Source organism: Pseudoalteromonas sp. PAR1, from assembly GCF_947311895.1.
Taxonomy (GTDB): domain Bacteria; phylum Pseudomonadota; class Gammaproteobacteria; order Enterobacterales; family Alteromonadaceae; genus Pseudoalteromonas; species Pseudoalteromonas lipolytica_C.
The window spans coordinates 1-57,558 of the sequence record NZ_CAMZMY010000027.1; the positions used below are offsets into that span (position 1 = coordinate 1).

49 protein-coding genes and 5 tRNA genes are annotated in these 57,558 nt (G+C 41.0%); 21 read left to right on the forward strand and 33 right to left on the reverse strand.

Annotated features, from left to right (window positions below):
* Positions 1–51 precede the first annotated feature (51 nt).
* The 4 genes from QL229_RS17715 to QL229_RS17730 all read right to left on the reverse strand — a co-directional run bounded on the left by QL229_RS17715 (position 52) and on the right by QL229_RS17730 (position 575).
* Positions 52–127: transfer RNA gene (locus QL229_RS17715), tRNA-Thr, on the reverse strand.
* Between the two features lie 57 nt (positions 128–184).
* Positions 185–260 (reverse strand) — tRNA-Phe (locus tag QL229_RS17720).
* 106 nt (positions 261–366) lie between these two features.
* A tRNA-Thr gene (locus QL229_RS17725) sits at positions 367–442 on the reverse strand.
* A 57-nt stretch (positions 443–499) separates the two neighbouring features.
* Positions 500–575, reverse strand: a tRNA-Phe gene (locus QL229_RS17730).
* A gap of 314 nt (positions 576–889) precedes the next feature.
* Between QL229_RS17730 and QL229_RS17735 the strand changes: the two genes are divergently transcribed.
* Positions 890–3,652 (forward strand): ATP-binding protein, encoded by a 2,763-nt coding sequence (locus tag QL229_RS17735; protein WP_138558644.1) that lies wholly within the window; start codon positions 890–892, stop codon positions 3,650–3,652.
* Positions 3,653–3,702: 50 nt separating this feature from the next.
* Here QL229_RS17735 and QL229_RS17740 read toward each other — a convergent pair whose 3' ends face one another.
* Both QL229_RS17740 and mutY read right to left on the reverse strand, forming a co-directional pair.
* Complete coding sequence (locus QL229_RS17740; protein ID WP_036970432.1) at positions 3,703–3,975, reverse strand: oxidative damage protection protein; 273 nt, start codon at positions 3,973–3,975, stop codon at positions 3,703–3,705.
* A 15-nt stretch (positions 3,976–3,990) separates the two neighbouring features.
* A complete protein-coding gene (mutY, locus tag QL229_RS17745) occupies positions 3,991–5,070 on the reverse strand; it encodes an A/G-specific adenine glycosylase (protein ID WP_138558645.1) in 1,080 nt (359 codons plus the stop codon).
* A 216-nt stretch (positions 5,071–5,286) separates the two neighbouring features.
* Between mutY and trmB the strand changes: the two genes are divergently transcribed.
* The 5 genes from trmB (at position 5,287) to arcA (ending at position 10,143) form a co-directional block, all read left to right on the forward strand.
* On the forward strand, positions 5,287–6,012 hold the full coding sequence (trmB, locus tag QL229_RS17750; protein WP_135925827.1) for a tRNA (guanosine(46)-N7)-methyltransferase TrmB: 726 nt from the start codon (positions 5,287–5,289) through the stop codon (positions 6,010–6,012).
* A 17-nt stretch (positions 6,013–6,029) separates the two neighbouring features.
* The gene (gene rsmC, locus QL229_RS17755) at positions 6,030–7,058 is read left to right on the forward strand and encodes a 16S rRNA (guanine(1207)-N(2))-methyltransferase RsmC (RefSeq protein WP_138558646.1); all 1,029 of its coding nucleotides are present in this window, start codon (positions 6,030–6,032) and stop codon (positions 7,056–7,058) included.
* A gap of 119 nt (positions 7,059–7,177) precedes the next feature.
* On the forward strand, positions 7,178–8,800 hold the full coding sequence (locus QL229_RS17760; RefSeq protein WP_135925829.1) for an ATP-binding protein: 1,623 nt from the start codon (positions 7,178–7,180) through the stop codon (positions 8,798–8,800).
* Complete coding sequence (locus QL229_RS17765) at positions 8,800–9,321, forward strand: YfiR family protein (RefSeq protein WP_138558647.1); 522 nt, start codon at positions 8,800–8,802, stop codon at positions 9,319–9,321. The genes QL229_RS17760 and QL229_RS17765 overlap by 1 nt, the downstream gene beginning before the upstream one ends.
* A gap of 105 nt (positions 9,322–9,426) precedes the next feature.
* Positions 9,427–10,143 (forward strand): two-component system response regulator ArcA, encoded by a 717-nt coding sequence (gene arcA, locus QL229_RS17770; RefSeq protein ID WP_054551295.1) that lies wholly within the window; start codon positions 9,427–9,429, stop codon positions 10,141–10,143.
* 6 nt (positions 10,144–10,149) lie between these two features.
* Here arcA and arcB read toward each other — a convergent pair whose 3' ends face one another.
* Positions 10,150–12,477, reverse strand: coding sequence for an aerobic respiration two-component sensor histidine kinase ArcB (gene arcB, locus QL229_RS17775; RefSeq protein ID WP_138558648.1), 2,328 nt, complete (start codon positions 12,475–12,477; stop codon positions 10,150–10,152).
* Between the two features lie 175 nt (positions 12,478–12,652).
* Here arcB and folE2 point away from each other — a divergent pair, with 175 nt between their 5' ends.
* The 4 genes from folE2 to ampE all read left to right on the forward strand — a co-directional run bounded on the left by folE2 (position 12,653) and on the right by ampE (position 16,037).
* Entirely contained in the window at positions 12,653–13,573 is a 921-nt protein-coding gene (folE2, locus tag QL229_RS17780) for a GTP cyclohydrolase FolE2 (RefSeq protein WP_138558649.1), read from the forward strand.
* Between the two features lie 81 nt (positions 13,574–13,654).
* Complete coding sequence (locus QL229_RS17785) at positions 13,655–14,254, forward strand: DUF2726 domain-containing protein (RefSeq protein WP_135925833.1); 600 nt, start codon at positions 13,655–13,657, stop codon at positions 14,252–14,254.
* A gap of 123 nt (positions 14,255–14,377) precedes the next feature.
* Complete coding sequence (gene mtnN, locus QL229_RS17790; protein WP_135925834.1) at positions 14,378–15,085, forward strand: 5'-methylthioadenosine/S-adenosylhomocysteine nucleosidase; 708 nt, start codon at positions 14,378–14,380, stop codon at positions 15,083–15,085.
* Position 15,086: 1 nt separating this feature from the next.
* Positions 15,087–16,037, forward strand: coding sequence for a regulatory signaling modulator protein AmpE (ampE, locus tag QL229_RS17795; protein WP_138558650.1), 951 nt, complete (start codon positions 15,087–15,089; stop codon positions 16,035–16,037).
* 59 nt (positions 16,038–16,096) lie between these two features.
* Here ampE and tyrS read toward each other — a convergent pair whose 3' ends face one another.
* Complete coding sequence (gene tyrS / locus QL229_RS17800) at positions 16,097–17,296, reverse strand: tyrosine--tRNA ligase (RefSeq protein WP_135925836.1); 1,200 nt, start codon at positions 17,294–17,296, stop codon at positions 16,097–16,099.
* A 398-nt stretch (positions 17,297–17,694) separates the two neighbouring features.
* Between tyrS and QL229_RS17805 the strand changes: the two genes are divergently transcribed.
* Positions 17,695–19,011: a peptidoglycan DD-metalloendopeptidase family protein gene (locus QL229_RS17805; RefSeq protein ID WP_135925837.1), complete on the forward strand. Its 1,317-nt coding sequence runs from the start codon at positions 17,695–17,697 to the stop codon at positions 19,009–19,011.
* 163 nt (positions 19,012–19,174) lie between these two features.
* Here QL229_RS17805 and QL229_RS17810 read toward each other — a convergent pair whose 3' ends face one another.
* From QL229_RS17810 to QL229_RS17825, 4 genes are all read right to left on the reverse strand, one after another.
* On the reverse strand, positions 19,175–19,351 hold the full coding sequence (locus QL229_RS17810) for a hypothetical protein (RefSeq protein WP_165385086.1): 177 nt from the start codon (positions 19,349–19,351) through the stop codon (positions 19,175–19,177).
* 115 nt (positions 19,352–19,466) lie between these two features.
* On the reverse strand, positions 19,467–20,597 hold the full coding sequence (locus tag QL229_RS17815) for a sodium ion-translocating decarboxylase subunit beta (RefSeq protein ID WP_135925838.1): 1,131 nt from the start codon (positions 20,595–20,597) through the stop codon (positions 19,467–19,469).
* Between the two features lie 10 nt (positions 20,598–20,607).
* Positions 20,608–22,380, reverse strand: coding sequence for a sodium-extruding oxaloacetate decarboxylase subunit alpha (gene oadA / locus QL229_RS17820; RefSeq protein ID WP_138558651.1), 1,773 nt, complete (start codon positions 22,378–22,380; stop codon positions 20,608–20,610).
* A gap of 15 nt (positions 22,381–22,395) precedes the next feature.
* Positions 22,396–22,644 carry an OadG family transporter subunit gene (locus tag QL229_RS17825; RefSeq protein WP_135925840.1) on the reverse strand — a complete coding sequence of 83 codons (249 nt, stop codon included), beginning with the start codon at positions 22,642–22,644 and terminating at the stop codon, positions 22,396–22,398.
* 532 nt (positions 22,645–23,176) lie between these two features.
* Here QL229_RS17825 and QL229_RS17830 point away from each other — a divergent pair.
* Together QL229_RS17830 and QL229_RS17835 are read left to right on the forward strand one after the other, a co-directional pair.
* The gene (locus QL229_RS17830) at positions 23,177–23,350 is read left to right on the forward strand and encodes a DUF1328 family protein (protein WP_064485886.1); all 174 of its coding nucleotides are present in this window, start codon (positions 23,177–23,179) and stop codon (positions 23,348–23,350) included.
* A 52-nt stretch (positions 23,351–23,402) separates the two neighbouring features.
* Positions 23,403–23,594, forward strand: coding sequence for a hypothetical protein (locus tag QL229_RS17835; protein WP_135925841.1), 192 nt, complete (start codon positions 23,403–23,405; stop codon positions 23,592–23,594).
* Between the two features lie 930 nt (positions 23,595–24,524).
* On the opposite strand, the gene QL229_RS17840 is transcribed toward QL229_RS17835, so the two are convergent.
* On the reverse strand, positions 24,525–25,448 hold the full coding sequence (locus QL229_RS17840) for a hypothetical protein (protein ID WP_138558652.1): 924 nt from the start codon (positions 25,446–25,448) through the stop codon (positions 24,525–24,527).
* A gap of 124 nt (positions 25,449–25,572) precedes the next feature.
* Between QL229_RS17840 and QL229_RS17845 the strand changes: the two genes are divergently transcribed.
* Positions 25,573–26,040 (forward strand): YcxB family protein, encoded by a 468-nt coding sequence (locus tag QL229_RS17845; protein ID WP_135925843.1) that lies wholly within the window; start codon positions 25,573–25,575, stop codon positions 26,038–26,040.
* A 26-nt stretch (positions 26,041–26,066) separates the two neighbouring features.
* On the opposite strand, the gene csrA is transcribed toward QL229_RS17845, so the two are convergent.
* From csrA to ribA, 6 genes are all read right to left on the reverse strand, one after another.
* Entirely contained in the window at positions 26,067–26,258 is a 192-nt protein-coding gene (gene csrA, locus QL229_RS17850; RefSeq protein ID WP_036970495.1) for a carbon storage regulator CsrA, read from the reverse strand.
* 93 nt (positions 26,259–26,351) lie between these two features.
* A complete protein-coding gene (locus tag QL229_RS17855) occupies positions 26,352–27,569 on the reverse strand; it encodes an aspartate kinase (protein WP_138558653.1) in 1,218 nt (405 codons plus the stop codon).
* A 6-nt stretch (positions 27,570–27,575) separates the two neighbouring features.
* Positions 27,576–30,176: an alanine--tRNA ligase gene (alaS, locus tag QL229_RS17860; protein ID WP_135925845.1), complete on the reverse strand. Its 2,601-nt coding sequence runs from the start codon at positions 30,174–30,176 to the stop codon at positions 27,576–27,578.
* A gap of 17 nt (positions 30,177–30,193) precedes the next feature.
* Positions 30,194–30,646, reverse strand: coding sequence for a regulatory protein RecX (locus QL229_RS17865; protein WP_135925846.1), 453 nt, complete (start codon positions 30,644–30,646; stop codon positions 30,194–30,196).
* A complete protein-coding gene (locus tag QL229_RS17870; protein ID WP_138558654.1) occupies positions 30,646–31,440 on the reverse strand; it encodes a BPSS1780 family membrane protein in 795 nt (264 codons plus the stop codon). The genes QL229_RS17865 and QL229_RS17870 overlap by 1 nt, the downstream gene beginning before the upstream one ends.
* Before the next feature lie 78 nt (positions 31,441–31,518).
* Positions 31,519–32,145 carry a GTP cyclohydrolase II gene (ribA, locus tag QL229_RS17875; RefSeq protein ID WP_135925848.1) on the reverse strand — a complete coding sequence of 209 codons (627 nt, stop codon included), beginning with the start codon at positions 32,143–32,145 and terminating at the stop codon, positions 31,519–31,521.
* A 331-nt stretch (positions 32,146–32,476) separates the two neighbouring features.
* Between ribA and QL229_RS17880 the strand changes: the two genes are divergently transcribed.
* Positions 32,477–33,547: an energy transducer TonB gene (locus QL229_RS17880; protein WP_138558655.1), complete on the forward strand. Its 1,071-nt coding sequence runs from the start codon at positions 32,477–32,479 to the stop codon at positions 33,545–33,547.
* A gap of 29 nt (positions 33,548–33,576) precedes the next feature.
* Here the strand turns inward: QL229_RS17880 and QL229_RS17885 are convergent, their stop codons facing one another.
* Together QL229_RS17885 and QL229_RS17890 are read right to left on the reverse strand one after the other, a co-directional pair.
* Positions 33,577–34,026 carry a low molecular weight protein-tyrosine-phosphatase gene (locus QL229_RS17885; protein ID WP_135925850.1) on the reverse strand — a complete coding sequence of 150 codons (450 nt, stop codon included), beginning with the start codon at positions 34,024–34,026 and terminating at the stop codon, positions 33,577–33,579.
* Between the two features lie 9 nt (positions 34,027–34,035).
* Positions 34,036–34,542, reverse strand: coding sequence for a DUF3087 domain-containing protein (locus tag QL229_RS17890; RefSeq protein WP_135925851.1), 507 nt, complete (start codon positions 34,540–34,542; stop codon positions 34,036–34,038).
* A 106-nt stretch (positions 34,543–34,648) separates the two neighbouring features.
* On the opposite strand from QL229_RS17890, the gene QL229_RS17895 reads away from it, so the two are divergent.
* The 4 genes from QL229_RS17895 to QL229_RS17910 all read left to right on the forward strand — a co-directional run bounded on the left by QL229_RS17895 (position 34,649) and on the right by QL229_RS17910 (position 37,947).
* Positions 34,649–35,296: an energy transducer TonB gene (locus QL229_RS17895; protein ID WP_138558656.1), complete on the forward strand. Its 648-nt coding sequence runs from the start codon at positions 34,649–34,651 to the stop codon at positions 35,294–35,296.
* Positions 35,297–35,302: 6 nt separating this feature from the next.
* On the forward strand, positions 35,303–35,854 hold the full coding sequence (locus QL229_RS17900; protein ID WP_138558657.1) for an RNA polymerase sigma factor: 552 nt from the start codon (positions 35,303–35,305) through the stop codon (positions 35,852–35,854).
* Positions 35,844–36,443: a hypothetical protein gene (locus QL229_RS17905; protein ID WP_138558658.1), complete on the forward strand. Its 600-nt coding sequence runs from the start codon at positions 35,844–35,846 to the stop codon at positions 36,441–36,443. Before QL229_RS17900 ends, QL229_RS17905 begins: the two co-directional genes overlap by 11 nt.
* Before the next feature lie 367 nt (positions 36,444–36,810).
* Positions 36,811–37,947 carry a PQQ-dependent sugar dehydrogenase gene (locus QL229_RS17910; protein WP_138558659.1) on the forward strand — a complete coding sequence of 379 codons (1,137 nt, stop codon included), beginning with the start codon at positions 36,811–36,813 and terminating at the stop codon, positions 37,945–37,947.
* A gap of 400 nt (positions 37,948–38,347) precedes the next feature.
* Here the strand turns inward: QL229_RS17910 and QL229_RS17915 are convergent, their stop codons facing one another.
* Both QL229_RS17915 and pbp4b read right to left on the reverse strand, forming a co-directional pair.
* Entirely contained in the window at positions 38,348–39,724 is a 1,377-nt protein-coding gene (locus QL229_RS17915; protein WP_138558660.1) for a Na+/H+ antiporter NhaC family protein, read from the reverse strand.
* Between the two features lie 94 nt (positions 39,725–39,818).
* Complete coding sequence (gene pbp4b, locus QL229_RS17920; RefSeq protein WP_138558661.1) at positions 39,819–42,266, reverse strand: penicillin binding protein PBP4B; 2,448 nt, start codon at positions 42,264–42,266, stop codon at positions 39,819–39,821.
* Positions 42,267–42,601: 335 nt separating this feature from the next.
* Here pbp4b and QL229_RS17925 point away from each other — a divergent pair, with 335 nt between their 5' ends.
* Positions 42,602–43,447, forward strand: a complete 846-nt coding sequence (locus tag QL229_RS17925) for a MurR/RpiR family transcriptional regulator (RefSeq protein WP_135925859.1) — start codon at positions 42,602–42,604, stop codon at positions 43,445–43,447.
* 377 nt (positions 43,448–43,824) lie between these two features.
* Positions 43,825–46,845, forward strand: a complete 3,021-nt coding sequence (locus QL229_RS17930; protein ID WP_138558662.1) for a carboxypeptidase regulatory-like domain-containing protein — start codon at positions 43,825–43,827, stop codon at positions 46,843–46,845.
* Between the two features lie 59 nt (positions 46,846–46,904).
* On the opposite strand, the gene QL229_RS17935 is transcribed toward QL229_RS17930, so the two are convergent.
* From QL229_RS17935 to QL229_RS17980, 10 genes are all read right to left on the reverse strand, one after another.
* The gene (locus QL229_RS17935; RefSeq protein ID WP_135925861.1) at positions 46,905–47,342 is read right to left on the reverse strand and encodes an energy transducer TonB; all 438 of its coding nucleotides are present in this window, start codon (positions 47,340–47,342) and stop codon (positions 46,905–46,907) included.
* A gap of 101 nt (positions 47,343–47,443) precedes the next feature.
* Positions 47,444–48,622 carry a DUF1343 domain-containing protein gene (locus QL229_RS17940; RefSeq protein WP_249930256.1) on the reverse strand — a complete coding sequence of 393 codons (1,179 nt, stop codon included), beginning with the start codon at positions 48,620–48,622 and terminating at the stop codon, positions 47,444–47,446.
* The gene (gene murQ, locus QL229_RS17945; protein WP_135925862.1) at positions 48,622–49,557 is read right to left on the reverse strand and encodes an N-acetylmuramic acid 6-phosphate etherase; all 936 of its coding nucleotides are present in this window, start codon (positions 49,555–49,557) and stop codon (positions 48,622–48,624) included. Before murQ ends, QL229_RS17940 begins: the two co-directional genes overlap by 1 nt.
* Positions 49,547–50,458: a BadF/BadG/BcrA/BcrD ATPase family protein gene (locus tag QL229_RS17950; protein ID WP_138558663.1), complete on the reverse strand. Its 912-nt coding sequence runs from the start codon at positions 50,456–50,458 to the stop codon at positions 49,547–49,549. The genes murQ and QL229_RS17950 overlap by 11 nt, the downstream gene beginning before the upstream one ends.
* The gene (locus QL229_RS17955; RefSeq protein WP_138558664.1) at positions 50,459–52,027 is read right to left on the reverse strand and encodes a sodium:solute symporter; all 1,569 of its coding nucleotides are present in this window, start codon (positions 52,025–52,027) and stop codon (positions 50,459–50,461) included.
* An 80-nt stretch (positions 52,028–52,107) separates the two neighbouring features.
* On the reverse strand, positions 52,108–52,857 hold the full coding sequence (locus QL229_RS17960) for a L,D-transpeptidase family protein (RefSeq protein ID WP_281547248.1): 750 nt from the start codon (positions 52,855–52,857) through the stop codon (positions 52,108–52,110).
* Positions 52,854–53,966 (reverse strand): dipeptide epimerase, encoded by a 1,113-nt coding sequence (locus tag QL229_RS17965; protein ID WP_138558665.1) that lies wholly within the window; start codon positions 53,964–53,966, stop codon positions 52,854–52,856. Before QL229_RS17965 ends, QL229_RS17960 begins: the two co-directional genes overlap by 4 nt.
* Before the next feature lie 8 nt (positions 53,967–53,974).
* Positions 53,975–55,351: an SH3 domain-containing protein gene (locus QL229_RS17970; RefSeq protein WP_138558666.1), complete on the reverse strand. Its 1,377-nt coding sequence runs from the start codon at positions 55,349–55,351 to the stop codon at positions 53,975–53,977.
* 16 nt (positions 55,352–55,367) lie between these two features.
* The gene (locus tag QL229_RS17975; RefSeq protein WP_281547249.1) at positions 55,368–56,678 is read right to left on the reverse strand and encodes a hypothetical protein; all 1,311 of its coding nucleotides are present in this window, start codon (positions 56,676–56,678) and stop codon (positions 55,368–55,370) included.
* Between the two features lie 633 nt (positions 56,679–57,311).
* Positions 57,312–57,388 (reverse strand) — tRNA-Arg (locus QL229_RS17980).
* Positions 57,389–57,558 lie beyond the last annotated feature (170 nt).

The window sequence follows — 57,558 nt, forward strand, 5'->3', positions numbered from 1 at the left end:
GCTCTACCGACTGAGCTATCTGGGCATTTTAAACTTTCGTTTAAAAATAAATGGTGCCGACTATCCGAGTTGAACGGATGACCTACTGATTACAAGTCAGTTGCTCTACCAACTGAGCTAAGTCGGCACACTAAAATCGTGTGCGCTGTGCACTATAATCACTTTAAAAGAGATTATCAAATAATGGTGCCCAGAGGCGGAATCGAACCACCGACACGAGGATTTTCAATCCTCTGCTCTACCGACTGAGCTATCTGGGCAAAAATTTAGTTTTATGCAGAATATCAACAAGGATTTTCAATGCAATTCCCGATGGCTCTACCGACTGAGCTATCTGGGCATTTTAAACTTTCGTTTAAAAATAAATGGTGCCGACTATCCGAGTTGAACGGATGACCTACTGATTACAAGTCAGTTGCTCTACCAACTGAGCTAAGTCGGCACACTAAAATCGTGTGCGCTGTGCACTATAATCACTTTAAAAGAGATTATTAAATAATGGTGCCCAGAGGCGGAATCGAACCACCGACACGAGGATTTTCAATCCTCTGCTCTACCGACTGAGCTATCTGGGCAAATTTCAAACGCTTTTATGAGCAACAAATTTGGTTGTTGCTGTCTGGGCGTGCGGCGTATTAAACGGGTTTTGCCTTCTCAAGTCAACTATTTTTTGAGGATTCTATCTGTTTGCACAGTTTTCAATCAAGATTGCTGTTTTTAATGGTTTTTAGACTATTTATTCAACAAACTTATGCGCTTTTACAACGTCTTATGTTTTTAATCAATTTCCTAGTCTAAAAACGTGGTGAATTTTTCTTCATTGATGGTAGGATTATCTAATTATCAAGAATATACCTACTATTGCAGTATAAATTGTTGGATTAAAGCTATGCGAAGTAAATCAACTTCTCCTGTAAAAGGCCTGTTACCGCTTTTTATTATTACGAATCTTGTTATCACACTTTTAGCAGTTATTGCTCTAGCTTTTTACCCTTCCAACAATTCTGAAAAACAATCATCACAACCCAAACTCACCGCATCACAAGTTGCATCTCAGTTATCAGCTCCTTTGGTAAGCGCATTAACAATGCCAGGACAAGATAAAGTAAAAGAGGTATTAGATGTTAGTTTGTTGCTAAACAATAATTTTGATTACTACTTATACCGGTATGAAGTAAATGGTGATGTCTCACTGGTGTTTGCAAGTAATCAAGAGCGAATTGATGCAAGTAAAGTTAATCAGCAACTCGAACAAAACATGCTTGTTCATACTGTGCTTGAGTTTAACGACCAACCAGTCGGCGAGCTTATAGTTAAACAGCATCCAACTGAACAGCCTGTAGTTCAATCAGCTGGGGTTTCATATGCTTTAGCCGCTTTAGCTGTATTAGCGCTGATAATTTTGTCAATTGCGATGAGTATATTTATCAATAAGCGTTTTACTAAAAGTAGCGGCTCTTTAAGCCAAGAGTTAATTGCGATCACGAATAATGCTGACTACAACGCGCATGTTACAGAGAATCTTGAGTTCGGATTAGATATTGTTGCTGAAAATATCAATCAATTGCTGAGAAAGGTTCAATCCGCAATTAAAGAAAATAAAGCAGCGCAAGCCGATCTGCAAAAACTACAAAGCGGCCTAGAAACAGAAGTACACAACAGAACTCTCGCGCTTGAACAAGCAACTTTAAAAGCAGAACAAGCGAATGAGACCAAAACAACCTTCTTAGCAACCATGAGTCACGAAATTCGCACACCGATGAATGGTGTGATTGGTACCATTGATTTACTTCGCCAAACTGAGCTTGATGGTGCCCAGCACAGGCTAAGTACTATTATCCGTGATTCTGCGTTTTCTTTATTAGGTATTTTAGACGATATTCTCGATTTCTCGAAAATTGAGGCAGGTAAACTTAATATAGATAATATTCCATTTTCTGTTTCGGATACTGTTGAAGAAGTAGCTCGCGTTCTGTCATCAGTTGCAAAAAAACGAAACCTTGAACTTGAACTTGCTATAGCACCCGATATTCCCACAAACTTAATCGGCGATACCGTTCGAGTTCGTCAGGTACTCTATAACCTATGTAGTAATGCTATTAAGTTCACAAGCACAGATGAAAACAAAAAAGGTCATGTAAAAATATCTGTTGAGGTTGCTCAGAACACAACCGATCATTACACATTGCGTTTTACTGTTTCTGATAATGGTAAAGGAATGACGCAAGCCCAGCTTCGTGAAATTTTTAACCCCTTTATTCAAGCCGAAGGCTCTATTACTCGAGAATATGGTGGTACCGGTTTAGGATTATCAATTTGTAAAAGCTTAACAGAACTTATGTTGGGCAGTATTTCTGTTAGTAGTGACTTAGGTATTGGTAGTGAATTTGTTGTCGATTTACCATTTAGCACCGAAGGTAAAGTAGATCTCGCCCACAGACATACAATGAAAGGCCATCGTGTTGTTGTGGTAACACTACATAGTGGCCGTAAAGCTTTGCTTGCCCGTTATTTATCTTTTATGGGAGCGACTCATGTTTTTGCCGATAGCAATGATTTAATAGAGGCGGAACAAGATAACGAAAACATTATCTGGATCCTCGATGGTATAGAGGGAATGGAGGATATTAACTATATCTTGCGCCGTTTACTCTACACACTAGAAGATAATAACCAGCAAGTTATCGTGTTGAGTAAATTAGATGAAGCGGCGGTAAATCATAAAAATATCTTCTACTTAAATGCGTCACCATTTTGTAAGTCAAACTTCATGATGTCGCTGTTAGTGGCTGCGGGTTTACACACACCAAAACAAGTTGTCTCAACCAAATCTTTCAATGATTACTTGAGTGTTGACCAAGCTCGTGACGAAAACAAACTCGTGCTTTTAGTAGAAGATAATGTGCTAAACCAGCAAGTGTTAACGGATCAACTTCACTTGTTAGGCTATGGTGTTGAGCTTGCTGAAAATGGCGAAAAAGGTCTTAATATATGGCGAGCAGGCCATCACTCAATTATTTTAACTGATTTGCACATGCCAAAAATGTCAGGGTATGACATGGTTGAAAAGATCCGCAATGAAGCATCTCAACTCGAAGACATTAATGCTCAACCTTACATAATTGCTATCACAGCAAACGCTCTTAAAGGCGAAAAAGAGCGCTGTTTAAATGTAGGAATGAATGACTATATAACAAAGCCTGTTGAGTTAAATGTACTTGAAGCCGCACTTCATAAATGTGCTTATAAAGCTAACCCTGAAGAGGTGAAACTGGCCCCACCTAAACCTGCTATCCCTATTGATATGAGCGTATTATCTAAATACGTAAATAATGATGAAGCTAAAAAGCTACGCTTTTATAAAATGTATTTAGAGCAAAGTAATCAACTTAGCCGTGAAGTAAATGCAGGGGTTATCGAGCTTGATCTTGAGAAAATAATAAACTCATGCCACCAGTTAAAATCTATCTCAAAAACGATAGGTGCAATGAAAGTCGCTGAGTTGGCTGAACAATTTGAACATCGCTGTAAAAATGAAGACCCTACAAGTGATGAATTAATTGAGCTTAGAGATAATTATGAAATTGAATACTCTAAAGTCGCTCAATATATAAAAGAACAAATACAAAAAGCCGAACAAGAAAACAAATAGTACTTATCAAAAAAGGGCCATAACGGCCCTTTTTACTTTATTTTCTTGGTTTATTTTTCTGGTGGACGGTAGCCTTCGATTTCTACGTCTTTACCTTCAAATAAGAAACCGACCATTTGCTCTTCTAAAAAAGCACGGTGCTCTGGGTCCATCATGTTTAAATGCTTTTCGTTAATCAGCATCGTTTGCTTGTGTTGCCATTGGCCCCACGCTTCTTTACTGATGTTGTTGAAAATCTTTTCACCAAGCTCACCTGGGTAAAGTTGGAAGCCTAAGCCTTCAGCTTCTTTTTGTAACTTTTGACAAAATACTGTACGTGCCATAATTGCTCTCTACTCTTATTGCGTGATGCTATTGTAATCTATTGTGCTTAATTGTTTAACCAGCTTTTTCGTTGGCGCTGCAAGGCCAACTTCAACTGACTCATCAAGCGGATACCAAACCAGTTGTCGCTCATTGATGAGATCTGGAATATTTGGCAATGTTAAAACATGTGGATTAATAGTCAGTTCAAAATGTGAAAACACATGGGTAAAGGCTTCAAGTGCCTGCGTATTTGCAGTTAAACCGTGCTGAGCTAAAAATGTTTCTAGTTCAGTTAATTCGCTAAACTCAAAAAAGCCAAACAAGCCGCCCCATATTCCAGAGCTCGGGCGTTTTTCCATAAGTACTTTATTGTCACAGACTAGGATAAGCTGATGACATGACTTTTTAGGCACTGCCTTTTTCGGTTTTGAATGTGGGAACTCTTTAACTTTGCCTTCATTAAAAGCAAGGCATTTACTATTTAAAGGGCACGGCTCACAATCAAATTTACTACGCGAACAAAGGCTTGCACCTAAATCCATCATTGCCTGATTAAACTCAGTGACCGACTCTTTAGGGGTTAATTGCGATGATAATGACCAAAGCTGGTTTTCGACCTTTTTCACCCCATACCAGCCTTCAATCATAAAAAAGCGCGCCAGTACTCGTTTTACATTACCGTCTAGAATTGGGTGATGTTGGCCAAGCGATAAAGACAAGATAGCCCCTGCAGTAGAGCGACCAATGCCCGGCAAGTCCATAACCTCTTCAAGTGTGGTTGGAAATTGCCCTTGGTATTTATCACGAACTATTTTTGCTGTTTTATGTAAGTTGCGTGCACGAGCGTAATAGCCAAGGCCAGTCCAGTGGTGCAACACCTGATCTTCATCCGCATTTGCAAGCGCAATGATGTCAGGAAAGCTTTGCATAAACTTTTCAAAGTAAGGAATAACAGTTACGACTTGAGTCTGCTGTAGCATGACCTCAGAGATCCATACCTTATAAGGGGTTTTATTTAACTGCCATGGAAGAGTTTTACGGCCGTGAAGGTGATACCAGTCAACCACTTGGTTTGCAAACCAAGTTGACTCCTTATTGCTTAAATTCAAAATAACATCTTTACTTGCTGAAGCTCATTGCGGCCAAGTCTATTGCAGTTAGTTAGGCCAAGCAAGTCGAACAGACTCCGCCTTGCCTAAATAGCCCACATATGGCTGCAAAATTAATCTCGAAAGATAAACAGGTTCTTACTATTGTACTCAAGGCGCAGGTCAGGGATAATACGCAACCTTTTTCTATAGTCAGTGTTTTTTATCAGGCCAAATTATATGAATGACTCAAGTAACCCAAACCTCGAGCAAGCAAAGCAAGAGGGTAAATATATCCGCACGATTCGTAGTTTCGTTAAGCGCGAAGGTCGCCTAACAAAGGGCCAAGCAGCCGCCATCGAAAAGTGTTGGCCAACAATGGGCCTTGAGCATAAAAATGGTATGCTCGATCTAAAAGAAGTATTCGGTAACGATAACGATGTCGTACTAGAAATCGGCTTTGGTATGGGTAAATCACTGGTTGAAATGGCTAAAAACGCACCTGAGCTTAACTTTATTGGTATTGAAGTTCATCGCCCTGGTGTTGGCGCTTGTTTAATGGACGCTGACGAAGCAGGGATCACCAACTTACGTGTATTCGAGCATGATGCAGTTGAAGTGCTTGCTGATTGTATTGCTGATGAGAGTTTATCTAAACTGCAATTATTTTTCCCTGATCCATGGCATAAAAAGCGTCACCACAAGCGTCGTATCGTGCAGCCTGAGTTTGCGCAAAAACTACGTAGCAAATTAAAAATTGGTGGTGTTTTTCACATGGCGACTGACTGGGAAAACTATGCCGAGCATATGCTTGAAGTAATGCAAGTTGCTGAAGGTTACAAAAACCAATCAGAAACCAATGATTACGTTCCTCGCCCAGATTCACGTCCATTGACAAAATTTGAGCAACGCGGTCATCGCTTAGGTCACGGCGTATGGGACTTGATGTTTGAGCGTACTAAGTAATAAAAGGTAAAAGCAGCATGAGTAAGTTAACCAACCCAAGTTTATTATTGCTTCGAAATGAAGACGAACTTGTTGGCCAGTCAATTTTAGTGGTTAACTTTGAGCAAGATGGCTTTTTACGCGAACTTAAAACACTAAACCCAGACGCAAAAATTACTGCGTTCAGTTATAACCACGCTAATGCCATGTATGCCAGCAAAATTGCAGGTGTACATGCTGTGGTTGATCACACTATTCCAAATGGTAACTACGATTTAGTTATCTATTACTACCCAAAAGCTAAGCCAGAGGCACTAATGTGCCTTGATAATATCCGTTCTGTTTGCCAGCAAGATGCTCAGCTTTTTGTGGTTGGTGAAAATAAAAGCGGCGTTAAATCAGCAGAGAAACAACTAAAGGACCACTGTGGCTTTAGTAACAAAATCGATAGTGCTAAGCATTGTATTTTGTATATGTTCTCTGAGCTTACGTTAAATGATAACTTCGATATCAGCCGCTATCACAAACAATTCCAAGTTAAAGCTGGTGATGTTGAATTCACTGCTATCAGTGTACCAGGGGTATTTAACCACGGTGCTCTTGATGTTGGTACCGCGGTACTACTTAACCATGCCCCTTCTATTAACAAGGGTAAAGTGCTCGATTTTGCTTGTGGGGCAGGCATAATTGCCACCTACTTAGGTTTAAAGCAGCCTGAGCTAGAATTTGTTTGTAGCGATGTAAGTGCCCTTGCAACTTACGCCACAGAACAAACACTGGCACTAAACAACCTCAAAGGTGAAGCCATATTAAGTGATGGTTTAGCAAGCATTGAGGGTAAATTTGATTTAATTATCAGTAACCCGCCTTTCCACACGGGTATTGCCACAGACTACACCATTGCCGAGGCCTTTCTAAGCTCTGCAAAGCAGCACTTGAGTAAGCAAGGAAAATTGACCATTGTTGCTAACAGCTTCTTAAAATATCCACCCATTTTAGAAGCGCAATTTGGCCAGTACAGCACCGATTTTAAAAATACTAAATTTGCCGTTTACTCAGCTTCATAACAATTTGTAAAATAGCTTATTCATAACAAAAATATTTTATTAAATATTTAGTTACTTTTTCTGTTTTTGCTAGACTTAATTTTTAATAACAATATAAAAAGATTGGCCTTCTATCGCGCATGTCACTATTTTCGGCACAAACAAGTATTCGTAAAGCGTTGGCAAATGCGGTCATGCTCGTCACTGCGCTATGCCTATCTTTGTCGATTTCGATATCGACTTATCTTGACGTTAAAGAACAAAAAGCGTTAATCGTTGATAAAATCACCCTACTTGCAGAAATCATTGCCTACAATGCGCAAGTAACAGTGCTTTTTGATGATAATGAAACAGAAGCAGAGCGTTTAAAACTATTTGAATCTGTGCCTATGATCAAAAATGTGCATATTTATGCTATTGATGAGTTATCAAATAAGCCTAAATTCTTTAGTAGTTTTAACGCAATAAGAACCCCTCCAGTACCAATTAAAGTTAATAATATTGATGAGCTATTAGAACCTCAATTTAAAAACAAAGCGATAGAGCTAATAAAACCTATTGTTTATGAAGGTAATACGATTGGCTATGCCTATGTCCGTGGTGACTTAGAAAGACTAAACCAATATATTAACAAGAAGATTTTTATCGATATTTTGTTGACTCTTTTTGTCTTGGTTATTGTGTATTTTGTTTCTAGACGCATTCAAAAACGCATAGCAAACCCAATCGATAATTTGAGTAACCTGCTGCAAGATGTATCTAGAAACCACAACTACGAAACACGTGCGCAAAAAACTAATGTTGACGAGATCAATCAACTAGCTAATAGCTTAAATATCATGCTTGCCCGTACTCAAAAGCAGATTGAGCGCCATGAAAATGACAAGCAAGAAATTAAGCAACTGAACCAAAGCCTTGAAGAAAAAGTAAATCAGCGCACAATCGCCCTACGAGAAGCGAATCAAGAGCTACTCAATACCCTTGAGCGAATGCATCAATATCAAAACCAAATTGTAGAAAATGAAAAAATGGCCTCTCTTGGCCAAATGGTCGCAGGCGTTGCCCATGAAGTTAACACGCCGATTGGTTTAGGTATCACAGGTTCAACATTACTTCGCGATAAACTTGCAGAAATAAACAGTTTATTTGAGCAAAAAACCTTAACCTCATCACACCTAAAGCGTTTCATAGATGATGGTATTGAAAACCTCGACTTAATTTATCGAAACCTTAACCGTGCAGCAGAATTGGTTTCTAGCTTTAAAAAAGTAGCTGTGAATCAAGATGTAGAAATGAGTACCAAAATAAATCTGCATGACTTATTAAGTGATGTAATTATGTCGATGCGCTCAGAAATACAATACCGCAACCCAAAAATCATTATCAATTGTAATAGTAACTTTAGTATCGAAACTAAATCTGGACCGTTACAACAAGTATTACAGCAACTGTTAAGCAATTCTGTTATTCACGGCTTTACTGATGATATTGGCAACGAAGTTAGGTTTGACGTTGAACGTAATGAGAGCAGCCTTATTATCGATTACTATGACAATGGTATTGGTGTTGATAAATCAATTAAGAAGCGTATTTTTGATCCTTTTGTCACCACTAAGCGAGGTGAAGGCGGAAGCGGTTTAGGTATGCACCTAGTGTACAACCTTGTAACCCAAGCGCTTGGAGGAACGATTGTATATGATGAGCTTAATCAAGAAGGCGTGCACTTTATAATCACACTACCTTTGCATGAAGGTGACATGTGATGCGTTGGATGTGTTATTTAGTCGTTCTTTTGCTTAGTGTGAACTCTGCTTTCGCAAAGTCACCAGAGCAAGTTAAGTCTGCATTTTTATATCAGATTGCCAAGTTCACCAAGTTTGATGATCAAGTAGATCCTCCCCCTGTTACATTTTGTTTTTACGATTTAGAAAATGGTCCGGGCTCGTATCTTAAAGAGAAAAATGAACTGCAAATTAACAAAAAACCAATCAAAGTAATTTTAGTGAAAAAAACTCAGCAAATTTCTGAACTTTCTCAAGTTTGTGATATCACATACATTGATGAAACATTAGAAAATGATATACTTCCACTTTGGACCGATACAATTTCATTAAATACTTTAACAATAGGCGAAAGTATTAGTTTTTTAGAAAATGGCGGTATAGCCTCTCTGGTTCAAGAAGGAAATAAAATCCGACTGTATATCAATAAGCAGCACGTATTGCAGCATAACTTTAAAGTGCAATCTCGATTGTTAGCTATGGCTAAGTTTTATCCAAATTGATTTTACTTGTTAACAATTGGATCTAATCCTATAATCTCTAGTATTCGGTTTTGCTTGATAATACCGAATTTTTGTAAATAAAATTTCCGAAAAGGTTAATATACAATGCAAACGCCAGTCATTCTGATCGTAGAGGATGAAGACGTAACTCGACTAAACCTCGTTAGTTTATTTGAAGCTGAAGGTTACAAAGTTATTGAAGCCATTGATGGCGATGATATGCATGACAAGCTTACAAATAATGATGATGTGAACCTTGTAGTTATGGACATCAACCTACCAGGTAAAAACGGGCTAATCTTAGCGCGTGAACTTCGTCAAAAACGAAACGTGGGTTTAATTTTCTTAACAGGTCGTGACAACGACGTTGATCGCATTTTAGGTCTAGAAATTGGTGCTGATGATTACATCACAAAACCATTTAACCCGCGCGAGCTAACTATCCGTGCTCGTAACCTAATTTCGCGCACAGCTTTAGGCGGCGAAGAAGCAAATATCGAAACAAACGGTGTTATTACATTTAACGGTTGGGAACTTGATGAAAACAGCCGTTGTTTAACATCTCCAAGTGGTGACGCTAAACGTTTACCTAAAGGTGAATATCGTGCGCTACGCTTAATGCTTGACTCACCGGGCCGTATTTTCAGCCGTGAGCAATTAATCAAGCATATGACTGGCCGTGAGCTTCGCGCTAACGACCGTACTGTAGACGTAACAATTCGTCGTATCAGAAAACACTTTGAAAGCGATAACAGCACATCTGAACTAATCAGCACCATCCATGGTGAAGGCTATCGTTTCATCGGTAAAATCGACAGCTAATTAGAATTAATTTTCTAGTTGTTGTAAAAATAATTGGAGGGCTTCGCGCCCTTCATTTATTTTAACTGCTAGTTCATCAAGCCACTGTTGTAACTCTTCACTACTTTCTTCAAGCGCTCCATGCTCCATCTTCTTAGCGTGTAACTGAACATCGTTTAAGCCTACAGAACCAGCTGCGCCTTTTAATTTATGCGCCACCGATTTGTACTCTTCTCTATCATCTGCTGCTAACGCATCTGCAAGCTCAGTTTGATACTGTGGGTTTAGCTTATTAAACAGCTCACAACTACGGTTGAAGATAGTTAACCCCATTGAACCAACAAAGTCTTCAATGGTTTCAATATCAAGTAACTCAACGCGGATACCTGACAAATCTTTGACTGACACTGGCTTGATTGTTTCTGACTGACAACTTTTTTGTTGTTTAATATCAAACAGCTCACCAAGCATTTTATCAAGCTTGGTTGTATTAATTGGCTTCGCAAGCGCGCCTTGAATGTTAATACCAGCAAGCTCTTCTTCAGCACTACGCACGTTAGCAGTTAAGGCAACGATTGGTAGGTTATCAAAGTGCTCATCGTCACGAATTTGGCGAGCAACTTCATCACCGTTGATATCTGGCAATTGCATATCAAGTAATACGAGGTCTAAGTCATCTTCTGTGTAGACAAACGACAGCGCATCTTCACCGGTTTCAGCCCAAATAACTTCGTGACCACGCTGCTCAAGTAAATTTGTGGCAATTTCAGCGTTAAGCGGAACATCTTCAACAAGTAGAATGTTTAAACTACGAACCGCATAATTTTGCTCTGTAGGCGCAATGCAGAGTTTAAGTGGGATCTCTACCACAAAAACACTGCCCTCACCTTCTGTGCTGCTTACATGTATTTCACCTTTCATCGCAGTAACCAGTGCTTTTGTTACTGCAAGCCCAATACCTGAGCCAATAGCATTGGTGCCATTGATGTCTGGTGCTTTGTAGTACATGTCAAAAATACGGTGTAGTTGTTCTTGCGGGATCCCCTGACCGGTATCACTAACACGCATGACTAACCAAGGACCATCTGGGCGATTTTCACGAATACATTCAAGCTCAACATGACCTTGCTGTGTAAACTTAACGGCATTATTTATTAAGTTCCATACAACTTGACGTAACCGAGTTGGGTCAAGCGATGCATAAACATCCAGTGTGCCTTTTCGTTTGATGTTAAAATCAAGACTCTTTTGTTCAGCAATCAGGCCAGCAAAGTTAACAACATCATTGATAAAGTCAGCTACATTTACTGAGTCAGTAACGATATCTAGCTGCTCACGGTCAATTTTATCTAAATCAATAATATCGTTAAAAATATTACCAAGGGTTTCAGCACTCGAAAACACTGTGTTACACCAACTACGCTGCTGTTTATCAAGCTCGGTATCAAGCAACATGCGTGTTAAGCCTACAATGCCATTCAAAGGCGTTCTAAGTTCATGACTCAATGTGGCAATAAACTTCCCTTTGTCTTTATAAGCTGCTTCAAGCGCTTGTGCGGCTTCTTTACGGCTGGTGATATCACGACCGAAAGCGAGCAAACCAATATATTCCCCTTTTTCGTTAATAAACGGTAACTTACGCATCTCAAACCAGCGCTTTTCACCATTAACGGGATATTCAACATCAAGCGTTAGGGCTTGGTGCGTTTGCGATACTTTTTTGTCGGTGCGCAGTACTTCAGGTAAGTAATTACTTGGGTAGATTTCCTCTACACTTTTGCCAATTAACTCTTCGCCACTTTTTCCAATTACTTGCTCAAACATTTTATTACAGCCAGCAAAGACGCCGTTGTTATCACGGTAATAAAATAAATCAGGAGAGGAGTCGACAATTGAGCGCAATAACATACCTTGTTGGGCGAGTTCTTGTTGAGTTTTCTTGCGCTCAGCGATTTCACGTCTGAGCTCTTCAATTGCTCTGTGCTTAGCGTGAAACGCCATTTTACGCTCATCAATCTCTTCATTTAAGCGACTAATATTGTCTTTTAACGTTTGGTTTAATAGTTTTTCTTGCTTAGTGGCACTATCTAAATAGCTATATGATGCTTCGAGCTGGCGAATTGAATTTAGCAGTACCGAAATCAAAATTGGCGATACAACTGCGGTAAAAAACATCACCGCTAAAACATCCACCAAGGTGACAGTCCCCACTGCAACATAATAAAACATGCAAGATAAAATCAGCGACATCACTAATAATAAGGCATAGCAAGCCGCAGCGGTCTTAAATTCACCGTATTTAGAAATAAAGCTTGAGAGTGTGCGAGCCCACGGACTCATAGAAGAATCAATCATATATTAAAGCTTAGGCACATAATCGAAAAAAACAGCATAGCTAATTTTATCACTAATCCTTTAGAAATATTCACATTGTGCGATAAACATATAATTTTTTCACGTATGGCACTTCTTTTTATATTTTTTCATGTAAAATATCGCGCTTTATTAATTGCAAAGAATGAGTATTACCATGCAAACCACAATGCCAGATATTGCTGATACGGCCCCAGCGTTAAAAACGGGTAAGTTAGACTGGGTTGGCATGGGTGAAATTGAACTACCTTTCATTTTTGAAACTCGTAACCAAGCCCCAGTAAATGTAATTGCTAAAGCACGCGCCTTTGTTAATTTACATAAAGAAGATGCCAAAGGCATTCATATGTCGCGTTTATTTTTGGCGCTTGATACCTTATCAACCGAGCAACAAGTTAATCCCCAAACCCTTGCTCAAGCACTTGATGCCTTTATCAGTAGTCATGATGACCTAAGTGACCAAGCACAGATCGAGTTTAAATTTGAGTTGCCTTTGCGCCGCAAATCACTATTAAGTGGTAAAGTGGGCTGGAAAAACTACCCTATCCACTTAATCGCTAAAATAAACCAAGGTGTATTAAGCTTTGAATTAATGGTTGATGTGACCTACTCGTCAACATGCCCATGCTCAGCAGCCCTTGCACGACAATTAATTCAAAATGCATTTAGCGAAAAGTTTGCAGAGCAAGATATTGATAAGCAGACTGTTTTAGAATGGCTGGGCACAACAGATGGAATTGTGGCTACACCACACTCACAGCGCTCAATTGCAAACGTCAAAGTAAAGCTCGACAGCGAAATTGATAGTTTTGATGTGGTTGGCTTGATTGATGCTTTAGAAGCAGAGCTTAAAACGCCTGTGCAAGCAGCCGTTAAACGTGAAGACGAGCAAGAGTTTGCCCGCTTAAATGGTCAAAACCTAATGTTCTGCGAAGACGCTGCACGTAAAATTAAAGGCTTACTCGAAGAGCAAAATTACGCAGATTACTGGCTACAAATAAACCACTACGAATCACTTCATTCCCACGATGCAGTGGCAATTGCTGTTAAAGGAATTGATGGCGGCTACAAGGCTTAAAAAATTCAGGTGACTCCGCACACTTAGGCACACTAATTGCTAATTATTTTGAGTGTCAATTTGTTGTTGTGGAGTTACCATATGGAATTCGCTTTATTATCAATTTTAGTTTTAGTCGTAGTAGCCTCTGTTGTTGCGTCAAAGTTTACCGATGAAGGCGGAAACCCTTATCCTTTCACTCGTAAGCAAAGTGTTTTTACGCAAGTAGAGAGTGCATTTTTACATCTTCTTGAACGTGCCGTTGGCGATCAATACAAAATCGTGAGTCGCGTTAAACTCATTGATTTAATTGACTGCAAACAAGGCTTGTCTGTTAAAGCTAAACGCGCAGCTATTGCCAAAGCCAAAAATAAGCAACTAGATTATGTACTAATCGACAAAGACAAACTTACCATTGTTGCCGCTGTTGATTTAGTTAATAACACTAACCGCGATGGCCATAAAGCTCAGCGTGATTGGTTTGTAAGTGGCGCATTAGAAGCTGCGGGTATTCCTCATATTCGTATGAAAGTAAAATCAGGATATCAACCAAGAGAAGTACGTGATGCAATCATGTTTAAGCTTGGTAAGCCTGCGGCAGCACCAATTAGACCAACGCGAAATCGCGTAACTAAGCCAGCTGTATTATCACCATCACAAGCAAAAGCACATTCAACAGCTACAGCACTTGCTGAAATATAAGCTGTCATAAATTTGGCGAAAGCAGACTTTAGGTCTGCTTTTTTGTTTTTCCGCTAGCTGATTCTCGTAACCATACCTGGTTGCGTATATAATCTCGGTATTCAATCTAAGGAATCAAATATTATGCACGTTGGTATTATTGGCGCGATGGAGCCAGAAGTAAAAATTTTACGCGAAGCAATGGCAAACCCAAGCACTATGACTAAGGCTGGCTTTACATTTTACACTGGTGAATTAGCGGGTAATAAAGTTACTTTAGTACAGTCAGGTATTGGTAAAGTTGCATCTGCTGTTGCAACAACACTGCTTATCGATAATTTTAGCCCTGATTGTGTGATCAACACAGGCTCTGCAGGTGGTTTTGAGCCATCATTAAACGTTGGCGATGTAGTTATCTCATCAGAAGTACGTCATCATGACGTAGACGTTACTGCATTTGGCTACGAAATCGGTCAGGTGCCACAAATGCCAGCAGGCTTTGCTGCACACCCTAAACTGATTGAAGCGGCAGAGCAAAGCGTAAGTCAAATTAGTGATGTTAAGACCATGATTGGTCTAATCTGTACAGGTGACTCATTCATGTGTGACCCAGTACGAATTGAAAAAACTCGCGCTGAATTCCCAACTATGCTTGCAGTAGAAATGGAAGGCGCAGCAATTGCACAGGCTTGCCACGTATTAGAAACACCATTTGTTGTTATTCGTTCAATGTCTGACATTGCAGGCAAAGAATCACCGCAATCATTTGAAGAGTATATCGAAACTGCATCTATCAACTCATCAAAAATGGTTGTTGCTCTTTTAGAGAAGCTGACGTCGGTGAGTTTATAAGGTGATTACAAATATTGTTCAAAACCATTTGGACATTATTGTATTTTTTGTAGCGCTCATTGCTGAGCGCTTTTTTCCTTTGGTTAGTTGGTATCATCCTAGTACCTTTTTAAGCGTTATTTTTTCTGCTCTTGGTGAGCGTTTATACAGCCCTTCTAACCCCAAAAGTTATCAGTATTTAGCATCAACCTTGGCATTCACCTTCACTGTGTTAGTTATAGTGACACTGGTTGTACTTTTTTTAGAATTTGCTTTTTATCCTGAGCTATTAAACGGCTTAATTTTGTATTTATTACTAAGTAGTCGTGCCCAAGAGAAAAAATCACTACGGATAGCAAGATTAGTTAAGCTAAATCAAAAAGCGACTGCAAGAGAGCTACTTACAAGCCTTGTTGCTCGTGATGTTTCACGTTTATCGGCTCCTGGAATTTGTAAAGCCACCATGGAGTCACTGGTGCTGCAAAGTGCGCGGCATTATTTTGCCGTTATTTTCTTTTATATAATTGGCGGCGCTATCCTTGCTTTGGTTTATCGCTTACTCACTTTAATACATCAAGCATGGCGTAAGAACCGTAAGCCAAATAACCCGTTTTTAACTACCATTGCTAAATTACTGTTTGTATTAGAGTGGTTACCCATTCGATTATTGGCTTTAACGATTGCTGCAAGCAATGCCAGCAAGCAGAGTATTCATTATATTAAGCACTATGGAAGACACTTTTATCAAACTAATACAGGCTGGCTATTAAGTGTGACCTCTGCGGCATTACAAGTGCAATTAGGCGGTCCGGCGCTATATCAAGAAGAGCGATTTAATAAGATGCGTGTAGGTACCGACCGTTTACCAAATGCTGATGATATTGCCGCTTTAGTGAATCGTTTAAACCAAGCGAAAGCATTTTGGTTACTGCTGATAGTCGGGATTGAAGTAATTAGCCTATTCACAAACTAATCAAAATATAAGCACAAAAAAACCAGCCGAAGCTGGTTTTTTTATTTCTATTAGCTTGATTAAGCTAAGGTGATTTTAGCAAACTTACGCTTACCTACTTGGTAAATCTGAGTAGTGCCTTTTGCAACTTCAAGCTTAGTATCCGTTACTTTTTCTTCACCATTTAATTTAACTGCACCTTGCTTGATCATACGCATCGCTTCTGAGGTACTTGCAACAAGATTAGCTTCTTTTAGTAAGTTAGTGATAAACACTGTGTCTTCAGCGATAGTAACTGTCACTTCAGGGATCTCATCTGGTAATGCATTCTTTTGGAAACGCTTGATGAAATCTTGATGAGCACCTTCGGCTGCTTCTTCACTGTGGAAACGTGCAATCAGTTCTTTTGCTAATTCAATCTTGATGTCACGCGGGTTTGCACCATCAGCAACACGCTGCTTAAGAGCTGCAATTTCTTCGATTGATAATGCACTTAATAAGTCATAGTAACGCCACATTAGCTCATCGCTAATAGACATCACTTTACCAAACATATCGTTCGGCTCATCAGTAATACCAATATAGTTACCTAATGACTTAGACATCTTTTGAACGCCATCGGTACCTTCAAGCAGTGGCATCATAAGCACTGTTTGTGGCTTTTGGCCTTCGTCTTTTTGTAGTTCACGACCCATTAGTAAGTTAAAGCGTTGGTCTGTACCGCCAAGCTCAACGTCAGCTTCTAATGCAACTGAGTCCCAACCTTGTACCAGTGGATATAAAAATTCGTGGATAGCAATTGATTGACCGTTGGCATAACGCTTTTTAAAGTCATCACGTTCTAGCATACGTGCTACTGTTTGACGCGCAGCCAGTTTAATCATACCTGCCGCACCTAAGTTCTCCATCCAAGTAGAGTTGAACGCAACAGTTGTTTTAGCAGGATCGAGGATCTTAAATACTTGCTCTTTATATGTTTCAGCGTTGGCTAAAACATCTTCACGAGTTAACGGTTTACGTGTTACGTTTTTACCCGTTGGATCACCAATCATACCGGTGAAATCACCGATTAAGAAAATCACTTCGTGACCTAGGTCTTGGAAGGTTTTCATTTTGTTGATAAGAACTGTATGACCTAAATGCAGATCAGGCGCAGTTGGATCGAAACCCGCTTTGATCTTAAGTTTCTTACCTGACTTTAGTTTTTCAACTAATTCGTCTTCAATTAATATCTCTTCTGCACCGCGTTTTATCTCAGCTAGAGCGGTTTGTAAATCCACTGTGTATTACTCCAAAAATTCAGCTACCGGGGCGTGGTGGCCTGTCAGGGTTATAATTATAGAGCTAAAAACTTTAAAATTTAGCTAGTTAGCATCAAAAGAGTGACACTAAAAAAAGCCTAACTTAAATAGTTTAAGAAACAGCCCTGCAGGCAGCGCGCATGATTGTTCTTTATACCGCGTTATTGCATTTTATTGAAGGTACTTTAGTTAACTAACAGCAAATTAGTTTAACTGACGACACATGCTGCAAATTCAACCAAAAAAGTTTAACGCGCAGGCCAATTCTAGCGCAAATTAGCGCCAGTTTAAATCTACAAAACACTGGTATTTGCGCTATTTTAGGTATATCCTGCAATATTAGTAATTAATTTTCTTGACAGCAGAAAAGGCACGTTATGGTTCATGTAGTGCACAAACTCCCCAAAAAACACAAACTGCTCATTCTAGGTTTGGTTTCTGCTATTGCCGGCTTGGCACTTTTGCCTTCTGAAAAAGCCACCGCCTCAAAGGATAACAGTGCAAACGCACTTGAAATTGGTAAACGCTACGAATTACAAGTTAAAGTTGATGATAACGAAAAACTAACTGAACTAAATTCGGAGCAAGCAGCAGCAAAACTTCCAGAATACGAGCTTGTTGATCATGAAGTTCGCAATGGCGATAATTTAGCTCTTATTTTTAAGCGCGCGGGCTTCTCAGCGCAAACTCTGCACAAACTAGTTAACACAAACGCTGAAACGCGCAAGTTAACAAAAATTCATCCGGGTGAAATTTTAAGTTTTGCAACCGCCGAAGATGGCTCATTAGCGCAGCTTCGTTATGTAATTTCAAAAACAGATACCTTATACGTTACATTAAATGACGAAGGTAACTACGATACATCAATCGACAGCAAAGAAATCGAAACCCTCAGCAAGTCTGCCGGTGGTGAAATCAGCAACAGCTTCTGGACATCGGGTATTGCCGCTGGTTTAAGCGAGCGTCAAATAATGAACTTTGCCGATATTTTTGGTTGGGATGTCGACTTTGCAAATGATATTCGTAAGGGTGACCAATTCGGTCTAATCTACGAAACCCACTATGTTGATGGTGAATACATTGGTGATGGCAAAATCATTGCAGCAGAATTCATAAACCAAGGTGAACGTTATACAGCGATTCGCCATACTGATGGTAACTTCTATACGCCTGAAGGCCGTAGTATGAAAAAAGCTTTTTTACGCGCGCCTGTTAACTTTAAGTATATTAGCTCAAGCTTCAACCCTCGCCGTTTACACCCTGTAACTAAAACTGTTAAGCCGCATAATGGTATTGATTATGCTGCTCGCACAGGTACACCGGTAGTTTCATCGGGTAATGGTAAAGTGATTAAAGCGGGTTACAGCAAATACAATGGTAACTACGTATTTATTAGCCACGGCACTCAATATGTAACTAAATACCTTCACTTGAACAAACGTCTGGTAAAAACAGGTCAAAAAGTGAAGCAGGGGCAAAAAATTGGTACGGTTGGTGCGACTGGCCGTGTAACTGGCCCACACTTACACTATGAATTCTTAGTAAACGGTGTACACCGTAATCCGAAAACGGTCAAACTACCTAAATCAGAGCCTTTACCGCGTGATGAGCTAGCTAAGTTTAAACCGATTGCTGATAACTTCTTAGCGCAATTACAACGTAACCGTGAGTTACAATTAGCGTTAAATAAGTAATTGAGTAAACATTAAAAAAGCCGCTTCAATGATGAAGCGGCTTTTTAGTGCCTGCCACAAAATCAGCCTTAATGACCTTTATTCTCTTCAATAATTGAAAGCAAGTATGAGCTTGCGCAGGCGCGATTCATGCCTGAAATAAAACACAACACAGAAGCTATTATTACCTTAATAAAACATAAATAAGTTGAATAATTAGCGAAATCATCACCAGTGGCCAAATGTACTTTGCGTATTTTGTAGCGCCATCAAGCCCCATTTTAGACTGATACTTTTCAAGTAGCGGTATTAGAATAACCAAGGCAACAAAAAGGCATAGTAAGATAATAAAGATATTCATGGTGGCTTCCTTACACAACTATCATTTAACTACAATTTCTTTAGGGTGCCCCTAGTCTATAGGCAAAAAAAAGCGCAGTAAAATTACTGCGCCAGTCGGTTGGAAGTAAATCGACTTAGCCAACAATCGCTAACAAAATACCTGCTGCAACGGCACTTCCTAATACCCCTGCAACGTTTGGTCCCATAGCATGCATTAATAAGAAGTTATGCGGATTGCTTTCAAGACCTACTTTATTCACCACACGTGCTGCCATTGGTACCGCTGAAACACCTGCAGCGCCTACTAATGGGTTTATTGGCGATTTAGAGATCTTATTAAGACCTTTTGCCATAAACACCCCTGAAGCTGTACCAATCGCAAACGCTAATGCACCTAACACCAAAATACCGATAGTTTCTACCGTTAAGAACTTATCAGCAGCAAGCTTTGAACCTACCGCTAAGCCTAAGAAAATCGTGGTAATGTTGATGATTTCATTTTGTGCACTGTTACTTAAACGATCGACCACACCCGATTCGCGCATCAAGTTACCTAAGCAGAACATGCCTACAAGCGGTGTTGCAGCTGGTAAAAACAAGATAGTTAAACTAAGCACCATTAAAGGAAAAATAATCTTCTCTTTTTTCGATACAGTACGAAGTTGCGGCATTTGAATTTCGCGCTCTGCTTGCGTTGTTAGTGCACGCATAATTGGTGGCTGAATAATTGGCACTAGTGCCATATATGAATAAGCCGCTACTGCGATAGCCCCAAGTAAGTCTGGTGCCAATTTAGATGCTAAGAAAATAGCCGTTGGACCATCCGCACCACCAATAATGGCAATTGCCGATGCATCTTGTAGCGTAAATTCAAAGCCCGGAATAAAGTTAAGTAGAATTGCACCAAATAAAGTAGCGAAAATACCAAACTGCGCAGCCGCGCCTAGCAACAACATACGCGGATTTGCTATCAAGGCACTAAAGTCTGTCAGCGCGCCAACCCCCATGAAGATCAGAAGTGGAAACACCCCAGAATCAATCCCTATGTGATACACATAATAAAGCAGTCCACCCGGTTCAGATAAGCCTGCAGCAGGAATATTCGTTAAGATCGCCCCGAAGCCTATTGGTAACAATAGCAAGGGTTCAAAATTACGAGCAATTGCTAGATATAACAATAAGCAACCAACCGCAATCATGATCAAGGCAGGAAAGGTAAAGTTAGCGATACCTGTTGCATGCCAGAGATTTAAAAGACCATCCATTCTCTGTCTCCTACGCCAGTGCGATTAATGCATCGCCAGTGGCAACAGAATCACCTTCGGCAACTAAAACTTCAGCAACCGTGCCGGTATGTGCAGCGCGAATTTCAGTTTCCATTTTCATCGCTTCCATAATGATAACTACATCACCTTGGTTTACTGTTTGGCCTGGCTTTACTTTCACTTTGAAAATATTACCCGCCAATGGCGCGTTTAAAGTTTCGCCAGCAGATGCTGAAGCAGACTGAGGAATTAACTCACTGTCTTTTAAAGTCACCTCTTTAAGCTCACCACCTTGTGCTACAACGACATCGTAAACTTTGCCATCAACTTTAACGCTGTATTGCTCAGCTTTTACTGAGTTTGCAGCAGCTGGTTTGCTTTCTGGCTTAGCAACTTCACCTGTAGGAATAGCTTCAAATGCATCAGGATTATTTCGGTTTTTAATAAACTTAAGACCAATTTGTGGAAACAATGCATAGGTGAGCACATCATCAATCACATCATCAGCAAGCTCTAAACCTTGCTCTTTAGCTTCTTTTAATAATTCAGCTTCTAGCTTCTCAAGTTCAGGTTCAAGTTTATCTGCAGGACGACAAGTAATTGCTTCTGCGCCATCTAGAACACGTTCTTGTAGCTCTTTATTCATAGGCGCCGGCGTTGCACCGTACTCACCTTTAAGTACACCTGCGGTTTCTTTGGTAATCGTTTTATAGCGCTCACCAGTCAATACATTAAGTACCGCTTGCGTACCGACAATTTGAGACGTTGGAGTAACCAGTGGAATATAGCCTAAGTCTTCACGAACACGTGGGATCTCAAGTAATACTTGATCAAGCTTATCGGCAGCACCTTGCTCTTTAAGCTGGTTTTCCATGTTAGTTAACATACCACCTGGCACTTGTGCTAATAAGATACGGCCATCAACACCTTTTAGGCTACCTTCAAAAGCAGCATATTTTTTACGAACATCACGGAAGTAAGCGGCAATTTCTTCTAGTTGGTTTAAATCTAGGCCGGTATCTCGCTCTGTGCCTTCAACAATCGACACGATTGTTTCTGTGGCGCTATGACCATAAGTCATACTCATAGATGAAATTGCGGTATCAAGCATATCGATACCTGCATCTATAGCTTTTTGGTAAGTTGCAGTACTTAATCCTGTCGTCGCGTGACATTGCATCGCGATAGGAATAGATACGGTTTCTTTTAAACCTTTGATTAACTGCTCACAATCATATGGCTTCAATAAACCAGCCATATCTTTAATACAAATAGAATGACAGCCTAGTTCTTCGAGCTGTTTCGCAAGTTTAAGCCACATATCAAGTGTGTGTACTGGGCTTACGGTGTACGAAATAGTACCTTGAGCGTGTGCGCCTACTTTAACCGCTGCTTTAATTGCAGTTTCAAGATTACGTACATCGTTCATAGCATCGAAAATTCGGAACACATCTACACCATTTTTATGGGCTCGTTCTACAAACTTTTCGACAACATCGTCTGCATAATGGCGGTAGCCTAAAAGGTTTTGTCCGCGCAATAGCATTTGCTGTTTAGTATTTGGCATTGCCGCTTTTAATTCGCGAATACGTTGCCAAGGATCTTCACCTAAATAACGGATACATGAGTCAAAGGTTGCTCCACCCCATGATTCAATAGACCAATAACCTGCATTATCAAGTTTTTCAGCCATGGGTAGCATGTCGTCTAAACGCATACGCGTGGCCAATAAAGACTGATGAGCGTCACGCAATACTAATTCTGTAAGTTTTAATTTAGCCATGTTTAAGCTGCCCCATTATTTTTGTTTATTTCGAAATTGTGCAATTGCAGCGCTGATCGCGGCAATATGTGCCTGAGGCACACCCTGTTGAGGTTGAATTTTTGCTGTTCGTGTTGGCTCTACACTTGTAGGATCATCGAATCGGCTTACAACTTTCGACATTAAAATAACCGCAGATATTAAAATGCTCAGAAAAACAAACACGCCAACCATGCCTGTTACCATTAAGCTGCCTGCAGTTGTGAGCAATTCACCAATATCCATACAACTCCCCTTCGATGATTAAAAATAAAAAATCATTTTTGTTAAATATTTATTCAGCAATAATAACAAACAAAAATAATTTGTATAGCCTATTGTAAATTGGTAAAACCAATTAAACTCAAAATAACATAGAGCACAACTAATTAACACCATACTATTTCAGCAATTAACCTTACGTTATAGATGATAAAAATAATGAATATAGCCATCAGTTATATTAAAACAAACCGACGAAAAGCAAGTTCTGTTCAAAAACCCTGCTTAACAAGGTGTTACAGTAACAACTCATGACAAAGCGTGAAATTGGTCTTACCAATAAGGACAAAACTAAATATAAAATGAATTTAATTAATATGAAAAAATATCACTATGAATAAGTTACACGCTTGATCGTAAAAGTTACCAAAAGAATAACCATGCCCCGCCCACAAAAACCGCTAAACAACTGAAATATAAAGATAATAATGATTGGCATAAAACTCGCTTTATTCAACTCGACCATTTGAAAAATTAATTAGGCAAGGAGACCACTATGTTACGCTGGACCATTACTTTTTTAGTTATTGCATTAATCGCTGCAGTGTTAGGTTTTGGCGGTATTGCTGGAGCCGCAGCAGGCATTGCTAAGATTATCTTTTTCATTTTTTTAGTATTGCTTGTTATTTCGTTAGTGTCAGGTGCTCTTAGAGGCAACGTACCTAAGTAAAGCAAGTTAAAATTTAATTAACCCTAATATTTAATTTACAAGGAATTTAGTTATGAAAAATTCAACTTTAAAAGCCGCTACTATCGCCCTATTTTCAGGTTTATTCATTATGGGTTGTGAAGACAACTCAGCAGAGGAAGCCGGTGAGCGTATAGATGAAGCAATCACTGATACACAAAATGCAGTTGAAGATGCATGTGAAGAAGTTAAAGAAGGTGTTAAAGCAGAAGAAACTAACTGCTAATATCACACCTTACGAAAAAAGCGGCCTAGTGCCGCTTTTTTGTGTATGCAAGTTAGCAACTTTAGGTTGCCTACTGCTTGTGTCAAGAAACTCGCTAACTTGTTGGGTTTCACTCCGTTCTAACCTATGTCATATTGGTCGTCATTTATGGCGACACATGTTTTATCACTCATACATAACGGGCTAAAGCCCGACTTACAGCTGCATTAATTGAGAAAATCGCGCGAAATAAATTTCACGCCTACGCGAGCCTCAAGTTAGCAACTTTACTCTTTCCCATAGAAACTCGCTAACTTGTGGGTTTCACTCCGCTCTAACCTACGTCACGTAGGTCGTCATTTATGGCGACACATGTTTTATCACTCATACATAACGGGCTAAAGCCCGACTTACAGCTGCATTAATTGAGAAAATCGCGCGAAATAAATTTCACGCCTACGCGAGCCTCAAGTTAGCAACTTTACTCTTTCCCATAGAAACTCGCTAACTTGTGGGTTTCACTCCGCTCTAACCTACGTCACGTAGGTCGTCATTTATGGCGACACATGTTTTATCACTCATACATAACGGGCTAAAGCCCGACTTAAAGCTGCATTAATTGAGAAAATCGCGCGAAATAAATTTCACGCCTACGCGAGCCTCAAGTTAGCAACTTTACTCTTTCCCATAGAAACTCGCTAACTTGTTGGGTTTCACTCCGCTCTAACCTACGTCACGTAGGTCGTCATTTATGGCGACACATGCTTAATCACTGATATAGTGACGGGCTGAAGCCCGACCTACGACTTACACGTAGATTTAAGAAACATCGCGCGAAATAAATTCCACGCCTACGTGAGCCTCAAACTCGCTAACTTGTTGGGTTTTAATCTGATAGCTGACGGCTGAAAGCTGATGGCTCTGAGTGCGTCTCCGTTCTACCCAACGTTATCACTCACATTCCTTAGTGAGGAGCACGTTTGTCGTTACACTCGCTATATGCCACTGGCCGTCGATAAAACTCACTTTTGCGACATCACTTACGGCAAAATCACCGGGGACATTTAAGCGCGTTAAGTTACTCGCTAACTGTTGTGTACAGTATGGCCCTGTATCACCATGCATCACGAGCACTGGCTTATTGGTATGCTTTGCAAAATCGCTGATGGCATCTCGGTATACTTTAAAAGCATCACAATCGGCGCGCTGTGACTCACTGCAAGCGGATTTACTGGTTGGGTGGTAAATATCTGCCTGAAAGCCAAACACATAGGCCTTAGCATCCTGATGAACATGTGCTTGCTTTAGCCAAACGAGATTGTATTTATCACGCATATCGGCGGCATCCAGTGCTGCGTTTTTATCACTTTTTAAGATTTGCGAGCGACCATTAAAGGTGCCCGGGATATGCAAGGTACGAAACTCAATGCCATTAAATTGCCACCGGGCATTTTCTGGCAACTCAGCTTGTGTCGCATAACCCTGTAACCGCTTTGCTTTTTGTGTATAGGCATCGTCGAACATTAAGCCTTTTATAAAACTTAGCCGCTCAAGCTCATCAAAACGCACAGATAGCTTTTCTCGGTCGCAATCGGTCCATTCATTATCACCTGGGGTATAAATAAAAGGTTTTTCGGTCATCGATGTTAGTAACGCCTTGTTAGTTTGCAAAAGCTTATTCGTGCATGCAAGTGAGCCAGATTTCATATCGCCCAAGTGCATCAAAAATTCATGAGGTGTCGCTGCGATTGCCTTGGCAATTTTTCCGCCTTCTGCGAGATTAATTTCATCTATCGGGGTATATGGCATATCGCCCATAACTAAAAAACTATTTGTGGTCATTGCTAGCGCTAATGACATTGAACTAACAAACATACAGCTTACACCTTTAAAATACACATACCTTAAGCTCTCACAATGACAACTAAATGAAAACCAACTGCGGCAGATTTTTTCTATCAATGTTAAACTGCCGCCAGCTAATTAAGTGAGCCCACGAATGACATTAACTACAACTTACACATTAGATAAACCGTATTACTACGAGTGCTTTGATGAATCTTTACCCTACTCATCTCAGGCTAAACCTAAATATCCTCTGTTAGCATTGCTCATAACATTAGGCCTACTAGCCTTTTACCAGTTAGAAAACCATTATTTAGGTAGTTTTATGATAATGCTTGCCGTAGTGGAGTGCTTATCGTTTTATTATAAACGTCCATGGTGGGTGGCCAGACAAATGATGAGTCGTGCTTCAGGTAGTGAAGTAACTATCGTGTTTGATGATGAAGGTGTTAAAGCCGAAAATCCCTATAAACACTATCAACTAACATGGCAACAAATTACAGACATAATTGAGACTGAGCGAGGCTATATTTTGAAAGCTAGTCGAGGTATGCAATACCTGTCTAAAAAAGCGCTAAATGAAGAGATTGTTGCAGAACTAAATAAAAGAGCCACTCAATGAGTGGCTCTTAAAATATCTTTCGCTGATTAAACGTTGCCCGGATTTGGGTTAGATTTCTCTGCTTGGATGCGCATGTAGATTTCTTCACGATGTACTGATACATCTTTAGGCGCATTAACACCAATGCGAACTTGATTTCCTTTAACACCAAGAACAGTAACTGTAACTTCGTCACCGATCATAAGGGTTTCACCTACTCTACGAGTTAGTATTAGCATTCTCTTGCTCCCATATTCCAAAAAATTAAAAGATTCCGCGTCAAAAACATTCTAATGAAATCTAGACTTAAAAGTAAGTAAAAACTCTAAATCTTATTCATTTTCAGTTAAAAAAACTTTGTGCAGCGCACGTACTGCCAGCTCTAAATATTTTTCGTCTATTAGAACTGAAATCTTAATTTCAGATGTCGACACCAAAATGACTTTGATGTTTTCTTCGGCAAGCGCATTAAAAAATAAACTTGCTACTCCAGAGTGTGACTTCATCCCCACTCCTACTGCTGACACCTTAGCAACATTGCTTATTCCTTTAATAGAATCTGCGCCAAGCGCAGCCTGATTTAAGGTTAAAACTTCCAATGCTTGTTCAAAATCATTAGTGTGCACAGTAAAAGCATAGTCTATTTTTTCAAAGTTATGATTAACTTGATTAATCATATCAATTTCGATACCAAACTCTGCAAAAAGTTTCGTAATTTTAGCTAGGTTTTCAATCCCATATTGCATTTGATTGATATAAATCAAACTTTCATCACGATTGAAAGCAATACCTGACACAATATTTGCTTGCACTTCCGGTTCCTCAAAACTGATCAAGGTCCCTTGATCTGGGTTAAAACTCGATAGTACTCTGAGCGGTATATTGTATTTTCCTGCCGCTTCTACACTACGAATATGCAATACCTTAGCACCTAAACTCGCCATTTCGAGCATTTCTTCGAAAGTAACATGGCTCATTCGACGAGCATTTGGTTCAATACGCGGATCAGTTGTATATACGCCATCAACATCGGTATAGATCTGACATTCGTCAGCATTAATCGCTCCCGCAATCTCAACTGCTGAAGTATCAGTACCACCTCGGCCAAGTGTGGTGATATTACCTTCAATATCTCGGCCCTGAAAGCCTGCGATTATAGCAATACGGTTGTGCTCAAGCTCATGCTTTAAACGAGTCGCTGCAACCTCTTCAATACGCGCTTTACCAAACATATTGTCGGTGCGAATGTTGACCTGATCAGCCAGCAAACTTACCGCTGAGTGGCCACGTTTAATAATAGCCATTGCCAGTAAAGAAACAGACACTTGCTCACCTGTGGTAAGCAGTACATCAAGCTCACGGGCGCTTGGTCGAGAATCGATTTGTTTAGCGAGTTGAATAAGACGGTTAGTTTCTCCCGACATAGCCGAGAGCACCACCACAACTTGATGGCCTTGCTGCTTGGTTTTTACAACAAGGTCGGCGACGGCCTCAATTCGCTCGATTGAGCCAACTGAGGTGCCACCGAATTTTTGGACGATAAGTGCCACTAGTAGTTAAGAACGCTCAGATAGCCAACCAGTTACACTTTCTAAGGCTGTGGCTAGGTTCTCTGGCTGAGTACCACCAGCTTGTGCCATATCAGGACGACCACCGCCCTTACCGCCTACTTGTGCAGCCATGTGGTTTACAAGCTCACCGGCTTTCACTTTACCTGTTAGGTCTTTAGTTACACCTGCAATTAGGCTTACTTTATCGCCATTAGCTACACCAAGGGCAATAACACCTGAACCAATCTTCGTTTTCAGGTCATCAACCATGCCACGTAGTGCTTTAGACTCAGTACCTGCAACATCAGCAACCAGTAGTTTAATACCGTTCACTTCAACAACAGAGTCAAGTAACGATGCACCTGCCGCACTTGCTAGCTTGTCGTTAAGCTGTGCAATTTGCTTCTCAAGGCCTTTTGATTTCTCAAGTAACGCAGTTACTTTTTCAAGTACTGTGCTGCTATCACCTTTTACTAGCGCTGCAACATCGTTTAGTTGTTGCTCTTGCTCACTTACATAAGCAACAGCTTCAGCACCTGTTACTGCTTCAATACGGCGGATACCGGCAGCGATACCGCTTTCTGATACGATTTTAAATAAACCGATATCACCTGCACGCTTAACGTGAGTACCACCACATAACTCGATTGAGTAATCACCAATGGTTACTACGCGAACTTCGTCGTCGTATTTTTCACCGAATAATGCCATTGCACCTTTTGCTTTTGCATCTTCGATAGCCATTAGCTCAGTTTCAAGCGCAAAGTTACGACGGATTTCATCGTTTACTGCGCGCTCGATTTGACGTAATTCGTCTTTTGTAACTGCTTCAAAGTGTGAGAAGTCAAAACGTAAACGCTCTGGGTCAACAAGTGAACCTTTTTGATTTACGTGCTCACCTAAAATTTGACGTAACGTTTCATGTAAAATGTGTGTTGCAGTGTGGTTTTTCTTGATGCTATCGCGACGTGCTGCATCAATGGTTGCCTCTGCTTTATCGTTTGTACCAATGCGACCTTGCACACGACCATGGTGCGCAAATGCATTACCAAGCTTAGTGGTGTTAGTAACGACAAACTCACCGCCAGCAACTTTTAACACACCGGTATCACCAACCTGACCACCTGATTCAGCATAGAACGGTGTGCGGTCAAGGATTGCGATACCTTCTTGACCATCTTCAAGTACAGAAACAGATTGACCTTCATGGAAAAGCTCAACCACAGTACCTGTATAATGCTCTGCATCGTAACCTTTAAAGTCTGTGTGTTTTTCAGACTTAAGTTGTTGGTTGTAATCAGCACCAAACTTACCAGCTTGCTGTGCTTGCTTACGTTGCACTGCCATGCACTCTTGGAAACCGTGCTCATCAATGGTCATAAAACGCTCACGCGCCACGTCTGCCGTTAAATCAGCAGGGAAACCATAAGTGTCGTAAAGCTTGAATACTAAATCACCCGGGATCACATCACCTTTGATGTCTGCTAGGCTTTCTTCAAGAATTGCCAGACCACGTTCAAGTGTTTTACCAAACTGCTCTTCTTCAATACGTAGTACTTTTTCGATAATTTCTTGTTGCTTAGCAAGCTCTGGGTAAGCTTGACCCATTTGCTCAATTAACGCAGCAACAAGCTTATAGAAGAATGCGCCTTTCGCGCCTAACTTGTTACCGTGACGAACCGCACGACGAATAATACGACGTAGTACATAACCACGGCCTTCATTAGATGGCATAACGCCGTCAGATACTAAGAATGCACATGAACGAATGTGGTCAGCCACAACGCGTAACGATTTATCATCTAAGTCTTGTGCGTTAGTCACTTTAGCCGCAGCTGCAATGAGTGCTTGGAATAAATCGATTTCGTAGTTTGAGTGCACGCCTTGTAAAATTGCAGAGATACGCTCAAGACCCATACCTGTATCAACAGACTGCTTAGGAAGCGGCTCCATTGTACCGTCGGCATGGCGGTTAAACTGCATGAATACTAGGTTCCAGATCTCAATGAAACGGTCACCGTCTTCTTCTGGTGAACCCGGAGGACCACCCCAAATGTGCTCACCGTGATCGTAAAATATCTCAGAACATGGACCACACGGACCCGTATCACCCATTGACCAGAAGTTATCGCTAGTTGCAATGCGAATAATGCGGTCTTCACTCAGACCTACTTCTTTATGCCAAATGTTGAAAGCATCTTCGTCATCGTGATAGATGGTAACAAGTAGCTTTTCTTGCGGAAGTTTTACAACTTCAGTTAAAAATTCCCAAGCAAACTTAATTGCGTCTTGCTTGAAATAATCACCAAAGCTGAAGTTACCTAACATTTCAAAGAATGTATGGTGACGTGCAGTGTAACCTACGTTTTCAAGGTCATTATGTTTACCACCGGCACGCACACAACGTTGTGAGCTGGTTGCACGTGAATAAGGGCGGCTTTCCGCACCTAAAAATACATCTTTAAATTGCACCATACCGGCATTATTGAATAATAACGTGGCATCGTTACCCGGGATCAGCGAGCTTGAAGGAACAATTTGGTGTTGTTTAGAGGCAAAAAAGTCTAAGAACTGTTGCCTGATCTGTGCGGTAGTCATATGCTGCATGTGAAAATCTCACCCGTTTATTGCTGTGCTTGCATTGCAAAATCAATTTGTTCGTAATTAAAGCCTCGATACATCAAGTAGCGAACACGTTTCGCTTTTTCTTTCTGGTCGAGTTCTTTACCTGAATTTGAAAACTTCTTTAAATATGCGTCCTGTGCGAGTTCAAACCAATCGATTTCGAACTCTTCGAGCGTCTTATCTAATAATGCTCGGTCTATCCCTTTTGCCATCGCTTCGCTCTGAATGCGTTTTGCACCATGATACTTTGCTAAATGGCGGCGTACAAACCCTTCACAATAGCGCTGCTCGTTAATAAAGTTGTGTGACTCACACCAATCTAACAAACGCTCTGTGAACTCTGGCGTCGCCTCTTTTTGCTGTAACTTTCGGGTTAGATCCCGACGCGAATAATCTTGTCGAGATAGTAACCAAAGTACGTAATTCTTTAACTTTTGTTCTTTATCATCCATTACGCGTCAAAACGTCCTGATTGCGACGGTGATTCAGGCGCATTAGCTTGGTCATCACTTTTTGGTACAACCGGCATAAAAATAGCCTGAAATGACACGAAGAAACTAATGTAACAAATTGGCATTAAAACCAATAGAGGAATAAACGATAAAGGAATACAGATCACCATTAACACGGCACAAATAAGGCCATACACACTCAGTGGTGCCATATTTTTATAAAATACCATAAAAGAGGTTTTTAACACCGCAAACATGTTGCTTTGCTTTTGAAAGTAGACCAAAGGTACTGCGTAGGCAAAAGCCGTTAAATACACACAGATAGCCAATAAAAATACCGCAACTTGCCCCATAGAAATGGTCGCTAATAAATCAGCCAAATGAGCTTGATTTTGAGGGTCAAAAGTCTGACTCGAGATAACCGCGTAAGCATCTGCAAAGATAAAATTAGACAGTAATGCCAATAAAATACCCGCCGCCATCTGATACACAGCGACTCGCACTAAACCAATACGGTTTCCTTTGTTGCTAAATGGCTTAAAAATATCAGCTTGGCTGATAGTCCCACCTTGTTGTTTTGTGAGCACAGCTTGATAAAACCCCGCCATTAAAAACGGCGTCACAAACGCACCAACAACTTGCAATAGAGGCAGTACTAGCGCCAAAAAGCTAATTACCACTATTAGCAGATGCATTAAGATAAAAGTAAACGGTTGCAGCTTAAAGATTTCCCAGCCTGCTTTAAACCACTTTACGCCTGCACCAGCTTTAAAAACACGAACTTCGATTGACATAATTTCTCATTCAATAACGACAAAACGCACCGAGTATAACTGGGTGCGCTACTTGTTTATAGTCACCTGTTGTGAAATTTATTCAGGCTTTTTAATTTTTTTAATATCAAGCATGTGCGAACCATGTTTGATTTTCGTTTCGAGGTAAGCACGATTGCCTACTACACCTGCTTTAATATGAGCGTGCGTGCCCACAACAGAGTCAACCTCAATGCCTGCATCACGCAGTGCTTTAAGTTTATTTGGGTTATTGGTCATTAACTTAACGTGCTTTTGCCCAAGAGCCTCTAACATTAAAACCGCATCTGAAAAGTCACGTAAATCATCAGCAAAACCCAAGTGGTTATTCGCCTCGTAAGTATTCATGCCTTGTGACTGCAATACGTAAGCATCAATCTTATTGTATAAACCAATGCCACGGCCCTCTTGGCGTAAGTACAGTAAAATCCCGCCTTGCTGATGCATCATTTCGATACACTCATTTAATTGTTCACCACAATCGCAACGTGACGAGTGAAATACATCGCCAGTTAAACACTCTGAATGCATGCGAATTAATGGCACATCTTGCTCAGTGTCGGCTTGATTAAATACTAATGCCACATGCTCTTGACCATCTTTTAAACCACTAAAAGATACGATTTCTGCAGGAATATCACTGTTTTTGCCAACATTTAGCTGGACTCTTGCTCTTACTTGCGCCACGACAAATCCAAAATTAAAAAATAAATGCGATACTGCAAATGTGATTACAACAGCTTGAAGGTTGTAAGAATGCAACATACGACGAGTGATAACTAATATTGAGGCAGTTACCAGCAATTCAAGTATTATACACTCAAACCACTTGAAGATACGAGCTTTGCGCTATGAAAGCCGGGGTTTTTACTGCAACAAATAATCTAAAAACATAAACACAAAGCAAGCATTGATGCATCTAAAGCGATTTGATACCTTGTACCTAGTTATGATAACCATTATCATTAACTTGTATCAGTTATCATCCAAAAACTGGGCAGAAATAATAAGGATTATTATGAAAAAGAGCTCACTTGCCTTATGCATTGCACTACTATTTAGTCAGCAAGGCATTGCCAACGAAACGACCGCGCAAGAATTTAACGACACCTATCGCGCTTATGTCGCCGCTGTAGAAAACCAACAAGACAGCAGCGAACTTGCTAAAAAAGCATTTGAGTTAGGTAAAGAGGTTTATGGCGAAAGCGCCGACAACACCGCAAACCTTGCCATTAACTATGCAAACAGCCTCGCTAAAAGCGAACAAGATCAGCGCTTTGAGTTATATCGTACAGCCTACGAAATACTCGAAAAAAACCACGGCAAGCTAAGTGTGCAAGTGTATGACTCATTAATCGGCATGGCAGAATCCACCCCTTCAGCTAAGCGTGCTGATACGTATTTAGATGACGCTATTGCCATAGCTGAAAAGCAAAATTCAGCCAAACTTGTTGCTGATGCAAAAATGACCGCCGCTCGTATTCTTGCTTATAAAGGCACTGGCGAGCGCTATTACACAGCAAAGGAATATCTTGAAGAAGCTGATAAGTACTACCAAGAAAACTTACCAAATAACGCTGTCGATCGTATTAGCGCTGACTTCTTAGTTGCCGCATTTGCAGAAAGCCAACGTAAATACAGCACAGCCATTGAACGTTTAAATCATGTAGTAAGCGTGTTTGATAAAGAGCTAGACTTTGATCACAAAACGGAACTCGATGCCCATTCCAAGCTGGTTCACTTATACGAAAAAACAGGTAAAAGTGACGAAGCAACCAAACATTGTATAGCGATTGCGAAAATGGTGCCTTGGAAAGAAAGCCAAGAACAAGAGCCGTTATACCGTGTGCCACCTAAATACCCAATGTCAAAAGCTCAACGTATGGAAGATGGCAGTGTCGTGATGGAATTTGAAGTAACCCCGTCAGGCTTTGTAGACAACATAACTGTGGTTGATTCTGAAGGTGGTACTGCGTTTGAAAGAGAAGCGGTTAAAGCAATGAAAAAATGGCGTTATGCGCCTAAGTTTGAAAATGGTCAAGCTATTGCTGCGACTTCTCGGGTACAATTAGATTTTAAAATCAACTAATAAAAAGAAGGGTCGCAATGCGACCCTTTTTATAACCTGCTTAACAAGTTATCTGCTGCATCCTCAATTAAATCGAGTACCTTTTCGAAACCTTGATCGCCACCATAATAGGGATCAGGGATTTCGCTCTGCCCTGCATCACCATGACTTAAAAACAGCGACAACTTATATTGTAAGTGCTCTGGACACTGGGCTTGTAAATCAGCAAGGTTTTGCTTGTCTGCCGCAAGGATTAAATCAAACTCATAAAAATCAGCTTGAGTCACAGGTCGCGAATATATCCCTTTAAAACTATAACCACGCTTTTCGGCTGCTGCTTTTGAACGTGAATCAGGTGGATTGCCTTGGTGATAGCCAATAGTGCCAGCAGAATCAACTTTAACATTGACACCCAATGCCTTGGCACGGCTACGAAGTACCGCTTCAGCAGTAGGTGAGCGGCAAATATTGCCCAAGCAAACAATCAAAACCTTTTTCATTATTCGTCCTTAAAATTGCTTTAAGATTGACTCATCATAACGTTCTGCATCAAGTGACAGATTGTATTTTTCTGCCACACTATCAAGCTCTGCCTGCTTAATTGCCAACTCATCCATGGTAATGGTGTTGTCATCAAGCTGCCATAACAAACGCGAACCGGCATAGCTGTAATGAATTGCTAATAAAGCATCTGCATTGCCCTCGCGCCCTGCAGCTTTTAACTTTGGCATTTTTCGAGTAATTTTATTTAGCGCTTTTTTAAGCTCCCACACATAGACAATTTCAGTCATGTAATCATGGTTGCGGTATTTATTAAGCACAAAGCCCACCAGCAAACTACACACAACAACACCTAATAGGTTCCAATGAAAATGGCTACCGCTTGGGTCAGGAAATAACGCTATTAACGTTTGTGAAATGGCTAAACTGCCAACGGCTAAAGCAATTACACAAGCAATAATTACTTGGTTTAAATGTTTACGGTAACGGGCTTTATCTATTTGAATAAGTTTCATAACAACCTAAAAAACTTGTGAAAAATAAAAAGTGAAAAAAATTTCACCCCTTTTTTATTTGCCAGCCGTTTTAGCTATGAAAGCAATTATCCAAAGAGGAACGGCTATGCATACTTTACCACTAAACTCAGCAAGCTTGAATAACAGCAATACAGCTTTAAAGACAACCGCAGCAATTATTGGTGGCGGTGTAATGACCTTTGCAGCATTTGCATTTATGCAGTACTTAATTTCTGCTGAGCAAAGAGCCGATGTAAAAACAGGCCCAGATATTACGGTTGAAATTTATGAAGTACCAGAAGATTCAAAAGTGCAAGTAAAGCAAACACTGCCGCCGCCACCAGTTGCTAAAATGCCACCAAAAACGCCGCCACGCCCAACGAGTGATAATCCAGATACGGTTGTGGTAGCAGATTTAACACCAACGATGACATTCGATAACATTGGCGACACGCTTAGCAAAAGCATTAACCAACCAACGGGAGATGCAACGCCAATTGTACGCATAAATCCTAAATACCCACCGGTTGCAGCCCGCGAGGGGATTGAAGGCTGGGTGCAAATTAGCTTTAGCATTTCACCGACTGGCGAAGTTATCGACCCAGTTATTATTGATGCAGAGCCTAAACGGGTATTTGACCGCGAAGCAATTCGCGCTATTAAACGTTGGAAATATCGCCCTAAAGTTGTTGAAGGTGTGGCACAATTACAAACAAACCAAAGCGTTCAACTTGATTTTAAAATAGATGGATAACGGCCTATGCTAATGAGCATCAAGACATGGTTATTTGACAAGCCAAACACTGATTGTTTGGCGCAGTATGCCAAAACAGGCGACAACCGTTATCTTAACCAACTCGTTGCTCAGTACGGGAACGATCTTTATCACTACCTAGTCACCCAAAGTGATAAAGATCTTGCTCTCGATATATGCCAGCAAACTTGGTTAAAAGTTATTGATAAACGCGACTTTTACAATGATCAGAACAATCCAAAAGCGTGGCTATTTCGTTTAGCACGTAATTTGTTGATTGATGAGTTTCGTAAACAGCAAAAGTTCGTTGAATTAGAAGACAACCAAGTTTTTTCTGAACCAAAGGATGCAGAATATCACTACGACTATGAAGCCTTTGATAAAGCACTCATGGCGCTTAGCTTTGTACAGCGAGAAGCACTGACCCTACAGCAAGAAGGCTTTAGTCTCGAAGATATTGTTGCTATTACACAAAGTAACCCAGAGACCATTAAAACTCGGCTGCGATATGCCCGTCAAAACCTGAAACAACAACTAGGAGGCCATCATGAAGCGTAACGACGAGCAACTCGATGCTGATTTAAAAGCACATTTTCAAAAGCGTAAAACACAGCATAACTTAAGCACCGAACAACTTGCACAAATGCAAACGCCACAAGTGACACGGCCTAAAAAACAACGTTTTTTGAAAATACAAATGGCCAGTTTATTTGTTGCCCTAGCATTATTTGGCTTTGTTATGCTTGAATATAATTATCGAGAACTAACAAACATTTATGCTGTTGATCTTTCTGATTATCAATGGGTAGAAGTTCACGAGCTCGACTCTAAAGGCAGTTATGTAAGCAATCTAAAGCAGCAAAAGCAAATGCTAGATACTAACTACCAACAAGCATTAGCCAATCACCAAGCCCGCACCAGCTTCACCGGCCGTCTAGTCAGTGTTGATAACGACTGGTATATCGCCGACTGCGAGCAAAATGTACTCGTACAAATTAAACAATCGCTACTTGAAGAATTACAAAAGCACGGCACCCTAGATACCCATATTCACCAAGGTGACCTACTGGCACTTGACCAAAACAAACAAGGCCAAATTATCGCTCTCAAACAGCTAACCCACGAAACGAAAAAGTGTGCATCTTAATAAAACGAGTTCGCCAGTTAGCAAGGGTAAAGAGTAAAGGAGTACCGTAGGCATGAAATTTATTTCGCGCGATGGCCTCAATCCATACTCTTGTAGGTCGGGCTTTAGCCCGTTAATGAAAAGATAATTTGTCGCCATAAATGACGACCTACGTGACGTTGGGTAGAACGGAGTGAAACCAACAAGTTAGCGAGTTACAAGGGGAAAGAGTAAAGGAGCCATCGGTTTTCAGACTGACGGCTGACGACTCCCCCGCTCCTTACCTCGCTTTTCCTACCAATAATCGCACATTGCTCTAATGTTAATAACAATTTAATGCTGAACCAGCTAGGCTAGTAACATCGTGTTTAAATATTATGGAGCTACCATGAAAAGGTCTTTGTTTAACAATTTAATCATTGCCTCAATTAGCTTATCTAGCTTGCAAGCTTGTGCTCAGCCAGAGCAAAAAATTCCACTGGATGCCAGTGCGAATAACTACAAACTAGAATTAGTAAGCGAAGGGATTCAAATTCCTTGGGGTATGGCTTGGCTTAACGAGCGAGATTTACTCGTTACCGACAGACGTGGTGAGCTTAGGTTAATTCGTGATGGTAAACTCGTTGAGCAAACAGTTAAAGGCACACCTAAAGTACATGATGAAGGTCAAGGGGGCTTATTAGATATAGAGCTTGATCCGAACTTTGCCGACAATGGCTGGATTTACTTTTCCTACTCGGGCTATGAAGGTGATGGTGAGGGTTACAATACCTCAATTATGCGCGCTCGCTTTAAAGATATGACTCTTGTCGATCAGCAATTATTATTTGATGGCGAGCCAAATATTAAAACAACGAAACACTATGGTTCGCGTATTGAGTTCGACAAAGAAGGTTACTTGTATTTCTCTATTGGCGACCGTGGCAAAAGAGACGTTCACCCACAAAGCCTAGACTACGATGCAGGCAAAATTCACCGTATCAATAGCGATGGTTCTATCCCTAAATCAAACCCGTTTTATAACCATAAAACAACTCACAAAAGCATCTATTCGTATGGACACCGTAACCCTCAAGGTATGGCGATGCATCCTGAAACGGGAGTTATATGGAGCCATGAACACGGCCCTCGTGGCGGTGATGAAATCAACATAGTTAAAGCAGGCGCGAATTATGGTTGGCCTGAGATCACCTATGGGATCAACTACATTGGTACAAAAATTACCGACGAAACCAGCCGCGAAGGAATGGAACAACCTGATTGGTATTGGGTGCCATCAATCGCCCCTTCTGGAATGGAGTTTATCACCAGCGATAAATACCCACAGTGGCAAGGTCAAATTGCCGTAGGTTCGATGAAGTTTGGCCACCTTGTGTTAGTGAAGCTAGATGGTGACAAAGTAACAGGCCACAGCAAAGTATTTGAAGGTGTAGGTCGTGTACGTAGCCTCGCCACCCACCCTAATGGTGATCTATACCTTGGTGTTGATGGTGTCGGTGTTTATAAAGTTGTACCTAAATCGTAGGTTGGGTATAGCGAAGCGAAACCCAACAAGTTAGCGAGTTACAAGGAAAAAGAGTAAAGGAGTACCGTAGGCGTGAAATTTATTTCGCGCGATGGTTTCTGTCCACACTCTTGTAGGTCGGACTTTAGCCCGTTAATGAAAAGATAATTTGTCGCCATAAATGACGACCTACGTGACGTTGGGTAGAACAGAGTGAAACCCAACAAGTTAATTAAACCCCGTCTCTACTTTATCGGGGTCAGATCACAGATCAGACGGCTGACGGCTGACGGCTGACGGCTGACGGCTGACGGCTGACGGCTATCAAACTTGAATATGCGAGTTATCGAAATTCAAGCAATAAAAAACCACAGACTTCTCTGTGGTTTTTTGCTTATAACTTAAAGCTTACAGCTATTACTTATAAAACAATAATACTCGTCACAAGGTAAGCGATGAAGGTTAACGCGCCGCCAAATAAGGCGTATGGCATTTGGGTTTTTACGTGAGTTAATAGATCACACCCTGATGCAATAGCCGATACCGCACTGGTATCTGAGATTGGCGAGCAGTGATCGCCAAACACGCCACCGCCTAAAATAGCAGCAATTACTAATGAAGGTGGTAAACCTAAAGCTTGAATGAGCGGTACACCAATTGGAATAAGAATCGCGAATGTGCCCCATGAGGTACCAGTGGTAAATGAAATTACCGCACCGGTTAAAAATAGCACTGGCACAACCAAGTAAATAGGTAAGAAATCACCCACAAGACCAGCTACAAACACACCCGTACCTAGGTCTTTTAAGCTTGCCCCTAAGGTAAGTGACAACAATACAATTGCTACCAGTGGTAGCAACTCACCCATACCTTTAAAGCCAATATCAACAAGCTTATGATGAGTAAAGTCGCGAGAGCTAATCATTAAAAAGTAAGCCACAACACAAGCTAAAATAGTTGCATACAGCACTGATTTAGAACCACTGCCACTGGCAATATCGCCATCGCCAGTCCAGAACATAAAGCCAACCATGCTAGCTATTAAGGTGATAAGTGGCACAAGCATATAACGCGCTTTAGAGCCTTTTACTTCTTCAGTCAGCTCGGTTTCTTGTTGTTCAAAATTATCTTCTGCTTGCTTTAATGGCCCATGTACCTTATCAAAAGTAATGGTATAGAACACGATAAGTAAAGTGATAATGGCGTAAAAGTTATAACCTATACTGCCCCAAAGTACTGATACCGCAGACTCTTCCATTTCGTAGTTGCCAAGTAGACCAAGCACATATGCGCCCCAGCCATTTAACAAGATTAAGATACACACAGGTGCGCTGGTACTATCGATAATGTAAGCAAGGCGTGCTCGGCTCATTTTAAATTTATCGAATAAACCACGCGATAAAATACCCGAGGTTAATACACTTAAGTTAGATTCAATAAATACTGCAATACCTGAGAACATGGTTAAATAACCAACTTGGCGCTTACTTTTAGCAACCCCTTTGTTCATCAGTAAATTAACGGTAGCAGCGACACCGCCAGATTCACGAATGTAGGCAAGTAATGCACCTATTAAGATACTAAAAATAAGGATACGGCTATTACCAGGGGAACTGGCGACTTCAACAACACGCTCAATGGTATTAATGAAGGTGTAAAATAAGCTATTACCTTCACCATTGATAGCAAGTAAAAACTCAGACGACGCAACCGCGACCAATAACGCCATGATCACTTCTTTGCGCCAAAACACAATTAAGATAGCAATCAAGGGTGGTAAAATTGAATACCAAGACATAAAAACCCTTTTAAATTAAGAACAGCATTTTATTTTTATTATGCGAAAACTCGCTAAGCTTAATGGCTTTACCATTAAACTCAACTTAATTCGACTAGTGATTTAATATACTCTCATAAATCAGTGAGATAATAGAGCCATACTTACCCGTTTCGAAACGTTTACCGACAAACTCGTAATTTTCTTGCGAACCTTCAATAGGTGTATGACGCGCATTGGTTAATAGCACAATAGCAAGGTCGTACTCGGGGTCAATGACGGTCACAGTGCCAGTCCAACCAGTATGACCAAAAGCACGCGGGCTGGCGTAAGGACCAAAATGCCAAGTTCGCGCTTGATGCCCCGCTCGTCGCCACCCTAACCCATAGGTTTCATCACTTGCTTGAGAGTTTGTGAATTGCTCAAGTACTTGTGGCGTAAAAATTTGCTTATTATCATAACCACCGCCATTGAGTAATACCTGCATAAGCACTGACAAATCACCAGCAGTACTAAAAAGCCCTGCATGCCCCGCTACGCCACCTAAGGCATAAAAGGCTTTTTCATCATGTACTTCACCTTGCAGAACATCGGTTCGAACATTTTCAAATTCAATGCGTCCACCTCGGGTGTTACCATTAATCTCTGTGGCCGCAATTTGTGAGGTTAAAAAGCCTTTTTGCAATGGATTATAAACCGTATGCGTTAAACCAAGCGGTTGATAAATTTGGCTTTCAACATAAGTATCAAGCGCCATACCACTGATGCGTTCAACCAGTACACCTAACAACATATAATCGATATCAGAATATAAGTGTTTTACGTTACGTCCAGCCACGAAGGGAACGCCAGTTAATAACAGGTTTTTAGTACGCAGACTGTTTTGTGAAAAAAAGCGCTCACCAAATTTATTGTCTTTACGATGAAAATCAACCACGGCAGGATAACCAGCACTGTGGGTAAGTAAGTCTTTTACTAAACGCTGCTCACGGCCGCTGCCTCTAAATTCTGGCAGGTAATAAAACAGCGGTTTTTCTACGTCGAGCTTTCCTTCGCTGGCAAGCTTCATCAGCGCAAAGTTAGTGGCAAACATTTTTGAGTTTGAGGCTATATCAAACAAGGTATCATTTTGCATAGCTTGTGGGCTTTTGAGCTCACTGCCATCAGCGTGGTACTTTTTAGCTGCGCCGTAATGGCTTAATTTAATCAGCTTGCCATCTTTAACAACGGCAAGTACCGCGCCCGGAAAGCCCTCTTTAATTTCTTGAGTAATTAATTCATCAACGGCACTAAAGCGCTTTTGACTGCTGTTTTTATCAAGCGTTGGATAAGGAAAGCGTAAGGTTAAGCTTGCCCCTTCGGGCAATACATTCTCAACTTTATAGGTGTTGATGCCATTGTGAGTACGTTTAGCCAAACTGTATTGATATATTTTTTCGGCAGTTAAAGGCGAAGCTATATTGATTTTTTCACCATTAATATAAATGTCTGCGCTGGTTGCGTCTTGGTTTTCAATGATGATCTCACCGCGACCTTTATAGGCGACAAAGGTGCCTCTGTCGTTAACAAGCGCGCGACTGCTTGGATCAAGAGCAGGAATACGGGCTATCACTTGTGCATTAGCCAGTGTTCTTGGCTCTGGCTCAACCGCTTGCTGTTGCTGCTGATATTCTTTAAATAACCGCTCAAGCTTTTTAGGGAAGTATTTATCTAATAAAGCAAACAACACAGCGGCACTTCTGGCATCACTATTTCCACTTACATGCCAAGGCAAAAAGTGCATTTGAAAAGCACTTAAGGCATCTAAAGTTTGCGAATCAAGCTGCCCCGTAGCAATCACCTCATAGCCGTAGCTACGCAGTGCTTTTTGCATTAACTCAACAGAGGGTTTTGATGCACTAAATAATTGCCAATATTTATCAACAGTGTCGCTGTCGTACCACGCACCGATACCCGCTTTATAAAGTTGGTACCAAGGAAAACGCGGGCCTGGGTCGTTCTTACGGCTTGGCGCAATATCTGAATGGCCGATAACTTGAGTTGGGCCAATATCTGGGTTTCGCGCTAAGATATCTTTGCTAAGCTCAATCAACAACTCAATTTGTTTAGCATCATAGTCTGGGAAAATACACAATTTGCTGGCATCGTTTTCCATTGCAGGCTGACTTTGCTCAGGTATATGACAGGTTGGTACATTCACGATTTCAATACCAATTGAATGATCATTTAAATCTTCTCGGCCTTGCCAAAAGCTGCGGCCGGCATGCCATGCTCTGTCTTTTTCATCAACCAGCTGAATAATTTCTAAATCGTCTTTTGGATAACTTGGATCGCCTGATTCTGGTAATAAATAATGTGAACTTAAGCCCCCTTCATCCACTAAGGCACGCATCGACTTTTCGTAATCAATGGCGGTGTAATGCATTACTAAAAACTTTACACGGTGACTGTAATTAGCTGATTGTGTGAAGGTATATTGATGACTGGCACAGCTTACTAAAAAAGCAGCACTACTGAGATAACACAGCTGTTTAAGAAATTTTTTTAAAGGGGTAAAACTCATAACAGATTCATACCTGATGATTTAAGCGTTGACGATTCTCAGCAATACAGTAGCAACACCCACTTAACATGTAAAATATTTTATTTACCAAATAAAGAATAAACAGCATACATTATCGCTAAGTCTCTAAAAATGCAGCTATCTCAACAAATAATCTTGTATCTATTATGGAATAAAACTATATTATTCCATCTAATTAAAGAAAAATATTCCAAACTTAGGTCAAGTAAAACAAAAAATAAGTCGTGGTATCAAAGCAATTACGTATCGCAACTTAAGGTGTGTAGTACATTACTATGCAATGTGACTTAAGTTAATTAAACAAAGTGAGCCCTATGTCTACTTTTGTAAAAATTAAAGCTTTACGCCAGTCTTTATCGAGCAGCGAAGCAAAGCTTGCTGATTTCACACTAAATTCGGCGAATGCTATTCGTAACTTATCATCCGTTGAGCTTGCGAAAGTGGTTGGAGTGAGCCAGTCAAGTGTGGTGAAGTTTTCACAAAAATTAGGTTACAAAGGCTTTCCTGCTTTTAAACTTGCGGTGATTGATGCGCTCAATGACGAAACAAGTGAACCAAAACTACATGGTAAAATAACCCTTAATGACTCACTTGAACAAATCGCAGAAAAATTATTAAGTAGTAAACTGGCTGTACTCACTGAAACAAAGAATCTCAACGAGGCCGTGGCAGTCGAAAAAGCAGTAGAGCTTTTAAAGTCAGCAAAGCGCATACTGATCTGTGGTTTAGGTGGCTCAGCATTAGTTGCAAAAGACTTCTCTTATAAATTACAAAAACTCGGCATGCCTGCAATAGCGGAGCCAGATGGCCACGCGCAGCTTGCATACGTTGCTACCTTTTCAAAAGGTGACTTGGTGATTGCGATAAGTGAGTCAGGTATGACCCGCGAAATTGCTGAAGTAGTTAAACAAGCGAAAAAGAATGACAGCTCAGTGATCTCAGTCACAAAGTTTGGCAGTAGCCCTGTTGCTGACTCTGCCGATGTAAAACTTTACTCAGTGGCTGAAGGTGAGTCTGTGCGTTTATCGTCAATTCTTGCGCGAACAGCACAAGACTTTGTTATTGATATTCTGTTTATCGCTCTCACCCAGTCAAGTCGCCAAGGCCGTAAACTACTGGAACATTCTAATGAAGTTGTCGGTGAATTTAAGAATAACTAATTTCTTAATAAATAACATTTAAGAACAAAAAAGCAGCCTAGGCTGCTTTTTTTTATGATTGAAGCAGACTTTTTCCTCTTACCATAAATCACATCTTTTACTCTTTATCTTTGGGATTAACCCACTGAGTATACAGTCATAATTTCTTACAAAAATAACTTTCTGATAATTGAGCCACCGCTAAAGCGAGCGATTGCTGAACTTTACCTAAAATAGGTTATATATTTTATTCCTAAAAAAAGGTACGTTAATAAAAAAATATTCTTGACCATAGTAAATAACACCTGTTTAATATGTGGGCAACATAATATTAAAGTTCATAAGTCTCAACTGGGTAAGCAGTCCAACAAAGCATATAAATATAAGGACGGGAAACAATGAAACAACATGCATCCACACTCGCAATTAGCTATATAGCCAAAGCGACAAGCAATGCACTTCGTGCAAAGAAAACAGCCTTTACCGGCGTTGTTATGGCCGCGGCTCTAGCCAGCGCACCAGCCTTTGCAAATCTAACCGGTGGTATTAAAGGTAAAGTATCATCACCAGCGACACAGCAGTCACTGGCTGGGATCACAGTAACTGCAAAGAGTAACGTGATGCCAAAACCTCGTACCGTTGTTACGCGTGAAGATGGTAGTTATGACTTACCGCAGTTAAAGCCCGGTACTTATGAACTGACTTTCACCGATAAAAACGGTGTAACGCAAACCATGACTGTCGACGTTTTACTTGAGCAAACATCAAGCTTAAACGTCACTATGGGTGGTGCTAACGAAAACGTTGAGGTTATCACGGTTACCGGCAGTAAGTTATTCCGCGAAGGTAAATCTGCACTCACTAACTCATTAGGTGAAGAAGCAATCAATAGCGTGCCAGTTGGTCAAGATTACCGTGACCTATTAAAACTTGTTCCGGGTGTTGAGCTATCTGAAAACGCAACCCTTGGTCCATCAGCAGGTGGTTCGGGTGTTGATAACTCTTACGGCTTTGACGGTGTTGATGTTTCACTCCCTATGTTTGGTAACTTAGCATCAGAGCCATCAACCCATGACGTTGCCTACGTTACTATGGATCGCGGTGGTGCAAAAGCCGTTGGCTTTAACCGTTCAGGTGGTTTCTCAATTAACACCGTATCAAAATCAGGTACTGACGAATTCCACGGTAATGTTGAATACAAAGTTCAACCTAAGAGTTTAGTGGCGACTCCAACAGGTCAAGAAAGCTATGAGCTTGATAAAAGCTGGTTAACCGCAAGTTTAGGCGGCCCGCTTATTGAAGACACTTTATACTTCTACACTTCTTATTATCGCCCTGAAGAAACACGTACTAATAAAGATACAGCCTATGGTGAAGTAAAAGACTATAAAAATGTCCGAGATGAATACTTTGGTAAGTTAACTTGGGCACCTACTGACGATATTTTAATTAATATTTCACAGCGTACCTCAGAAAAAACCATCGAAGGTCGCTCAGTTGGCGCTTACGAAACTGACAGTGTTTCTGCGGGTGATAAAGCCGATCAAGATATCTTTACCTTAGATGGTTCGTGGCTATTAGGTGATGCAACAACTCTTTCATTCCAATACAGTAAATTAGAGATAGAGTCTGGTACCACACCTGATACAAAACTATCTGTAGTACCATCGTTAACGGGTCAACTTGACTTAAGTAATCTAACTGAAATGGGTTACTTCAGTGTACCTAGCTTATTAGATGCTGATGATAACTACACAGCAGAGCAAATTGCTGCATATAATGCAGGCGCTGCACCACTCATTGCACAATACGGTTATACCGAAGATGGGCAAATGCGAGGTGGCGGCGGTGTTGGTGCGTATTACCAATACGATAATATCGACTTTTACCGTGATAGCTTTGAGTTAAATCTAGAACATGAATTTAGCTGGGGCGATACTTACCACACGTTACATTTAGGTGGTGAATGGAAAGAAAGTAAAGAAGTTCTGTCTCGCCTTTCAAATGGTTGGGGTAGAATTTCTTATGTTGGCGGCCTAGATGAAAGCTTAGAAGAAGGCAGCTCTGCGCCGGTTATTTACCGTGCTCGCGTGCAACAAATGAGCTTAGTAGCAGGTGGAGATGCGGTTTCTGCTATTAACTCAGAAATGGAAACGCTGAACTTCGAAATCAACGACACCATTGAAGTAGGTGATTGGACTTACAATGTGGGTGTGCTTGTGAGCCGTGATACTTGGTATGGTCAAGGTCTTAAATCTGCATCTGGTACTCTCTCTGGTTATGAGTTAGCACCGGGCGAAAAATACGAAATGTATCAAACAGATTGGACAGATATGATCCAGCCTCGTTTAGGTGTGAATTGGAATTATGCAGATCAAGACTCTGTATTTGCTAACTTCTCAATGTATAACCCTGAAGCAAGCTCATTAGCGCGTGCAGCCTCTTGGGACCGTAATACCCGTGCCGAAATCGAAGTTGAGTTTGATGAAGCGGGTAAAGTAATTTACGCAGAGCCGCGTCAAGGTTCATCTGGTAAAGTATTTGCTGATGATTTAACACCTCGTCAAATCAAAGAGTTTACTCTTGGTACCACTAAATATGTGGGTTCTGATTTAGTATTACGTGCTCATGTTCGTCACCGTAAGGCATCGCATTTCTGGGAAGATATGCCAAATAACGCGCGCTTAACTGACTACTCTGGCGTTGATGCTGAAGGTGTGCCACAACATATCGCTGATAAAGGCTTATACGTAGATAACCTTGATGCGATCCGTGATGAAATTGGCGGTTCATCATATGTTATTGCCGAAGTAGATGGTGGCGAAACGAAATATTGGGAAGCGAGCATCGAAGCTGAATACTTAGGTGAAAACAGCTATATCAATGCTTCTTATGTTTGGAGTCACTACTACGGTAACTTCGACCAAGATAACACCACAGCAACAACAGATGCGAATACCTTCATTGGTTCTTCGAACTATGGTGATGGCCGTGGCCGCTACCCTTGGGATTACAAATACGGCACATTATCAGGTGATAAACCGCATAAAGTAAAAGTTTATGGTTACTATACTGTGCCATGGCAAGCAAATATTGGCGCTTACTTTGTATTCCAGTCGGGTAAACCTTGGGAAGCATGGGATGGTTCAATCTATGGCTACTCAAGTGGTACAGCACGTTATGGAGAACCTGCAGGTAGCCGTCGTAGCCCTAGCCATTGGCAGCTTGATTTAAACTACACCCAAGACTTTAAGTTCTCAGGTGACATGGAACTACAATTCCGTGCTGATATCTTCAACGTATTTGACCGTCAAACAGGTTATAACAATAACCCATATGTATCGTCAGAAACCTTTGGTGAGTATCGTAATTACTACAGCCCACGTCGTGTGCAGCTGTCGTTTAACTTCAAGTTCTAAGTTAATCAATCCTGTTGGGGGCCGCTATTGCGGCCCTTTTTTATGTCTCAAGAACAGACTTAAATTGTACAAAATGCTTTTGCTGCATCTATATTAACCGCTTCTTTCATAAAGTAGTCGAGCTGCACAGTGCGAATAATCGCTTGCGACTCGCTGTTACTTGTACTTGCCTGCCACTGCCAACTTTTAAGCGACTCTCGCGACACATCAACAAACAGCCCTTCTGGGAAGCTCTCGACAAAACGGATATCAATCGTATTGCCCTGATTATCAATAGTTATAACAAAGCGCGCACAGCCCGTCTGTTTGGCAATTAAAGCAGCTTTGGGATAGATAGGCTTTGTTGCATGTTTTAGTGTCCACAGCTGCTCTGCTGCGTTTTTATTATCACGTAGATCAAGCGCATCGGTTGAGTTACTTGTTGAGGTGTTGGGGAGTTGTGAGCAGCCAGCTAGTAAAGCGAAAGCAGCAATGCTTAAACTGAAATAAGTCTTCATGGTATATCCTTATAAATCAAGCCCCTGAATATAACACAGCTTTTTATGGATATAAAAAAACGAGGCAAGCGCCTCGTTCTTATTTTCTAGTTACTTAGCTATTATTGATAAAGCAAATACGGAGCTCGCTTTCGTTTAAAAGTACTTAAGTCAGCTTGCCAGCTTTGCTTAATTTGCTGCTCAGTTTGACCTGCTTCAATGGCTAAACGCAATTTATCAGTACCCGCAAGTTTATCCATGAAACCAGCACGTTCAAAAAATTCTTGATTATTTGCAGTTAGCTTTTGATAGGCTGAAATAAATAAACTTAAATCTAGACCATGAATATCAGCATCTCGTAAATCTTGACCAAACACTTCAATCTCTTTGAATTTAGGGTTCATTGATGCGCCTTCAATTGCACGAGGGGTAAAACTAAACTCCCCCAGTTTTATTGGCGAATAGCCCACAACTTGAAACGGAAAATCCGTACCACGGCCAATGGTAATAGGCGTTGCCTCAAAGAAACAAAGTGATGGGTACAACTGAATCGATTGAGCATTAGGTAAGTTTGGGCTTGGTTTTACCGGTAACTCATAGCTCATTGTGCGCTCATAATTAGCAACGGGAACCACTGTTAAATTAAGTTTATCTGCATTGTTTATCCATCCCTCACCTTTAATCATTTGAGCCAGTTCAGCCACTGTCATACCATGTAAAACAGGAATTTCATGCATGCCAACAAACGAACGAAATTGTGGATCAAGGATAGGCCCATCAACATAAGCAATATTCGGGTTAGGTCTGTCTAATACGATAAATGACTTATCATTCTCAGCTGCCGCTTCCATCATGTAGTGCATTGAGCTGATGTACGTGTAAAAGCGCACACCAACATCTTGAATATCAAATATAATGACATCGAGATCAGCAAGTACTTCAGGAGTTGGCTTTTTATTGCTGCCATAAATAGAAACAACATCAATGCCTGTTTTTGCATCTACAGTACTTTTTACATGTGCGCCTGCATCATGATCGCCGCGAAAGCCATGCTCAGGTGCAAATATTTTACTTACCTTAACTCCTCTATCGAGCAATAAATCAACTAAATGCTGACCATTAATCTCTGAGGTTTGATTAACCACTAAACCAACGCGTTTACCTTTAAGGGCTGGTATATAAGCGTCGTAATTTGCAGCACCAACTTGCAATGGCAAGGTGTTTTCAGAGACTTGTTGTGGAGTCTCTTTACAGCCTAACAGTGATAAACAACTGATAATCATAACAACTAAAAAGCGCATTATTCCTCCACCGCTTTACGTAAAAAACCATCAGCTTTCGATAGAAGCTCTTTAGCATCAACTGCCGATTTTCCTGTTAGTACAATTAAAATAGCTAGTTTGGCACTTTGCTCTGCTTGCTTTAACGCATCAACTGCTTGCTGCTGCGTACAATCAGTCGCTTGCATCACGATACGTATAGCGCGGGCATGCAACTTTTCATTGCTGGCATTCACATCGACCATTAAATTTTTATACACTTTACCTGTACGTATCATGCTGGCGGTACTTAACATGTTTAATACAAGCTTTTGTGCTGTGCCCGATTTCATTCGGGTTGAACCTGTTACAGCTTCAGCTCCGACCACCGGACAAATGCCAATTTGTGGTAAACACATGACCGCTGAATTAGGATTACAAGTCACACCTACAGTTACACAACCTATTGATTTTGCATATTCAATTGCAGAGCACACATAAGGTGTGCGCCCACTGGCAGCTATGCCGACAACAACATCGCGGCTCGTTAAGTTGGCATTTTTTAAATCTTCAATAGCTAAGGTCGTGCTATCTTCAGCGCCTTCAACAGCCTTTTTAAAGGCCGTATCACCTCCTGCGATAATTCCTTGCACTTGCTGATCATTCACACTGTAAGTAGGAGCACATTCAACCGCATCCAAAATACCTAAGCGACCGCTGGTGCCAGCACCAATGTAAATCAACCTACCGCCTTGCTGAAACGCTTCTACAATGTGATCTACCGCAGCACTTATTTGCGGAATAACAAGTTTTACTGCCGCAGCCACTTTATGATCTTCATTATTGATTTTAGTGAGGATCTCAGTAGTGCTGAGCAAGTCAATATCCAAAGTGTCAGGGTTTTGTCCTTCTGAGACAATGCCATTTAACTCTTCGAGTAATTCACGTTGTTGCTTAAATACGTGCTCAGGGCTCATTGGGTTGTCCTTCTTCAATAATGTCATAATAATGCTTTGCCGCTAAAATTGAGGCGCCAGTTAAAGAATCTCCCTTACAAGGAGATAGTTCATTTTGTAAGGCCTGTGGTAATAATGGTTGGCTCACCTTCGCAAGACCACCTATTAAAATTACCGGTAAAGGTGAGTTGCCTCTGCTTTTGCTAATTAACTCAACCACTGACTGTGTATGTTCAGCCAAAACACTTTTTGCCACCTTACATTCATCTTGTAAGCTAAACACCAACGGACTAAATGCTGCATAATCTGCGGGTTTAGCAAGTTTAAGCCAATCACTAATTGCTTGACGAGTACATCCTAGCTGCTCACTCAAGCGAATCGTTAAAGGGCTTTTTGGTAAATCAAAACTATCTATATCGTTTAATAAATGCTGTACAGCCATAAGGCCAATGCGGGCACCACCACCAAAGTCATCAACAGTGAACCCCCAACCCCCAACCAATTTAATTTGATTTTGAGCCGTTAATCGTGCCCCGACAGCTCCCGTACCAAGAGCTACGACAACGCAAGGAGCACCTAAATTTGCCCCATACAGTGAAGTCGTCGCATCACTTGTAATCTCTAAGTAAGCAAATTCGATTTCATAAATAAGCTTGAGCATTACTTTAACTTGCTCAGCAAGGCTTACTGACGAACCACCAGCAAGCCCCATAACGGTAACCATATCGCTAGGCTTAGCATTGCTTTGTTCGCAGACCTCGCGCGTCACTTTAACAATGTTTTCAACTGCTAAATCAAGATCATTCGACAGTGATGCAGAGCCAGCCTGAGCGCGAAATTGCTTACCCGTTGCCAGCTCTTTAAGCTCAGCTACCACCTTAGTGCCACCGCCATCGATGGCTAAAATATATGATGGCGCCATTTATGCCGTTGCCTCATTGCTTGCTTTTCCTATACAGCACACTAATGTGGCAAGCAAGGTGCCAATACATAATTGCCACGTAAACCCTAAGTAAAAGCGCATAGATTCAGGCAGTAACCAATCAATCATGTAAGGTTGCATGAATAGGGTCACCATAAATCCTGTAATTAAGGCAGCTAATACTGACCCTTCACTGCCACGCTTGGTAAATAAAGTTGTAAAGTACACCCCTAATAAACCACTGTAGGAAAAGACCATTACGCTTAGAGCAAATTTTAATAATGGCATATCGCTATACTGCTGCCAGAAATAACAAAGGATAGCCATTAACGCTAAAGCAAGACTTACCAGCGCCATACCCACACGACCTGCTTTAACAAAGTGCTGATCGCTCACTTGCTTATTGGCTTTCTCTAAATATGGGCGATATAAATCTTGCACGATGACTGAAGACATCGAACTAAGCCCAGAGTTCAAAGTAGAAATAGCGGCTGCAATAATACCGACACTCACTAAGCCTTTCACTCCGGCTGGTACTTCGTTTAATACGTAGTACATAAAGATAGTGATTTTTTCACCGTTAAACTCTTGAACAACCGTTTGCCCAGCTTCGCTATTCATTAATGCTGGTTGCTGATAAACGATGTAAAGCAGTAAACCAATAAAGATAAAAATAGCCATAACCGGGATCACCATGACCACTGAAAGTAGTAAAGCTTTACTGCCCTCTTTCGGGCTTTTACAGGTTAACAAGCGTTGTGTCATATCTTGGTCAAGACCAAATGCGGCAATATTTAATAACACAAAACCAGTTAGAACAGAGGCCATGTTGAACACCCCTGACGGGCCAAAGTCTAAATCAAACTTAAACAGTGCCAGCTTTGAGTCTGCCCCTGGGCTTGGTTCATTTAAGGTTGCAATAATGGTTGAAAAATCGGCTGGAATAACGCTCAGCAAGCTCCAAATAACCGCAATAGCCGCACTCACATAGACAATGCTTTGCAATACATCAGAATAAATAACGCTGCGGATCCCGCCCAAAAAGGTATACAACAAACCTGCTAGTGCCAGCACTAGAGTGGCTACAACCACACTGTCTGCATCGATATTTCCGTATAAAATCATCGCAACAGCAATCGCTGCCATATATAAACGAGCACCACTTGCAAACACTCGGCCAAATAAGTACATCAAGCCGCTGCGTCGCTTTGCTTTAGGACCAATGCGTTTTTCTAATAACTCATAGACCGTATAAACTTTTTGCTGATAAAACTTTGGAATTAAGAATGCAGAAACAATAAACGCCGCAATAAAGGCTCCAATATTGGTAGCAATATAAGAAAAGTCTCCTTGGTAGCCTTGATCTGGCCCACCAATAAAAGTGGCAGCTGACTGCGAAGTAGCCAGTACAGATATCGCAACCATCCACGTTGGCATGCTATTTCCGCCTAGAAAAAAATCTTGGCTTGAGTTAGCACGTTTGCGATTAAACCACCAACCACTTAACAACAAAATTGCCGCGTAGCCTGCGAATACTAGCCAATCGAGTAAAGCGTAATTTGCACTCATTTATTATCCTAACCCAAACCTTAATGGAATATATTATTCCATTATTATGACAAAATTAAAATACTTTTATTTTATTATTTTTAGTTACCTAGGCTAGGTAATTGCCACTGACTTTGTTTTTGCTGATATTGCGCTTTGGTCAGGCTTACCAGCAATGGCTTTTTACGCTCATCAAGCCAGGCTAGTAATGTGTCCATATCGCTTTCAGTCATCGCTGTACAACCCGCAGTTGGTTTACTAGGTGCTCGCCACAAATGCATGAAGATACAGCTGCCCGCGCCATTAATATTGCTTGGATTATGCTTAACAACAATGCCTTTTTTATAGAGATTATCTTGGCTATAAATATCTCGGCGCATCCACTCCGAAGAATCCTTAACCGCCTCTTCACCAACAACCGCCTTATCAACTAGTTGGTTATAAAAAGGTGAGCCTTTCACATCGATACAATAGTCGTTAGCAGTCATTGCTTGATAGTTAAGGTTTGTTTGCAGTGAATCTAAATAACCGAATGCTGTACCTAACTCAAAAATGCCCGCAGGCGCTTTACCATCACCCTCTTGTTTTTGCTGTCCAGGTTGTGGCGGATGTAGCCCTCCCCCCCAAGCAAGCCCTGTGCGGCCAAGCACCACAGCATGCTGCTGGCCTTGTTGTTGCCAGCTACCAGCATTTTTTTCAAAGCGATACAACGTGGCATCAATAGCATCACTGTCATTAGCGACCACCACCACGAGCTGCTGATGACTGTTATCAATGACTGGTTTAGGTGATTCTACGCTTGCACAAGCGGTTAAACTCATAGCAGCAATAAGACTGACTAGTTTTTTCATGCTGGCCATACTCCGTTTGTTATTAGTTCTAGACCGTTTATTGACTCAATGCCAAGACCGGGGGCATCCGATAAGTTAATTTGTGGACCGTTAAATACAACCCCACCTTGAACCGGGTCGTATTGACCAAGCGCTGGACCGTCGAGGTCTATTTTGCTTATTTGTTGCGCTTTGGCTGAAGCTAAATGCGCTGCACCTGCTACAGCAATACTGCCCTCTAACATACAGCCAATCATACACTCTGCTTGGTATTGGGCAGTGATATTAGCAATCTCAATTGCTCGACTTAAACCGCCCGTTTTCATTAATTTAATATTGATAATATCAACTGCGCCAAGCTCTAAAAGTTGTATTACTTGCTTAGGTGAAAAGGCGCTTTCATCGGCCATGATCGGGGTGTTCACTCGCTCAGTAATATATTTGAGACCTTGAATATCACTGCTTTTTACTGGCTGCTCAACCAATTCTAACACCACGCCTGCTTGCTCAAGTTGTTGCAGTGCAAACACTGTTTGTTTGGCATTCCACCCTTGGTTTACATCTAAACGTAACTGCGCCTTAGCAGCAAACCCTGTGTGAATTGCCTTTACACGTTCAATATCTTGATTAAGGTTATTGCCGATTTTTATTTTTAATACATCAAAACCTTGCTCAACCGCTCGCTGACAGTCACTAAGCATTTTATCTATGTTATCTACGCTGATGGTAATATCAGTCTTTAACTCTGACTTACCACCACCGAGCAATTTGTATAAAGGCGCTCTGTAGAGCTTGCCCCATAAGTCGTAAACCGCTAATTCTAAAGCCGCTTTTGCGCTGCTATTACCAATCACCGTTGATTGAATAATGTGAGTAAGCTGGTTGATGTTTTCGATTTCTAGCCCCACTAATTTAGGGGCAATAAACTGCTGAATGACCGCTATCATTCCTTGATGAGTATCGCCTGTAATAACCGGAGTTGAGGCCGCAGAGCCATAGCCAATTTGGCCACATTCGGTATCGATTAAAACCACTAAATCCTCAATAAAACTGACTTCTCTTAGTGCTGTTTTAAATGGGGTAACTAATGGCACTTTGAGCTTTGCAAAGCGAACAGCTTTAATTTTCATATTGGCCTCTAACGAATACGCTTAATGTTATAAATACGATCTAAGTAGCTGGTTTCTTGAGATAATCTAAGTGGCAATAATGGCGTGACCGACACCCCATTCAAGGCACTACTATAAAAACTACCATCGCCTTTGTTATAGCCTAAGCCTTTCACATCATGAATAACATACGGCTCGCCTTGGTGCTCTCCTAAATACATCATCACGTGACCTGGAATATAAATAAGATCGCCAATCGCCATATTTTTAACCACCGGTAATTTTGCGTCTGCGGTCGTATTTTTATCAAAGCGATTATTTTGTCCGTATTCACTACTGCCTTGCTGGCCTGAATTACGTGGCATTAATAAGCCAAAACTTTTATAAATTTCGCCTACAAAACCTGTACAGTCACGGCCATTGTAATCATGTCCCCAGCCATAACGTTCACCTAAAAACTTAAAACCTTGTTTTATTAGGTTTTGCTCGTTGTATTCTAAGTAACCTAAATTTACGTCGGCGGTTTTACTGATCATCGCCGGTTTTATAACAAGCTGGCCTTGCTCATTGCGGGTGGGCAGCTGAACAACATGGCTTGCATACGTGTTTTGACCATTGAGCAAATTAGGTACTTGTTCGTTATCAAGCAAAGGTAAACGCACACCCATATCTAGTTGGACTTCTGAGCTTGCAGTGTCGTTAGGCACATAGGCGGTATTTACCTTTGCGCCGGTTACAACCAAAAAGTTATCTTGCTCTCGATAAGCTTTAATTTCATCAGCGTCAGCAAAAGCGATATCTTCACTAGGTGCCCATGCTAAATAGTTGTAAGCACGAACTAATAGCCATTTTTTATCTGCACTTTGATGCAATACAGCAACAGCTTCACCCGGGAACATGCCGCTTTCTTGAAAGCGATCTAAGTCTTGATCAAGACCACTATTTAATACTCGGTCCCAGGTTGGAAAAGTGCGCAGAGCAGTTCGCTTAACAACCATACCAAAACGAACCGTGTTACTACTGGCCACTTTATTAAGGTTTAGGTTAGCTTGATATTTGGCGAAGTCTTTGGCGGTTAACTGTCTACCATCAGTAAAAAAACGCGGGCTTTTAGGGATAGAGCTTGCAGAGTGAATCGCGCTTGTTAATTCCTCTTTACTCAATGTTGTTTGAAATGACAGTGGATCAACAATGTATTTATTTTCTTTAATCAGTTTTTCGTTAAAGGCTGTAATTTGCGCCTCTGTCATGATCATTTTTGCCGATGCACCTTTCGCTAACCAGTAATTGGGCGAAAGTTGCGACTGAGTAACCGCAATAACATCTGATTGCCAGCCCTCAGCATGAATAGGTGCACAAAAGGCTACACCTAAGCTAATTGATAACGCGATAATTGAACGACGCATAGCTGTTCCTTAATTCTTATTGAATGCGTGAATCTAATAATTTTGTAAACGCATGCTGCAACTTTTGCTGCATTTGCTTACCGACTTTTGGCAAATTGGCTTCGTCAGCTCCGCCTATTGACTGCAGCACGCTGAAAGTAAATTCACGACCACCTTGATAATTTCCTAAACACACATGTGCAAGCATCACTGTTTCTGTGGTTGAGCGCGTTTCACTTGGACCCCAGCCTATTTTTTGCCAAACACGCCATTGTCCATTAGTTGCAGTGTCGAGCACCTCTTTTGCAGAGCGACTATCATTAGGGGCTATAACATTTGCCAATGCATTTGTAACAATGTGACTTATACCCACCATCATACCGCCAACCTTAGCATGTTGATCGGTATGTCCTGTGCCGTTAAGTAGCACATCTACATCACTACTTTGTAAATTAGGCATTTGCGTAATTGGCTCACGTTGATGACTTACTAGGCGCTTTAACCATTCAGCTTGAGCAAGTGTGGTCATTGCTTTATTACCCGTTAAACCACAACTATCACAACGATACCGTAAATAACCGGGATCATCACTGCTTGCAGTGTAACGGTCTATCTTTGCATCAAACTCTTTATTTATCGGGTTATGCCAATAGTCGTCTGATGGGGCAAACTGCTCTGAGCCATATGCACCGTTAAACAACAAACGTTGATCCTGCAGTTTCAGCCAGCCCTCATTAAAAAGCCCACGTAAGTATTCTCGCCCTGCCACATTAACAAAATAACTGGCAATAGCATTTGAATTACCATCGGCTTTACCAAATGCTTCGTAGCTATTAATACTGCTGATCAAATCAGCCAGTGCTGTATCTCCTGCAAACGCAGTTGCACCTAGCTCAGGGTGAGCTTGCCTCACTCTTGATAACGCGCCAGTAAATGCTTGAATTTTTGATGAGCTCCAAGGTTCATATAGCTCATTGTGACTACCATCACTTAAATAACGGTAAGCAAGTTGCCCACTCTTAACCTGATAATCTATCAATAACAACTTGCCTGGTTGCAGAGGATCTGCAAAGTACAGCCAGTCAGCAGCCACGCGAGATTGCCAATCTGCTTGTTGATAATTCACCTGCGATGCTGTTTTATAGTCTTTTGCATCATCATCATTATTTAAACTTAAACAACCAGTATTTGTTAAATCAGCAGGAAGAATTGCAGGGGCTAGCATGACCCTATCAAAGTACTCTTCATCAGACAAAACAACCTTACTTGCACTTGTTTGGCAACCCGCTAGCAATAAAAAACCACATGATAAAGCTAGCCGCTTTTGAAATGCAGCTTTAGTATTCATAAACTAAAATTCCCATTAGTTATTATTTTTGGAATATTTTATTAAATCTAACACAATTTGACCGTGAAGCAAGTTAACTGGGATTTATTGCTAAATATCAAGAAAATATGAAAGTAAAAAGGTACAAAGTGAAACGAGCAAACTTACCATGCACTTTTTGCTAGTGTAATTTGAAGCTACTTATACCGATACGCTTAATTAACTGGTCTATTGTTGTGAATTGCTATTAAACGCGGGATATAAAAAAATAATATGGCGGACGCGGGACGTATTTTGAAACAGTGAACCTTAGGCTGCGTGGTTCAAAGTTGCTCTAAGAGAAATGAACGCGATAAAACGTTATGTTTATTCACGACTGAAGTCGCTCCTACAACCACACGTACGCGGATTGCAGGCACAAAAAAACCGACTTTCGTCGGTTTATGTCACTTTCAAGAAGAAAGTGGCGGACGCGGGACGTATTTTGAAACAGTGAACCTCCGGCTGCGTGGTTCAAAGTCGTTCTAAGAGAAATGAACGCAATAAAACGTTGTGTTTATTCGCAACTGAAGTCTCTCCTAAAACCAATCCTATGCGAATTGCAGGCACAAAAAAACCGACTTTCGTCGGTTTATGTCACTTTCAAGAAGAAAGTGGCGGACGCGGGAGGATTCGAACCTCCGACCGCCTGGTTCGTAGCCAGGTACTCTATCCAGCTGAGCTACGCGTCCGCAGTATGTTTTTGCATGTTTAAGTCGTGCATTGACTGTGTCTTAAAGACAAAAAAACCGACAGCTTGTCGGCTTATGTCACTTCCTAGAAGGAAGTGGCGGACGCGGGAGGATTCGAACCTCCGACCGCCTGGTTCGTAGCCAGGTACTCTATCCAGCTGAGCTACGCG

Bases quoted from the DNA above. Each gene is read 5' to 3' on its own strand.
- alaS (WP_135925845.1), bottom strand. From the start codon at position 30,176: ATGCAGCATATGACTACCGCACAGATCAGGCAACAGTTCTTAGACTTT.
- QL229_RS17740 (WP_036970432.1), bottom strand. From the start codon at position 3,975: ATGGCACGTACAGTATTTTGTCAAAAGTTACAAAAAGAAGCTGAAGGC.
- mtnN (WP_135925834.1), top strand. From the start codon at position 14,378: ATGCACGTTGGTATTATTGGCGCGATGGAGCCAGAAGTAAAAATTTTA.
- trmB (WP_135925827.1), top strand. From the start codon at position 5,287: ATGAATGACTCAAGTAACCCAAACCTCGAGCAAGCAAAGCAAGAGGGT.
- QL229_RS17965 (WP_138558665.1), bottom strand. From the start codon at position 53,966: ATGAAAATTAAAGCTGTTCGCTTTGCAAAGCTCAAAGTGCCATTAGTT.
- QL229_RS17925 (WP_135925859.1), top strand. From the start codon at position 42,602: ATGTCTACTTTTGTAAAAATTAAAGCTTTACGCCAGTCTTTATCGAGC.
- QL229_RS17785 (WP_135925833.1), top strand. From the start codon at position 13,655: ATGGAATTCGCTTTATTATCAATTTTAGTTTTAGTCGTAGTAGCCTCT.
- QL229_RS17815 (WP_135925838.1), bottom strand. From the start codon at position 20,597: ATGGATGGTCTTTTAAATCTCTGGCATGCAACAGGTATCGCTAACTTT.
- QL229_RS17970 (WP_138558666.1), bottom strand. From the start codon at position 55,351: ATGCGTCGTTCAATTATCGCGTTATCAATTAGCTTAGGTGTAGCCTTT.
- QL229_RS17960 (WP_281547248.1), bottom strand. From the start codon at position 52,857: ATGAAAAAACTAGTCAGTCTTATTGCTGCTATGAGTTTAACCGCTTGT.
- oadA (WP_138558651.1), bottom strand. From the start codon at position 22,380: ATGGCTAAATTAAAACTTACAGAATTAGTATTGCGTGACGCTCATCAG.
- QL229_RS17765 (WP_138558647.1), top strand. From the start codon at position 8,800: ATGCGTTGGATGTGTTATTTAGTCGTTCTTTTGCTTAGTGTGAACTCT.
- QL229_RS17865 (WP_135925846.1), bottom strand. From the start codon at position 30,646: ATGGATGATAAAGAACAAAAGTTAAAGAATTACGTACTTTGGTTACTA.
- QL229_RS17905 (WP_138558658.1), top strand. From the start codon at position 35,844: ATGAAGCGTAACGACGAGCAACTCGATGCTGATTTAAAAGCACATTTT.
- QL229_RS17845 (WP_135925843.1), top strand. From the start codon at position 25,573: ATGACATTAACTACAACTTACACATTAGATAAACCGTATTACTACGAG.
- QL229_RS17955 (WP_138558664.1), bottom strand. From the start codon at position 52,027: ATGAGTGCAAATTACGCTTTACTCGATTGGCTAGTATTCGCAGGCTAC.
- QL229_RS17825 (WP_135925840.1), bottom strand. From the start codon at position 22,644: ATGGATATTGGTGAATTGCTCACAACTGCAGGCAGCTTAATGGTAACA.
- QL229_RS17975 (WP_281547249.1), bottom strand. From the start codon at position 56,678: ATGAATACTAAAGCTGCATTTCAAAAGCGGCTAGCTTTATCATGTGGT.
- QL229_RS17805 (WP_135925837.1), top strand. From the start codon at position 17,695: ATGGTTCATGTAGTGCACAAACTCCCCAAAAAACACAAACTGCTCATT.
- QL229_RS17880 (WP_138558655.1), top strand. From the start codon at position 32,477: ATGAAAAAGAGCTCACTTGCCTTATGCATTGCACTACTATTTAGTCAG.
- QL229_RS17830 (WP_064485886.1), top strand. From the start codon at position 23,177: ATGTTACGCTGGACCATTACTTTTTTAGTTATTGCATTAATCGCTGCA.
- QL229_RS17930 (WP_138558662.1), top strand. From the start codon at position 43,825: ATGAAACAACATGCATCCACACTCGCAATTAGCTATATAGCCAAAGCG.
- pbp4b (WP_138558661.1), bottom strand. From the start codon at position 42,266: ATGAGTTTTACCCCTTTAAAAAAATTTCTTAAACAGCTGTGTTATCTC.
- folE2 (WP_138558649.1), top strand. From the start codon at position 12,653: ATGCAAACCACAATGCCAGATATTGCTGATACGGCCCCAGCGTTAAAA.
- QL229_RS17895 (WP_138558656.1), top strand. From the start codon at position 34,649: ATGCATACTTTACCACTAAACTCAGCAAGCTTGAATAACAGCAATACA.
- QL229_RS17735 (WP_138558644.1), top strand. From the start codon at position 890: ATGCGAAGTAAATCAACTTCTCCTGTAAAAGGCCTGTTACCGCTTTTT.
- QL229_RS17885 (WP_135925850.1), bottom strand. From the start codon at position 34,026: ATGAAAAAGGTTTTGATTGTTTGCTTGGGCAATATTTGCCGCTCACCT.
- QL229_RS17840 (WP_138558652.1), bottom strand. From the start codon at position 25,448: ATGTTTGTTAGTTCAATGTCATTAGCGCTAGCAATGACCACAAATAGT.
- QL229_RS17950 (WP_138558663.1), bottom strand. From the start codon at position 50,458: ATGGCGCCATCATATATTTTAGCCATCGATGGCGGTGGCACTAAGGTG.
- QL229_RS17915 (WP_138558660.1), bottom strand. From the start codon at position 39,724: ATGTCTTGGTATTCAATTTTACCACCCTTGATTGCTATCTTAATTGTG.
- QL229_RS17900 (WP_138558657.1), top strand. From the start codon at position 35,303: ATGCTAATGAGCATCAAGACATGGTTATTTGACAAGCCAAACACTGAT.
- QL229_RS17760 (WP_135925829.1), top strand. From the start codon at position 7,178: ATGTCACTATTTTCGGCACAAACAAGTATTCGTAAAGCGTTGGCAAAT.
- QL229_RS17810 (WP_165385086.1), bottom strand. From the start codon at position 19,351: ATGAATATCTTTATTATCTTACTATGCCTTTTTGTTGCCTTGGTTATT.
- QL229_RS17935 (WP_135925861.1), bottom strand. From the start codon at position 47,342: ATGAAGACTTATTTCAGTTTAAGCATTGCTGCTTTCGCTTTACTAGCT.
- arcA (WP_054551295.1), top strand. From the start codon at position 9,427: ATGCAAACGCCAGTCATTCTGATCGTAGAGGATGAAGACGTAACTCGA.
- QL229_RS17890 (WP_135925851.1), bottom strand. From the start codon at position 34,542: ATGAAACTTATTCAAATAGATAAAGCCCGTTACCGTAAACATTTAAAC.
- murQ (WP_135925862.1), bottom strand. From the start codon at position 49,557: ATGAGCCCTGAGCACGTATTTAAGCAACAACGTGAATTACTCGAAGAG.
- QL229_RS17835 (WP_135925841.1), top strand. From the start codon at position 23,403: ATGAAAAATTCAACTTTAAAAGCCGCTACTATCGCCCTATTTTCAGGT.
- QL229_RS17910 (WP_138558659.1), top strand. From the start codon at position 36,811: ATGAAAAGGTCTTTGTTTAACAATTTAATCATTGCCTCAATTAGCTTA.
- QL229_RS17940 (WP_249930256.1), bottom strand. From the start codon at position 48,622: ATGCGCTTTTTAGTTGTTATGATTATCAGTTGTTTATCACTGTTAGGC.
- csrA (WP_036970495.1), bottom strand. From the start codon at position 26,258: ATGCTAATACTAACTCGTAGAGTAGGTGAAACCCTTATGATCGGTGAC.
- rsmC (WP_138558646.1), top strand. From the start codon at position 6,030: ATGAGTAAGTTAACCAACCCAAGTTTATTATTGCTTCGAAATGAAGAC.
- arcB (WP_138558648.1), bottom strand. From the start codon at position 12,477: ATGATTGATTCTTCTATGAGTCCGTGGGCTCGCACACTCTCAAGCTTT.
- QL229_RS17870 (WP_138558654.1), bottom strand. From the start codon at position 31,440: ATGTCAATCGAAGTTCGTGTTTTTAAAGCTGGTGCAGGCGTAAAGTGG.